Source organism: Coleofasciculus sp. H7-2 (genome assembly GCF_042747725.1).
Lineage (GTDB): Bacteria > Cyanobacteriota > Cyanobacteriia > Cyanobacteriales > FACHB-T130 > FACHB-T130.
Window position 1 is genome coordinate 1 of sequence record NZ_JBHZGO010000090.1, and the last position, 57,671, is coordinate 57,671.

Below are 57,671 nucleotides of genomic sequence, written 5' to 3' on the forward strand. Positions count from 1 at the left end.
CAACGCTATCCTATACCCCAACAAAGTGCTTGCCTGACTTGTCGGTAATCTCCGGAGAGGATGTCAACAAGTGCGATCGCGCCCTAGTCACAAGTCGGGCAAGCTCCTGTGAGGAATTGAGTGCGATCGCTATCCTTGAAAATCAATCCTTATTTTGCTGCCTTTGCTGAACTACTATCAAAAGCGACTCAGTTTCTCAACAAAAAACAAGCAGTGACTAACTTTAGTCGTTTAGTCCCCGGTGGTGGTTTGACAGCACATGAATTAGCAGGAGGTCACACATTAGCAAGGCACATCGGTCAGACACAGGCTCAACTTGCTAATCGACTTGCTAGTGAACCGAGAAGAAGGCTTGTTTCTAGCTTCGACAATCGCTCGATAGCAGAAGAAGCAATAGCAAATGCCCTTACTGCCAACCTGACAGTAATTAACACTTGGTTGAGTCTGAGTGGCGGTGGCTCCCGGCTTTCGATCAACCACAATGCTAGCATTGTGGTTGGGACTAGCCTAGTTCGCGGTGCTTCCACTACAGTACCCGTTGCCAATGTAACAGCTGTGCTTGTACGAGATGCTAGTTCATTGCTCGGTTACTACATTCTTACAGCCTATCCAGAATCATGATCGGAGAACTCGTACCTGCACTCGCTCAGTTTTTGGGTGCTTACTTCCATCAAGACTGGGATCTCGACGATCCAGATGCGAAGGCAGTTGTTCATCGTTACTTGACAGGGGAGTCACATTCAGCAGTTCAACAAACTATTAATGAAATCGATCGGCTGCTAGAGATGACCTCCGACGATAAGCAACTACGCGACATTCTGGTATATGACCTTAGCTGCTACTATGACCCCAGCTTTGAAGAGATATCTAATGTGGAGTGGTTGCACTGGCTTCAGAAATCTCTCAAAAATGGTATTGAAGGAGAAGTTCCCTCTTCTGGATAAAACGATCGCCAAGAGACAATTAGGATTAGGCAACGTCTGCGCTACTTTGCCGAACTGGTTCCCGACTTAACAGTAGAGATTAAATCTCAAAGCGATCGCATCAAACCTCTAGAAGAGAAAATAAACTTGTTTGTGAGATTAGGGGCACAGGTAGGGATATTGATTGACCCGGATCGACTCACTGTAACTGTTTATCGTCCCACAGGAGAGCCGACTGTGCTGATGGATGGGGACGTTCTGACTATCCTAGAGTTATTCCCTGGTTGGGAGCTGCCGATTGCTGAATTATGGCCTCCAGTGTTTGAATAGCGATCGTCGTAAGAGTGCGTAAGCGTTGCGGCTGCGACAGCATCGCGCTTTGGCTTCTTGGGGATCGCACTCTCCTCAAGACAGACACCAGATGATATGCTTAAAGGTGGTGCTTTAAAGTTAATTAGAGGCTGGGTTCAATGCAAGTTAACGATCTTGGTTTTGTCGCCAGCATCCTGTTTGTGCTGGTTCCCACAGTTTTCTTGTTGATTCTGTACATCCAAACTGCTAGCCGCGAAAGCAACAAGAATCCTTAATAATCTGTATCGAACAAAATCCCCCCGCTGTAGTATAAACAAGGCTTTTGCCATGTTCCTCCGGCGAGGGGAATTTTTTTAAGGGTTAGGTTTGGCGTTTCTTACGCAGTCGCCGTGCGTCCTAAGAGAACGGGACAATTTGCATAGACTCGCACGTAGTCGGATAGCGAAGTTCCTAGCAACCGATCCAAATCTGGTAAACCTTTGGCAATGGAAGGACGGCGATCGGGAGAACCCAGCATCAACAAGTCAACATTTAATTCCTCTGCCAAACGACAGATTTCTGGCCCTGCCTTACCGTTTCCTGTGACACACTTATAAGGAATGCCTTGTTTTTTCGCGGCGGCGATCGCAGGAGCGAGTACAGGATTTTTTTCAGCGTTGGCTGCTTCTTCAAAACCTGTCCGAGCCTTGTTGACGTTAACCAGAACCAACTGCCCTCCCTTTTTATCTCGCAACAGAAACAAAGCCAGATTTAAGCACTGTTGTGCCGATTCTGAGCCGTCCATTGCCACCATGATGCGGTTGATTTTCTTGACGTAAATATCGTCTTTCACCAACAACATTGGGCGGGAAGACAATTGGAAAACATATTGGCTAACTGAGTTTTCTAAAATGGATTCCAGACGCTTCAGCCCCCGCGAACCCATAATAATCAAATCAGCATTTATTTCTTCTGCTACCTGGCAAACCGTATCCTTGGGATCGCCCTGCCGCAGCATGGTGTTCACGTGATTTGGGTCTAGGTTCAGAGACTGGATAGCTGTAGCGAGAGTCCTGCCTCCCTCCTCCCACTTTGAAGTCATTGCCTCAGTGGTAATTTGAGAAGGAACGACGTGCAAGATGGTGACTGATGCCCGTTGGATCGAAGGCAGTTCCATCAAAGCCTTGAGCATCTCTTTAGAATGTCCGATTCCAGAGTCCGCTAACAAAATTTTTTCAATCATCGAAATGCCTCTTTATCAGAAAAAATCGCTTCGCTTTTATTGCTTTCTGACCCAATTAATCGGGAAGTTGATGTTGATGAAAGTATGATACCTGCTAACAAGAGCAACCGATTTATCTGGGGAGTGAGTTTTTCATCATTCAGCATACTTCTGATAGTGCCCTTAATTTTTAACGATTTATGACACTGCTTTAATAAGCGTAAAAAATATTCATGAATTTTTATAAACTAACTAATCGGAACAAATAGTTAGAGGAAAGAGAAAAAAATCGCGATCGCCACGAAGAGCGAATACCGATCCAGGATCGCGCCCGTAGCAGGAGCATCTACACTCGCCGTTTGTTGAAAATTTGCCACTCCTCAAACTTCTGACGCTTCTTCCCTTTGACGCCCCATCACAAGGTAGACATCAACCATTTGCTGTTTGCCCTTGAGTGGCAATGGCCCCCAAGATTCGACCAGAAACTGGTTATCAAGATGAACCAGGGTTTCCTTGCCGATGAGGACGCGACAGTTGCTCGGTTGCCGGTGTTTCTCGCAACTTTCCAGGCGGGCGGCAGTATTGACGCTGTCCCCAATGACGCCGTATTCTAGGCGGTCTTTGCCTCCTAAACTGCCAACGACGACTGGACCTGTAAAAACTCCGATTCGCATCTGGATGACCGGCAAGCCGCGAGTTTTCCAGTTTTGGTTCAATTCCTCTAGAATTTCGCTGATTGCTATAGCGCACTCTATCGAGCGCTGGGCATCAAGAGCGACCTCCTCCTTGTGGATGCGATCCATCGGCACGCCAAACACAGCCATAAAGCCATCCCCTGTAAACTTGTTGATAATGCCCTCATGGTCGATGACTTCGTGGGTGACGACATCCAGCATTTCATTTAACCATTCCAGCAATGCTTCCGGAGGCATTTGTTCGGCGATGGTACTGAAGTCTTTGATATCTGCAAACATCATGGTTGCGATTAGCTTAATTCCTGGTAATTTCCCAGATTTGAGCAGGCGATCGCGTCCTTTCCAGAGAGCTTTGGCAACTTCCGGTGAAGTATTCTGTCCCAACAGCTTCATGATGATTTGTTGCTGCTGCTGTGCATCATAAGAGCGGTAGGTGATAACAACCCCGCTGGTGAGGATAAATCCTAGCACTGGAGCCGACAGGGGCACCCATCCTTGCTGGGTAAACAGATAGAAGCAGGTGCCGAACAAAACCCCCAAACCAACGCCGCCGCCCAAAATTAAGACAACGGGATGCCGCAACCACCAAGCCGCGATCGCACCCAGCAGCGTCCATCCGACAATCCATAGCACCTCCATCCGTTCATCCCAGAACCAAAACAGGGGTCGCTCCCCCGTGGCAGCGTCGATAAATTGGCTTACCATTTGGGCATGAACCAAGACTCCGGACATCTTAGCGGTTTTCTGTTCGGCTGGGCTGTAGGGAGTTGAGAAAGTGTCTTTGGCGCTGGGTGCCGTTGTGCCAATCAGCACAATCTTGTTTTTCACCCAGTTCGGGTCAATCTCTCCCTTCAACACTTGGGTGAGCGTAACTTGCCGCGCCACGTTTGAGGATCGGTAATTCAGCAGAACTTGGTAGCCCCGCGCATCGATATTTTGATACCCGCCGGAGTTTTCCTGTAGCGGCACAAATACTGATGAAGCCAGTTGAATATAATCAGGATTTTGTTGGCTGGAGTCCGGTTTGATGCCTACACTTTCTAAATAGGCGATCGCTAGTCGCAGGGAAAACGAGAAGTAAGTGGTTGTATCGTCGGAGACAAACAACAGATTGCGGCGGACAACGCCATCTGGATCGAGCAGCAAATCGTTAAAACCAACACGATCCTCTGGAAGTCCCGGCGGCGGCGGTACCAGTTCCAGCTCCGTGTCGCCAAATTTCTGAATCGCAACGATGTTTTTTTCCCGGAGTTGCGCCTTAAGTTCGGCATTTCCTGGCTGTTGCGGGATGTCCCGATGCATATCTAAGCCAATAACTTGGGGCTGAAATGATTGCAACTTTGCCAATAGCTGCGCCATTGTCCGGTCAGATAAAGGCCATTGCTTCTGAGTGCGAATGTCGCCTTCTGTAATGCCTACAACCAGCAGCCGGGGATCGGGGCCTGGATCGGAATGTAACCGTACCAGTTGGTCTAAAGCGACGAGTTCTAGAGCTTGTAGACCACCCAGATGACGCACTCCCATGACGAACCCGCTCACAACAAGACTGGCGATCGCTACCACTCGCACACCTGTGAAGTCCGACAACGCAATCTTGAGGCGATCGCTTAGATTAAATAGCGCGGATGTCTGGGATTCAAAAAAGCCTTTCATCGTCGCCCTAGCCTAATTCGCAGCTAACATGGGGAGAAACAGAGGCAAAGACAGAGCCATAGCATTTTCTACTGTAGCTTTAGGGCTAATTTCGGGAATCGAAAACTGGTAAATTTACTGGCTGCTGATTTGGCATTACCACATTATGGCATTTGGGGAATGATGGGCTACACCCCTCATTTTGCGCGAACGGTCAGGAGTCAGTTAAAAAGAAAAAATCGCTGATTTCTAGGGATGAATTTAATCGAGATGGGACGACTCACAAATATCGCCAACCCTATACAAGCCACTATTTATGGACGACTTCTTTCCCACCACAAGATTACCGAATGCGGTTGTCCTCACATTCTCCCCTGAAGCCCCTGAAGTTCCTGTCCTGTCTAATCTGTACTCTCTGGAGAGGACGGGATTAAGGACTACCAACCACTGACTATCCCGGCTTTGAATTGACAACACATCCAAACTGGGAGGTTATCATAGGGTAAATGTTGATATTTCTTAAAAAAAGTTATCAATGCAGTTTTCCCCCTCTGGTATGTCCGAAATCAAGAACTCCGCGCTCAAAAAGGTGTTCTTTGGTCATGAGCCGACTCCTGAGTTATGCGCCATTCTAACGGTCTATTTGGTGCAGGGAATCTTGGGTTTAGCGCGTCTAGCAGTCAGCTTTTTTCTGAAAGATGAACTTTCGCTAAGTCCGGCTCAAGTTTCGGCTTTGATGGGCATTGCTGCCATACCTTGGGTGGTAAAGCCGTTGTTTGGGTTTCTGTCGGATGGTCTACCGTTGTTTGGCTACCGACGGCGTCCTTATCTTATTTTATCCGGACTATTGGGAGCGATTTCCTGGGTTAGTCTGGCAACGGTTGTGCATACAGCTTGGGCGGCGACAGTAGCGATCGCGCTTTCGTCCCTCTCGGTGGCTGTCAGTGATGTAATTGTAGACTCCCTGGTGGTAGAACGAGCCAGGGTAGAGTCTCAGAGTGATGCCGGTTCCCTGCAATCCCTCACCTGGGGTGCCTCATCGCTGGGAGGCTTAGTCACTGCGTATTTTAGCGGTTCCCTGTTGCAAAACTTCGGCAGCCATACCATTTTTGCCATTACCGCTGGTTTTCCCTTAATTGTGTCAGCAGTTGCTTGGTTAATCGCAGAAGAGCCAATTAGCGATCGCGTGCAAGCCTCCACCGTCGCTAACCAGATCAAACAACTGAGAAAAGCCCTTAGCCAAAAATCGATCTGGCTACCAACCGTCTTTCTTTTTCTCTTGCAAGCCACACCGACAGCAGATAGCGCCTTTTTCTACTTCACCACCAACGAACTGGGATTTGAGCCAGAATTTCTGGGACGAGTACGCCTAGTCACCAGTATCGCCTCCCTGGTGGGAATTGCAATTTTCCAGCGGTTTCTCAAAGCCGTCCCCTTTCGCACCATTTTCACCTGGACAACGGTCATCTCAGCGGCACTCGGAATGACCACGCTGCTGCTGGTGACTCATGCCAACCGCTCTTTAGGCATCGACGATCGCTGGTTCAGCCTGGGAGACAGCCTAATTCTGACAGTCATGGGACAGATTGCCTATATGCCATTGTTGGTACTCGCGGCGCGGCTATGTCCGGCTGGCGTAGAAGCGACCTTGTTTGCGCTGCTGATGTCGGTCACAAATATGGCAGGATTATTGTCCCACGAACTGGGAGCCGTCCTCACCTATTGGCTGGGCATCACCGAAAGGAATTTTGAGCATCTCTGGCAGCTGGTAGTAATTGCAAATCTATCAACCCTCCTGCCACTGCCACTCGTCGGTTGGCTACCCGCAGGCAAACCGGAAATAGAGCCAGATGGCGAGATGCCAAGCCTGCAACCGTCATCAGCCATGCATATACAGTCAACCCCCGTCCAGCATCGGGAACGGTCTTTTGTCCCTGACTTTCTTCCTGAACTCATCCCCACAGTAGAAGAATCCGCTGAGTAAAAGAGGAAGGATGAAGAGTAGGCAGTGCCGATTCTTCTTCCAGTTTCAGACTGAGAACGAGAATCAGAAGGCTGCACTAAGTAGGCGGATGCAATTAAATTGAAGATTTTCGTAGGGAATGGAAAACGCTCTTGAAACCCAACACCTGCATGGGTTACGCGCTAACCACTACTACAAATAATCAATCCCGCCTACTTAACGTGCTGCGACGCTAACACTTCTGTCCTAGTTCACTATCACGTCAAGAATTTTTCCAACTTGCCGAATATCTTAATATGCAGAATTTACCAACACCAGAGCGCTTTCCGGTGCCCACAGAGGTGCCCGATCGACTTCCCTACCACATCAAAAAGTGGCAAAAAGGCTATGAATCGTTGCCGCAAGAATTGGATTATTGGATTGATGACATTGAAGGGGAGATTCCCGCAGAACTAGAAGGGACACTGTTTCGGAATGGCCCTGGGTTGCTAGATGTCAATGGTCAGCGCATCCACCACCCGTTTGATGGGGATGGCATGATTGCCAGGATCGCCTTTTCAGAGGGTCGCGCCCACTTTCGCAATCGCTATGTCCGCACACAGGGCTATGTGGAAGAACAGCAAGTCGGTAAAATTCTCTATCGCGGCGTCTTTGGCACCCAGAAGCCCGGTGGTTGGCTAGCCAATGCCTTTGATGTGAAACTGAAAAATATTGCCAACACCAACGTCATTTACTGGGGTGGCAAACTCTTGGCGCTTTGGGAAGCTGCCGAACCTCACCGCTTAGACCCCAACACCTTGGAAACGCTGGGGAAAGAATATTTGGACGGCGTTTTGCAAAATGGTGACGCCTTTGCCGCCCATCCTCGAATTGACCCTAGATGCGATCGCTTCGGTGGTGCCCCTTGCCTGGTGAACTTTGCAATTAAACCGGGTCTTTCCAGCACTATCATTATCTATGAATTAGACTTGGCTGGCAAAGTTGTGCAGCGTAACTCTCACAGCGTTCCTGGCTTCGCCTTCATCCACGATTTTGCTATTACGCCTAATTACTGTATCTTCTTCCAAAATCCCGTCTCCTTCAACCCTGTGCCTTTCCTGTTGGGATTTCGCGGTGCTGGTGAGTGTGTCAAGTTCCAGCCGCAGCAACTCACCCGGATTGTAGTGATTCCCCGCAACCCCCAACCAGGGGAAAAAATGCAGATTTTTGAAACTCAGTCGGGTTTTGTCTTCCACCATGCCAATGCCTTTGAGCAAGGCGACGAAATTTGTATTGACTCAATTTGCTATGAGTCTTTTCCAGAGGTTGAGCCGGAATCGGACTATCGGGAGGTGGACTTTCAGGCGCTATCCCCCGGAAAAATGTGGCGGTTCCAGTTGGACTTAAAGAATAAAACGGTACGGCGTAGGCTGTTAGAAAGTCGTTGTTGCGAGTTTCCCTTCGTTCATCCCGAACAAGTGGGACGCCCTTATCAGTATCTGTATCTGGGTGCAGCTCATGCTGCCCAAGGCAATGCGCCTCTCCAAGCTATCCTCAAGATAGATTTAAAGACAGATCGTCGCCAACTCTGGAGTGCGGCACCTGAAGGCTATGTCAGCGAACCGATCTTTGTGCCGCGTCCGGGTGGTACGTGTGAACATGAGGGTTGGGTGCTGACGTTAGTTTATGACTCTGCTCACCACCGCTCTGATGTGGTAATTTTAGATGCCGCGCACGTCGATCGAGGTCCGGTGGCGCGATTACACTTGAAGCATCATATCCCTTACGGGTTGCATGGCAACTTTACGTCCCACTGCTTTGCGCCCAGCAACTAGCTCTCAGTCAGTCAATTTTGGATTTTCAAGCGATCGCCTACCAACATCGCTTGAAAATCCAAAAGGGAGCATCTCAATGCATGCGCCCACACTCTGAAGGGTGTGGGCGTGTATTGCAATTTCACGGGATGCTCTAAAACCTAAAATTGACTGAGCGTTGTAGTATAAAGCTTTGCAAACTTAGTAATCTCCACCTTCTCTTTATGTGCCGAGACAGGATAAGTTTGGCAGAGGTATCCCAAGCGGAGCTGGGATGAAATTCAGCATCGTTATTACGACTTATAACCGCCTTTCCTTGCTAAAACGGGCAATTGACACCTCTCTTGCCCAAACACTGCCTTGTGAAGTCATTGTTGCTGATGACTGCTCTTCTGATGGCACCGAAGCCTATGTCAGCTGTCTAGTAGCATCGCTTCGTGCCAAAGGTGACGAACGCCTAGTTTATCACCGCAATCAGGTTAACCTCGGTCACTCAGCGACGATGAATACTGGAGTGCAGCTTGCCAAAGGCGAGTGGATTAAGCCGGTTGATGATGATGACTATTTAGCACCAAATTTTCTAGAGGAAATGAATCGGGCGATCGCGCTGTGTCCAAACGCTGTCATCGCCTCTTGTCTAGCGGCGCAGGTTGATGTCAACGAGGTCGAACTCTACAGAACCAGACAAATTGGCCCCGGCAAAGCTTTCTATATTCCCCAAGAAGACCTTCATTTTGGGATGCTACTAGAACTTATCCCTTTTGGCACTCCCATTCAAGTTGTCTTCGCTCGTTGGGCTTTTCTGAAATCCGGCGGTTGGGATTCTCGCTTAGATGCGAACTTTGATGATATTGATTCCTGGATTAAAATTGCCCAGTTTGGAGATGCTGTTTTTGTAAATCAGTGCCTTGCTTATCGCACAATTTGGCCTGGAGCTTACAATCAAAAATTTCCTCTAAAAACTAGGCTGGATACTAATATTTTGATCAAGGAGAAAATCTATGCTTTGGTGAGTGAAACTCACCGCCTTGAAACTCCTCCAATTAAGAATATCCAAGCTTATCTTAAACTGCATTGGAGTCTGGTGGCTCTCAAGCAAGGAAGAATTTTGAGTGCCATCAAGATGGCATTTCCATCAGTTTTTTCACCGATTGCCTGGAAGTTTTTAGCAATTAACCATCTATCGCATCCTCAGCAACCATTCTCGCATCAAAAGCAAGTAGCTCCCAATGGTTTGCTGTCTGAATCGATTCCTTACTCTGAATCTATTCATAATTCTATTGCTCAAAAGGCTCGTTTTAAAACAGCACGTCTTCAAGAATTACGCATTTCTCTAAAATTCCGCTGTAGCCGGATTGCTTTTAGGCAAGGAAAAATTTTTAGCGCTATCAAAATCGCTTTAAATGCTGTTTCGCTGCTAATTGCCTGGAAGCTTTTCGGGACAGCTACTTTCCCTCAACCGTTTAGCAAAAAAAACCCTGTTAAAAATAATTTACTAGATAAAAACATTTTAGTTATGGAAAAAACCTATGCTTTAGTTAGTGAAAAGCACCAAGCTACTATTTCCAACCTTCAAAACTGGCGAGCTTATTTCAAACTGCGTGCAGCGTTTTTAGCGGTTCGGCAAGGAAAATTAGCGATCGCGTCTCAAATGGCATTTCCCGCTATATTTTCCTTTACTGCCTGGAAGCTATTAGTAAAAGTTATCTTATTGCGGCAACGCCATAGTAAAGAACCCCTGATTCGCAGGTTTGTGCTATTTGGCTTACCAGAGAATAAGACTAAGGATTGAATGGGGAAAGAGTGCATTTCAAGGTTTGTAAAAATCGTGAAAGCGAGATCCCCGACTTCGTAAGAGTTGTCGGGGATATGAAGGGCTGGCTCACAACTAAAATAGGATTGCTATATTATGTTTCATTTAACCCCAAGCTTTAAAAAGCCGTTAGCGAAGCGGCAGCAATTCAACGGGGTACAGCCTTACTCCTGCATAAAAGGAAATTGTTAAAGAATGGGCTGGCGTAAGCGATCGCAATCAAAATCATCGAACTCTGTTGGACAGGGTTTGCGAAAAGCCAAAGCATACGCAGTTTCGCTGCGAATGCGCCTCACCTGCCTGGTGCTGCTGGCTGTCGTCCCGGCGTTTGCGCTGATGTACACAAACTTCCAGGAACGCCGACACCAAACAACTCACATTCAGGCAGATGCGCTACAGATGACTAGGCTGGCTACCGCCAATCAAGCGCGCTTGATTGACAGCACTCGTCAGCTACTCGTCGTGCTGGCGCAACTCCCGCAAATGCGCCCAACTAACGCAGCAGCGTGTAGCGCGTTTTTAGCAAATTTGCGGCAAGAATACCCAGTTTATGTCAACCTAGGAGCCGTTACATCTCAGGGCGATCTATTTTGCAGCGCCGTCCCCCTAAAAGCGCCCCTGAACTTAGTCAACGATTCGTGGGTTCGGGATGCTGTCAAAGAGCGCGACTTCTGGGCGGGAGACTATCAAATTGGTCGCATCGCGGGCAAACCGGCGATTTTTTTCAGCTATCCCGTCCTAGACGAAGGCAAGGTAAAAGCGGTCGTTTTTGCCGCCCTAGATTTGACATCGTTCAGTCAACGCGCGAACGTTGCCCAGCTACCACCAGGCTCGACGTTCGCGGTTATTGACAGCAAAGGGATAATTTTAGCTCGCTACCCCAACCCCGAAACCTGGGTGGGGCAAGCCGCGCCGGAGACACCTCTGGTTAAAACCATGCTGAGGCAAAAAAGGGCAGGCACGGTGGAGGCTGCTGGCGTGGATGGTGTCGCGCGATTGTATGCGATCGCGCCGCTGGAGGGCGCTTGTAGAGACAAGGGCGATCGCGTCTGCAACATCTACGTGTCGGTGGGCATCCCCAAAACCGTCGCCTTTGCTGCTGCTGACAGGCAGTTGCACCGCAACTTAGCAGGCATGGGGTTGGTCGCCGTGTTAGCGATCGCTGCCACTTGGGTGGGTAGCGACGTGTTTATTTTGCGTCGGGTGAAGGCGCTCCTGAAGCCAATGCAGCGGCTCTCAGAAGGCGATTTGAGCGTTCGTACTGGCGTTAATCACGGTTTTGGAGTCAGCCAATTGGCTGGTGCCTTTGACACGATGGCGGCGTCGCTAGAACGTTCTGAGGGCGATCGCAAACAATCTCTTGAGGCGCTGCGGGAGAGCGAAACCCGTTACCGCCTCGTCGCCAAAGCCAGCAACGATGCAATCTGGGACTGGGATTTGCTGACAAACCGGGTAGAGTGGAACGAATCCATCGAAAAACTCTTCGGCTACTCAGCAACTGAAGTCGGTTTTGATGCCAATTGGTGGTGCGAAAATATACACCCAGAAGACAGAGAGCGGGTTGTCTCTGGGATTCACGCTGCGATCGACAGTGGAAGACAAATCTGGTCGGATGAATATCGCTACCGTCGCGCCGACAACTCTTATGCTTTGGTAATTGACCGGGGATTGGTCGCCTATGACGATCGGGGGAATCCAGTGCGGATAATCGGCTCAATGACAGACATTAGCGAAAGCCTGCGGCACGCTACGCTACGCAAGCAAGCTGAGACGCTCATCGCCGGACAAAAACAGGTACTGGAAATGATTGCCACTGGCGCAGCACTGGTCGATGTTCTGGATGTTTTGGTTCGGTTTATCGAGAAACAATCAGGTGAAAGCTTTTGTGCGATTCTGCTAGTTGACGAAAAAGAGAACAAGTTGCGGCATGGAGCCGCTCCCAGCCTTCCAGAAAGCTACAATCAGGCGATCGATGGCATCGCCATTGGCGCTGAATTTGGTTGTTGTAGCAAGGCGGCGTTTTTCGGTAAACCCGTCATTGTTTCAGATATTGACAGCGATCGCCTTTGGGCGGATTTCGGGGATTTGACATTAAGCCACAAACTGCGAAGCTGTTGGTCTACGCCTATCTTTTCCAGCAATGGTAAGGTATTGGGCATTTTTGTGATGTATCACCCCGAAGCGAGGCAACCGAATCAGGATGAGTTACATCTGACCACGATTGCCACCCAAATCGCCGGGATTGCTCTGGAACGCCAGCAAGCAGAGGAAGCATTGCAACATAGTGAAGAGCAACTGCGCCTGATTGCAGATGCTTTGCCGGTGCTGATTGCCTATATCAATTCGGATCAGTGCTATCACTTTAATAATCGGGCTTACGAACAATGGTTCGGCAAATCTCAGGCGGAAGTCACCGGACAGCACATTAGAAAAGTTTTAGGTGAGTCGGCTTATCAGGCAATTCAGCAGTATGTCGAGGCAGCATTGTCAGGGCAGGAAGTAACCTACGAAAGCGCTGTGCCCTATGAATATGGAGGGACGCGTTGGGTCAATGCCACTTACCTGCCACATTTTGGGGAACACGGTGAAGTCAAAGGATTTATTGCCTTGGTCAGCAACATCACCGAGCGTAAAGCGGCTGAAGAGGCGTTGCGGCAGAGTGAGGAGCGATATCGTTCTTTGGCACGCGCTACGTCACAGATGGTTTGGACTTGCAACGCCCAAGGAGAGGTTGTGACCAATCAGCCGGATTGGAGAGTCTATACGGGTCAAAGCGAGGCAGAAATACTAGGCTGGCGCTGGCTAGATGCCATCCATCCAGACGATCGCGATCGCATTGCTCAGCAGTGGTCTGACGCTATCCAATCGAAAAACGTCTATGACACTGAGTTTCGCCTGCGGCGTGCTGATAGTATTTATCGCTACTTCAATGTCCGTGGTGTTCCTGTATTATCAAAAGACGGTGACGTGCGAGAGTGGATAGGCACCTGCACCGACATCACCGAAAAAGTACAGGCAGAGGAAGCGATTCGCCAGTTGAACGGCCAACTTGAACAACGAGTCATCAAACGAACCGCGCAACTGGAAGCCGCCAATCAAGAGTTAGAAGCCTTCTGCTATTCCATCTCTCACGACTTGCGATCGCCTTTGCGTGCCATCAACGGATTTTCGCGGATTTTGCTGGAAGAATATAGAGAACAACTCGATCCGGAAGCCCAACGCTATCAGCAACTGGTGCAAAACAACGCCCAGCAAATGGGTCAACTGATTGATGACTTACTTGCATTTTCGCGCCTTTCGCGCCAGCCACTGAGGAAACAAACCGTAGCGATCGCTGACTTGGTACGCCAAGTGCTAAGAGACTTATGGCACGAACAGCAAAATCGGCAATTTGAAATGATTATCGGCAATTTACCTACCTGCGAAGGCGATCCCGCTTTACTCAAGCAGGTAGTTGTCAACTTGCTGACAAACGCCCTAAAATTCACGCGCGGTCGGGAAGTCGCCCAGATTGAAATTGGCTGGAGTCATCAGTCATTAACGAATGACCCAGAACTAGAGACCGATCGCTCTTTAACGAATGTCGTTTATTTCGTCAAAGACAACGGCGCAGGCTTTGATATGCGATACGCCCATAAACTCTTTGGCGTCTTCCAACGGCTGCATCGTGCTGAAGATTATGAAGGAACCGGAGTGGGACTAGCAATCGTGCAGCGCATCATCCATCGCCACGGCGGACGGATTTGGGCTGAGTCAGTCGTCAACCAAGGCACAACATTTTACTTTACCCTAACAGGGGGCAATACTCATGAGTGAGCGCTCAGCAGAATGTTTGCTGGTCGAAGACAATCCCAACGACCTGGAATTGGCACTTTATGCTTTGCGAAAGTACAACCTTAGCGATCGCATCCAAGTTGCCCGCGACGGTGCTGAAGCCCTAGACTACATTTTCCGGACAGGTGCCTATCGCGATCGCTACCCTGAAAACCACCCCAAAGTCATTTTCCTCGATCTCAAACTACCCAGAGTAGACGGGTTGGAAGTATTGCAGCGCCTCAAATCCGACCCCCAAACTCGGATGATTCCAGTAGTAATTCTCACCTCGTCGAACGAAGAACGCGACATCTTAGAGAGTTACCGTTTGGGGGTCAACAGTTATATCGTTAAGCCGGTGAACTTTGAACAGTTCACCGAAACTGTGCAGCAATTAGGGTTGTACTGGCTGCTGTTGAACCAGACCCCAAGCCGCTAGCAGCCAGCATTCTTAAGGATAAAAGCTATAAAAGATAGAAACATCGCCATTGAATTTACACTGAACACGTAATAATTCAGAGTACACGCTCTATAAAAGCGCACAGTGGTGTAACCCCACCCACGGCTCAATTCCCCCTGCTTACAAGAAGGTCATCATGTCCGCTCTGCTCCAGATTTTACTGCTTGAGGATTCCCTGGCTGATGCTGAATTAACTTTGCACGCACTAAGTTTGGCTGGCTTTAAACCCGACTGGCAGCGTGTAGAGACAGAAGCCGATTACCTCGCCCAACTGCATCCCGGTATCGAGTTGATTCTGGCTGACTATAGCTTGCCTCAGTTTGACGCCCTCAGGGCGCTGCAACTTTTGCAAGAGCGCGGCTTAGATATTTCGTTGCCAGTTAATTCATGATGCGCGTTATTGGTCTGACTGGAGGCATTGGAACTGGCAAAACGACTGTCTCAAATTATCTTGCCAGTCACTACAATTTGCCGGTTTTGGATGCGGATATTTATGCTAGAGAAGCTGTGAAAGTGGGTTCGCCCATTCTCAGCGAAATTGTTGAGCGCTATGGAGCAGATATGCTGCTACCGGATGGGACGCTAGACCGCCGAAAGCTTGGCAATATTGTGTTTAATTCGCCCGAAGAGCGGCGTTGGCTAGAGCAACAGATTCATCCTGATGTGCGCGATCGCTTGATTGAAAAAATGCCAGAACTCAACTCGCATCCGACTGTGGTTTTGGTGGTGCCTTTGCTGTTTGAAGCGGGGATGACGGCTCTGTGTACGGAAATTTGGGTCGTATACTGTTCCGAACAACATCAACTTCAGAGATTAATCAAGCGCGATCGCTTAACTTTAGAACAAGCGCAAGCCAGGATTACTAGCCAAATGCCCATTCAGGAGAAATGCGATCGCGCTGATGTAATTTTAGATAACTCCTCCACCCTAGAAGCTTTGCTCAAACAGGTAGATAATCAATTAAAAATTAAAAATTAAAAATTGCCAAATCCCGTCAGTGTCACGAAGTTTTCTTGATGGGAATGACCTAACCCCCAACCTTCTTCCCTTCCAGGAATGGGGGAGAAGTCAAAATATAGGCGACGAAAAACTAATGACACTAACAACTCCCCATTTTTAATTTTTAATTTTTAATTACTCTGCATCGCCTCCCACAATAACATTGCGAATGCGGAGACTTGGCCCGCCACAGCCTACTGGCAAGCCATTTTGACCTCCCTTACCGCAGCCGCCGGATTCATCCCAGTAAAAATCATCCCCAATCGCTTCAATATCCGCCAAGGTACTGAAAACATTCCCTGAAAGCGTCACATCCCGAACGGGTTCGGCAATCTTGCCGTCGCGGATCATCCAAGCTTCAGCGGCGGAGAAAGTAAACATTTCTCCATTCGTCATGCCACCCAGCCAGTTACGAGCGTAGACGCCTTCTTTGATCCCTTTAAATAAATCCTGCACGGGCGTTTTGCCCCGCTCAATCCAAGTATTCGTCATGCGGACGAGGGGGGAATAGTGGTAATTCAGACAACGGGCATTGCCGGTGGGGGCTTCCGAGAGCTTTCCGGCAGTTTCGCGAGAGTGGAGGCGTCCGACTAAGATGCCATCCTTAATTAGCTGAGTGGTGGTAGCAGGTGTCCCTTCATCGTCGTATAAGTAGCTGCCGCGATGACCGGCGGGAGCGGCACCGTCAAAGATTTGCAGTTCTTTTGGCCCAAATCGGCGTCCCAGGGTCATCACTTCCAGAATATCGGGGTTTTCATAAGCCATATCTGCTTCTGAAAGGTGCCCAAAAGCTTCGTGGACAAATAAACCGCTGAGAATGGGATCGATGACGACAGTGTAGGTATTGCCTTTTACCGGAGGCAGAGAGAGGGCGTTCACGGCACGGAGAGCGGCACTACGAACCTGCTCGTCCAAATTTGTTAAGTCTTCGTAGGCTTTGCGGGAGCCGGTCGTTTCTCGTCCTGTTTGCACGGTTTCGCCATTTCGAGCGGTGGCGGCAAAGCGCATTTCCATATCCACCCAAGACTGCTCAATCAGCGTTCCGTCTGAGGTGGCGAGGATGACTCGCTGGGAGCTGTCGCTGTAGCGCACGGAGGTGGTGGTGATTGAAGAGCTGGCGCTCTTGAGGATTTCGGTGTAGCGATCGCACAATTGTTTCTTGGTTGCCAGCGATATCTCTCGCGGATCGCTGCCTTCTAGGGGAAGTTTACAAATCGCCTGCACGGGGTCTATCGGAGCCAGCAGGGTTTCTTCATCGCCAATAATTCGAGCGGCAGCGATCGCTTCTTCAATCCGTTCTGCTAAGGTGGAAAGCTGATTAAAGCTGGCGAAGCCCCAGCCTCCTTTGTAACAAGCCCGGACTTGTCCACCAATGGAGATGCCTTCAGTGAGGGTTTCGACCCGATCGCCGCGCAAAAAGATATCAGTTCCTTCGGCTTCTTCTATCCGAATTGCTAAATAATCGACGTGGGGTGAGTAACGAGCGACTAAGTCGGCGAGCAAGTTTTTGGCATCAGCCAGTAAGGTCGGCATTTGTCTTGCAGCAACATTGATAAACTGCTTCCATTGTGCAATTATTTAGCCTCACCTTGCCACTGGAGGCAGGAAAAGAGGAGCCGGAAAGGTAATGGCGATCGATAAATATACAAAGCATAAAAACCCGTTTTCGCTCCGAAAACGGGTTTTTATAGTTAGATGCACCTGTTGTCATCTAGACGAGAATATTTAAATTAAAGAGACCTTTCAGTGATGGGTGGCCCTGTCGGTGTCTTGGCGTCGTAAATTCTCAATTCTTGGACGTTCCAGCGGTTGAGAATTGCTTCGGCTTGACGCACCTCTGCCTCTGTGCCTTCGACGATCAAGAAATAGTCGCCATGATGAATGCGATCGCTGTAAACTGCGGCTTGCTCTTCAGGAATCCCATAGCCAGTCAATGAACCCAATAAGCCGCCTGCGGTTGCACCAATCACACCGCTGGTTAAGGTAGTAGCTAAAGCCGTTGCTGCCATCCCAATAATGCTAATTGGCCCTAAAACGGGAATGGCGGCAATGGTGCCCAGTCCCAGCGCCAAACCTAAGACGCCTCCGGCTGCACCGCCCGCGATCGCGCCAATGGTTGTTCCTTCTTGGGCTTTAGAAGCCGATGGCGGGGATACTGGCTCAGACTCTTTGCCGATCGCAGAAACCTGATTCATGGGAAAGCCAGCTGCTCTTAATTCCTCAATTGCGCCTTCTGCATCTTGCAAGTTTGAAAACACGCCAAAAGCGCGTTTTGGCTGAGTAAGCACCATTACCCTTTCCTCCCTAACTCTTTACCAATCTGTTCGTGGTTTTGCCACAAGCGAAATCAAATTACAGTTACAAAGTCATCGCAGTTAATTTTTAACTGTTGGTGCAACTTTCGCTTGAACAGTTACCGTCTTAACACCCTTAATTTGCTTCGCCAGTGGTTCTATTTTGCCCACTTGATCTGCATTGGCTACGGTTCCTACAACTGTTACAGCTCCGTCTTTAGCGTCAATTTCTAATTTGCTACTGGGCAAGTTCGCTTCTAACTTGTTGCGAACTTCGCTTTCCAAGTCGCTATCAGCTCTTTTTAGGGGGTCGCCAGCCACCTCATTGCGTTGTTCGCGTGCCCGAATATCTGATTCTAGCTGTCTTTTGCGGACATCACTCGATGCATCGTTTTTCGCGCCTTGATCGGGTTTTGCTGAATCATCAGTCGAGGGCGATGCTGGGGCGCTGGCATTTGGACTGGCGGCTCCGTTTGCAGCAGGCGAAGAAGTCTGACTCGCGTCAGAATCCGCTCCAGCGGACGTTTTCTCATTGTTGTCGCAAGCTGCAACACTCACCAACAATACGCCGCTAAACAGTAATGTTAAAACCTTGTTCATTTTTTCAATTCCTCACTTCGAGCAGATAAGAGGTGGAAGTATTTTACCTCCCACCCCGTTCAATCGTTCACATTCAGCCTAAAGAGTCTGTTCCCGGCGGTCGATGATTTGAACCGGGCTATCCGTGCGTGGAGTCGGATCAACTACTGGAGTTTGATATGTGCCACTCGGCTCGGCCATATCAGTAGTGCGAGTTGTATTAGTAGCAGGAGCATCATAGATACCCCAATCTTCAATTCCCCGATGACTGAGAATCGCTTCGGCACGACGGATATCGTCGTCGTTGCCATCTACCATGACTAAATAATCCCCACGGGATACTCGGTCGTTATAGCGTCTGGCTCGTTCTTCAGGAATTCCTAAACCAATTAATGCACCCAACAGACTTCCTGCGGCTGCACCAATGGCACCGCCAGAAAGGGTTGTAGCGATGGCTGTGCCTGCTGCTCCCGCTAGCATGACAGGACCAAGTCCTGGAATTGCCAAGGCTCCCAGACCGACTAGCAAGCCTGTTAGACCGCCCAAAGCACCTCCGGTGACGGCACCCGTTTTCGCACCTTCGTCGGCTTTGTTGCCAACGCGATCGCTTACATCAGCACCAGCAATGTCGTCCCCTTTGTCCGCGTCTCGGGCTACTACGGACACATTGTCCATCGAAAAACCAGAATTTTTTAGCTCGGTCAGTGCTACTTCGGCGTCTTGGTAATTTGAAAATACGCCAACAGCACGCTTATGTTGTCCTAACATCAGTGTTTTCTCCGATTGCCACTGAACCTAACCAAATTGTGTTACTACAGAGCCGAATTAGTCTCTTCGTAACAGTTCAATTTTTACTTTTTTCTTGACTAAAGCCATCAATCTTCAGATATAACTTCAATCCCTAGGTTTCTGGTTTTTTGGAACTGTCTATCTTCCTTAAGAATTAGATCGTTACTTGTTGCGGGAGTTTAACCTTGACCGTCCGCTCCTTTACAACAATTTTTTGAGATTTTTCAATTAGCAAGCAAATTAAGAAGCTGATTAAAACAACTTATTTTCTTAATAAAAAAACACATATTTAAACAAGACCAGTAAAAAGAAAACAAATAAGTAGAGTTCTGTAGACTGTTAGGTAGGAAGTTCAAGAAGTGATAGATAGTAAAAACATTTTCTGTTATTCAATGAGTTTATTAAAAACAGAGGACTTTAATTTTCGGGTCAAAACAGGGAAATATAAATAAGGTCTACTGGGTTGTTGTCATCAAGTTGTCAGATTGAGGAGTTGCAGATGCGGTACTTATTATTAATTTTTGTGTCTTCCCTACTAAGTTTGGCGTCCGGACGGGCGATCGCTGCCACAGAGTCCCAAATGCTGGATGTAAGTCGCCAAAGCCCTTTGAGGTCAACTTCGGCTCAAAGTTTCTGGCCCCAAGCCCAGCGACTGGTGCAGAATCAAATCAATTTAGTTAATCGGATAGAAAGAGCGATCGCCTCTCCCGATCCCTACCGTCCTTTCGCAGCGGAGGGGCAGATCCTCCTCCACCAGGGAGAAGTAGACCGCTTTCTCAAGAGCCAATATCCTAATCCTGCCCTGCTGTGTACCCGCACGAACGGCGTTACCCCAGCAGGCTCTAATTTAACGTTGCAAGAGGCGCAGGTATACTGTGCCCTCTATGCTTCGACTCAGCAATTATTGCCGCTGCGTCCGGTGCTAGAAAGACGACAGTCAATTCTCGCTCCCACCAGACCGAATCCGCTGGCAATCGGTGAACCGTCGATTTTAACCGTACCTCCCCAGAGGTTGTCCGTTCCAGTGCCCAAATTCCCCGCCCCCGAACCGCCAGTCGTTGGCGTAGCGGCAAAGACGCCGATTTCGGGCTATCAGCCTCCAATTCAGCCAGCGATCGCGCCCCCGTTACAAGCAACGACAACCCTACAAACTGCCAAAAAGTTCTTGGGGCAAGCCGTGGCAGCATTTCCCCCATCCACCCGTTTTACTGATATCGCCGAAACGTATCAATTAAACGAACGCAACACCTACGCCCTGTATCGGCAAGAGCCAAGTCTGTATACCGAGTTTCTTTCTCAGCCCAACACTGGCATTGCCCGCGTTTTACCATCTGCGGCTTACCGTCAACAACTGAATCCGCTAGGAAACCGACTCTCACCCAGCGTAGCAGAGCGTTTCCCATTTCCACCCTTGCTGCGTGGGGTTGGTGGCGGTAACAATGAGGAACCCACTCCCTCATCGGTGCGAATTGCTCCTGGGGATGAATTTACCCCGCGCTTTGCCGTTCGGCTGGAAGGGAGTAACTTTGAGATTGCCCAGCAAGGGCTGGATTATGGCTTCATGGTGGATTTGGGAGAAGTACCCTTAGAAAACCTCGACCCCACCTTGAAGAAAGCCCGCGCCTTATCGCCGCAAACACGCCAGTTTTTCCTCAATTATCGTCCCCCGAATCAATTGGCATCCATCCAGGTAGATCGACAGCGCTTTATCACGGGCAAGCTGGGTGAGGTGGCTTTCAGCGAACCAGTGCAACAGACAAGAGCGATCGCATCATCGATCGACCGCCTCTCGCCAAATGCACCAGCAATGCTGAACCACACCTACTTAATGCGATTAGTCCAATTTCAGGTGCCGGAAGTGGTGCTGACGGGAGGAACCGTTTCTAGGGGACAACGCCGCTATCTTGACCAAATTCTAGAAACGCCCAGCAGCGATGTCCTTGTCGCCTTCCGTCCCGTCAGCCGCCGCGCTGATGGCAGTTACACGGTTTTGTGGCAAGTGCTAACTCAGTTCCCAGATCCCCAGATTGAAGATGTGGAAAAGTACATCAAGTTGCAGTAGGTGAAGAATTAGTAGTCATTAGCCATCAGTCATCCTCTTAGCTCGACTTTATCCAATTCAGGCAGCGTAGCATAACAAGTCTCGTGCCCAGTCGAGCAGCGTTTTATGTTGCTGCTTGCGAGTTTGGTGATAGCATTTCTCCTGCAAAGACGCTGCGCGAACAGACGGTGCCAAAACGGTAAAGAACGGGAGTGCCCAGATCCGTTGTGCCCAAGGAATCTGAACCAGCAACATCAAACTCAGCCAGCGCAACCCACTGGTTTTGACTTATTGGCTATCACTTGAACGCACTGGATCTCGGTAGATACCTCGTGCTGCAATGCGTTTGCCCCACCGCCGCTCGATGGTGTCATCAATGCCCATCACTAACACCCCGCTAGGAGGAAAGACTTTGACCACCTGTTGCAACAGCAACCGACTCGCCTGACGACTTGACCAGATGGCTCGGCTGAGAGCGCGATGATAGTTTTGAAAGTGGGGTTCATTGTGCAACCCCATTACCTGTAAAATCGCACTGACTGTGCGTTTGCCCGGTGCCACAATTGCCCCCACTAGCAGCACGACTGCCGACTGCCATACAGGCTTGGAAAACAGCGGCGCGAACGTTAGGATTAAGGGCAGAAATTCTTTCGGTAGCAAGTTCATCAGCATAAATTCAACCACTCTTTCGCGATCTTGCTACCTTTCCTCCCCTTCAAAATGGATAAAGTCGAGCTTAGATCATTTTGTTTTTTGTTTGCAACATATAGACTTCTTAGCCCCCCAATTTATCGGGGTATCGTTAATGTAGAGCCTCACAACCCAAATGGTATTAAGGGGGGCTTAGAAAAACCTTTTTTGCTTTTATTCCCCTGGTTAAAGAGGAATAAAATGTGTGGCATTGAAACATTAACTGAACCGTATTGATTCTGGCAGGGGACGGGGAGAATGTAGATTTAAATTCTCTGTCCCCAAAGCTCCCTCTGCTACCTGGTTAGGATGCGACCTTCGCAGTCGAACGGCGGCGGCGTCTTCCGGCAGCCTTTGCAGGCGGTTCCTCTTCGGGAGTTTGCAGTAAGAAGACTAGCAAGGGGCGAGAAGCCTGGAATTCGCGTCGGATCAATCGCTGGAGGGCAGACTCCATTAGAGTTTGCAGTCCTATCCAGTCAACTTCTAGGAGTTCATCGTCCAAGGTGCGGGCGAATTCTGACCAGCGATCGCTCAACAGTGATTCTAGCGTTTCGCGGACAATTGCCTGTAGGCGATCGCGTTCCATTGATGTCACTACACCGCGCAGGTGAACTTCCGGCTTAGCACTCAGTTTGCCTTCCCAGTTCACCGCCGCTGCAATCGTCACAATTCCATCCTCAGCCAACTGCTGCCGTTCCTTCAGCACATTAGCTTTCACCACGCCAGAATTATCTACTAGCTCAATGCCAGACGGAACTTTACCTTTCACCTGGATGCCATCTTCCGACACCTCCACGACATCCCCATTGTCAATAATCACCATATTTTCAGCGGGTATGCTCATGCTCTGGGCAGTCTTGGCGTGCTGAATCAGCATCCGATGCTCACCGTGAACTGGCAAGAAGAATTTCGGACGAGTCAGGGCAATCATCAGCTTTTGGTCTTCCTGACAGCCGTGACCGGAAACGTGAATCCCCTTATCACGACCATAGATGACATTAGCACCCTGCATCATCAGCTTATCAATGGTGTTTACCACTGCAATGGTATTTCCCGGAATCGGGTTTGCCGAGAAGATCACCGTATCGCCCTTACGGATTTTAATTTGCCGGTGTTCGCCGTTCGCAATCCGCGTCATTGCTGACATTGGCTCACCCTGCGAACCTGTAGTTAGAATGATCACCTTCTCTTCGGGCAGCTGATGAATCGACTGCAAAGGTTGGAATAGATTGTCCGAACACTTGATATAACCCAAATTGCGTGCTTGGGCGATCACATTCAGCATCGAACGACCCACGACGGATACCACCCGTCCGTGTTTTTGCGCTATTTCCAGAACCATGTTGATCCGGTGGACGGACGAAGCGAAAGTCGTCAATAGCACCCGTCCCGTTGCCTGACTGATAAAGCGGTCAAGATTGGGATAAACTGAGCGCTCAGAAGGGGTGAACCCTGGTACTTCCGAGTTTGTAGAGTCGCTAATCAGGCATAAAACGCCCTTCTCGCCGTATTCAGCCAGCCTCTGTAAATCAAAAAACTCGCCATCTACAGGTGTGTGGTCAATCTTAAAGTCACCTGTATGGATGACGACGCCAGCGGGAGTATGGATAGCGACGGTGAAGCTATCAGCGATGGAGTGAGTGTTGCGAATGAATTCGACGAAGAAGGAAGCGCCAATTCGCACCATGTCGCGGGGTCCCACCCGTTTGAGTGTCGTGCGGTTGGAAACGCCTGCTTCTTCTAACTTGCCTTCTAGCAAAGCCATTGCGAGGCGGGGGCCATAGATGACTGGAATATCAAACTGTTTGAGGTGATATGCGATTCCCCCAATGTGGTCTTCATGACCGTGGGTGACGATCATGCCCTTAATCTTGTGGCGATTTTCTCGCAGATAAGTCATATCGGGCAAGACGATATTGACGCCGTGCATTGAATCGCTGGGGAAAGCCAATCCAGCATCTAATAAAACAATTTCGTCGTTGTATTCAAAAACACAGGTATTTTTTCCAATTTCATGCAGTCCACCCAAGGGAATCACTTTCAGGATGGGTGCGGATGATTCGTTCTTGTTCAGGATGGGTGCGGATGATTCGTTCTTGTTCAGGATGGGTGCGGATGATTCGTTCTTGTTCAGGATGGGTGCGGATGATTCGTTTTTGTTCAGGATGGGTGCGGATGATTCGTTCTTAGTCATTTGTTTCCTTCTATTAAGTCAATCAATGTCAATCAATACAAAACCGTTGAAAATTTGCATAAGATAGGGCAGCTTTGGCACGTAAAAAGCCCCAAGTAAAAAGAGAAGGTTCTGTCTTTGGTCTTCTTACTTTGTCTTTTTTTGCCTTTTGCCTTTTTACTCTTGCCTTTGTGGACGTATTCAGTTTTTCAAAAAAACCGTCGCCTTACATCAAAGCCATCTGAGTCATTACACCCTCTACCATTTGCCTATCTGACTCTGGTAGATGGCACAGGGGTGGACGAGTGGCACCCACATCCCAACCTTGCAGTTTTAGAGCCGCTTTGACGGGGATAGGATTGGTTGTACAAAACAAAGCTTTAAATAAGGGAAAAAGTTTCAGGTGAATCTCGGTTGCTACCTGAGGTTGACCGTTTTCAAAGGCTTGGATCATCTGTTGGAGCTGAGTACCTACCAGATGGCTGGCAACGCTAATGACTCCAGCAGCCCCAATGGCTAATAAAGGTAGCGTCAGGGAATCATCCCCAGCGTATATCTGAAAGTCCGTGGGGGTTATGCGTCGAATTTGACTCGCTTGGTCTAAGTTGCCACTGGCCTCCTTGATTGCCACAATATTCGGGATCTCTGCTAAACGAGCCACGGTCTCTGGCTGGAGATTCTGTCCGGTGCGACCGGGTATGTTGTAGAGGATCAGGGGCAGGTCTGGGCAGGATTGGGCGACGCGGAGGAAATGCTGATACAACCCTTCTTGCGGAGGCTTGTTGTAGTAGGGAACAACTTGTAAAGATCCATCTAATCCTAGTTTAGCGGCTTTTTCGGTGGCGGCGATCGCTTCTTTGGTTGAATTTGACCCCGTACCTGCGATTACCTTCGCCTTGCCAGCTACCGCCCGCTGCACTACCTGAAATAACTCGTATTCCTCATCCCAAGTCAGCGTCGGAGATTCCCCTGTCGTGCCGCATACTACTAAGGCGTCGCTGCCATTTTGAGCCAAATGAGCCGCCAGTTGCTCTGCAACAGCGTAATTCACACTGCCATCTTCTTTAAACGGCGTCACCATTGCGGTGAGAACGCGCCCAAAATTTACCACACTCTTTTAACTCCCCCTTGTTTTTCGTGATTGGTTTCGTGATGAGTTGTTTGTTGCTAGGGGCGCACAGTTGTGCGCCCTGCTGTTGTGAATCGTGTAAAAAACTATTTAGAAAAAGCTGGGGTTGCCGGTTGCAGTAGATGCCGTTCCACCAATAATTCGGCAATCTGGATGGCATTGAGAGCCGCTCCCTTGCGAATTTGGTCTCCACTCAGCCACAGTTCTAACCCACAAGGATGAGAAATATCTTGCCGAATCCGACCTACTAACACTTCATCCCGACCGCTGGCTTCAATGGGCATCGGGAAATAATTGGCCTGCCAGTTTTCGACCAACTTAACGCCGGGAGCATTCGCTAACACTTCCTTTGCCTTTGCTACCGGGAAGGGTTGCTCAAATTCTAGGTTAATCGCTTCTGAATGGGCGCGGAGTACGGGAACCCGCACGCAGGTTGCTGTCACTCGCAGATCGGGCGCACCGAAAATTTTGCGCGTCTCGTTAAGCATTTTCAGCTCTTCCTCACAATAACCTAGATCGGTCATGGGGGAATTATGGAGAAACAAATTAAACGCTAAGGTGTAGGGGAAAATGCCCGGTTTTGGCTCTTCTCCCCGTAAAATCGCCCAAGTGTGAGTTTTTACTTCTTCCATTGCCCTGGCACCCGCACCGCTTGCCGATTGGTAAGTAGCAGCAACAATGCGTTTGACTGGCTGCACTTGATGCAGAGGCCAAACCGCCACTGCCATCAAAATCGTCGTGCAGTTGGGATTGGCAATAATTCCTTGATGAGTTGCCGCTGCTTCTGGATTCACCTCTGGAACCACGAGAGGCACCCTAGGATCGAGGCGAAAGGCGCTGGAGTTATCAATCACCACCGCCCCAGCGTCTACTGCTTTCGATGCCCAGGCTTTAGAAGTAGAGCCACCGGCAGAAGCCAACACTACATCCACATTATCAAACGAGCGATCGCCCACCGCCTCTACAGGCACATCTTCGCCTAAAAATTGCAAAGTCCGACCGGCGGAACGCGGGGAAGCCAAGAGTTTCAACTCAGCAACCGGAAAGTTACGGGATTCTAGGAGTTCTAGCAACTCCGTACCCACCGCACCCGTTGCTCCCAGAATGGCAACGCGATAGGAATCAGACAAAGATGGTTCCTCCTCTTGAATACATATAGGTGTCAAAAGCTTTAATCAGAGTGAGCCAAAGCAGTTAAATATTTTTTTTCGGGAAATTTGAGCTTGTACTGGAAGATGCTTTTTATTGACTGTTGCTGGTTATATAACGAATATCTCTAACGAAATTTTACACAAGCTTAGCACCGACTTCGTCGAAGTTTCCAGTCCCCAACAAGCTAAATTGAATTCGCAACAGAGCGATGGCTTAGTCAATGTACTATCATCAAATATGTCAACGAGAGGGATAGGTAAGGTTTTATTTACCAAGGCTCCAACTGTTGCAAAACTAGGATATCACGGGGTTGAGACAGAAATTGTATCCATTTGGCTTGAACCGACCGTCCGAAAACGTCTGCAATACCCGCCCTCTCGAATCGTTATCAACCTTGTCGCTCTGAGTTTTGAGAGAAGTTAACTGATGAAAGTTACCCAGGAAAAGCTTCCCGCCAGCAAGATTGGCTTGGAAATTGAAATTCCAGCCGATATGTCAAAAAATGCCTACGAGCAGGTGATTCAAAAGCTCGCACGCTCAGCCAATATTCCTGGGTTTCGCAAAGGAAAGGTGCCTCGCCAGATCCTGCTACAGCAACTGGGGACGGCACGAATTAAAGCAACTGCCTTGGAAGAACTGATTCAAGATGGTCTCCAGCAGGCTCTCAAGCAAGAAGCAATTGAGGCGCTTGGTAACTTTGAGCTGCGTTCTGACTTCGAGGAATTAGTCAGCCAGTTTAAACCCGGAGAACCCATCACTTTCTTAGCTGCGGTAGATGTCCAACCGCAGGTGCAGGTAAGCGATTACAACAACCTCACTATCAAAGCCGAAGAAGTACCCTATGACTCCAGTTCGGTGGAGAAGTTTTTAGAAGAGCGTCGCGTTGAGCAAGCTACGTTAATTCCAGTGGCAGGTCGTCCGGCGCAGTTGGGAGATGTGGCGGTGGTCGATTATACCAGCCGCTTTGTCAGCGAACAAGAAGATGAAGCACAGGAAGAAATTAGTGGGGGTCAGGCAGAAGACGCTCAAATTGAGCTGGTAGAAGGGCGGTTTCTGGGAGAATTTATAGATGGCGTTGTGGGAATGAATCCCGGAGACAGCAAGGAAGTAGAAGTAAAGTTTCCGGAAGATTATCGCCAAGATTTAGCAGGTCGGACGGCGATGTTTACGATCACGCTCAAAGACCTGAAGGAAAAAGAGTTACCGGCGGTGGATGATGACTTCGCCCAAGAAGTCAGCGAGTTTGAAACCCTGGCTGAATTGCAAGCTGACTTGGAGAAGAAATTCCGAGAGAAGGCCGATCAAGAAATGTCAGCTAATAAAGAGCAAGCACTTGTCAAGGAACTTTTGAAAAAAGTTGAAATTGACGTGCCGGAAACCCTAATTCAGCGGGAAGTTGAAACCATGCTTCGTCAAACCATCATCCAGATGGGGCAGATGGGGATGGATGTCAAGAAAGTGTTTACTCCCGACATGGTAAAACAAATGGGCGTGCGATCGCGTCCGGAAGCCATCGATCGACTCAAACAAACCCTGGCACTTGAGGAAATTGCTAAGCGCGAATCCCTCAAAACCGAACCGCAAGAGGTGACAGACAGAGTCAATGAGCTACTCCAGCAGTTCCCGGATCAAGAGATCGACCTGGAACGGTTGCGTACCATTGTCGAAGGTGATTTGCTCAAAGAAAAAGCGATTAAGTGGCTGGAAGAACACGCCACGATTGAACTGGTTCCCCAAGGCTCTCTCGCACCTGAAAAGACGGAGGAAGAGCAGGCTGAAACAACGACTACAGAAGCCATAGAAGCGGCACAAGCGGAAGACAATGAAGTAGAAGCAACCGCTGCAACCGCTACCGAATCTCAACTAGAAGCTGAGGCGTCTGAGGTTGAATAAACCTGGCTTAGGGGCAATTTTAAAATTGCCCCAACATCTGCACAGGCAGTCCTGAATGGTCAAATACAGCGGATTCGGATATAACGGAAGTATGTGGTGACGAGCCACTCGCCAGTTCACCTGATAGTGCAGCGTTAAAATTAAGTTTCGCTCGTTATGGATGTATCTCTGTCCCAGAATTACGAAATCACAAACCTGAGGAAGAGTAATATTTACTCACAACTCCCCAGTAACGTCGTCCCTATGGTGGTGGAACAGTCCGGAATGGGGGAACGGGCGTTTGATATCTACTCGCGGCTACTGCGAGAGCGCATTGTTTTCTTGGGGACGCCGGTTGATGATAATGTGGCTGACACGATTGTGGCTCAGCTGCTCTTTTTAGACGCCGAAGACCCGGAAAAAGACATTCAGCTATACATCAACTCCCCCGGTGGGTCGGTGACAGCTGGTATGGCAATCTATGACACGATGCAACAAATACGCCCTGATGTTGTTACCATATGCTATGGTTTAGCAGCCAGTATGGGTGCATTTTTGCTAGCAGGTGGAGCGCAGGGTAAGCGTATGGCTTTGCCCAGTTCCAGGATTATGATTCACCAGCCCCTGGGAGGCGCTCAGGGACAAGCCGTTGATATAGAGATTCAAGCAAGAGAAATTCTCTATCATAAGCAAAAGCTGAACGAGCTACTGGCTCAAAATACTGGTCAGCCGTTTGATAAAATTTCGGCAGATACCGAACGCGACTTCTTCATGTCATCTGCTGAAGCAAAAGATTACGGTTTGATCGATCAGGTCATCTCCAGACAGAACCTTCCTCACTCGGAAGCAACTGTCACTTCACTGAGGTAAGAGGCAAGTATGTCTAAGTACGACTCCCATCTAAAATGCTCATTTTGCGGCAAGTCCCAAGAACAGGTACGCAAGTTAATTGCAGGGCCGGGAGTCTACATCTGTGATGAATGCGTTGACCTGTGTAATGAAATTTTAGATGAGGAGTTGCTGGACTCTGGGGCACCCGCACCCCAACCAGTGCCTCGCGCCGAACCTCCCCAGAAGCGTCGAACCAGGTCGGGCAATATTTCTTTGAGTCAAATTCCCAAACCGAGAGAACTGAAAAAGTATCTCGATGAACACGTCATTGGTCAGGATGAAGCCAAAAAAGTGCTTTCTGTAGCGGTCTACAACCACTACAAGCGCCTGAGCTTTATCCAGTCTAAAGGCAGTGGCAAAGGGGGGCATGAAGATCAGGTAGAGCTGCAAAAATCTAACATTCTCCTGATTGGCCCGACGGGTTGCGGGAAAACCCTGCTGGCGCAAACGCTGGCAAGTATTCTGGATGTGCCTTTTGCGGTAGCGGATGCTACAACGCTTACAGAAGCGGGGTATGTGGGAGAAGACGTAGAAAATATCCTACTGCGACTGCTACAGGTGGCAGACCTCGACGTTGAGGAAGCGCAGCGGGGGATTATTTACATTGATGAAATTGATAAGATTGCCCGAAAGAGCGAGAACCCCTCAATTACGCGGGATGTTTCCGGTGAGGGCGTTCAGCAAGCTTTGCTGAAGATGTTGGAAGGGACGATTGCGAATGTGCCGCCGCAGGGTGGACGCAAGCATCCCTACCAGGACTGCATCCAGATTGACACCAGCAACATCATGTTTATTTGTGGTGGTGCTTTTGTAGGTCTGGAGAAGGTAGTAGAGCAAAGAATTGGGAAAAAGTCAATAGGCTTTGTCCAAGGCGGGGAAGGGCAACCGCGAGAAAAGCGGACAGCAGATATTGTGCGGAACCTGGAGCCGGACGACTTGGTGAAGTTTGGGATGATTCCAGAGTTTATCGGTCGGGTGCCAGTGATGGCGGTCGTCGATCCGCTGGATGAAGAGGCGCTGATGGCGATTTTGACAGAGCCTCGGAATGCTTTGGCGAAGCAGTATCAGAAGCTGCTGAAGATGGACAACGTGCAACTGGAGTTTAAGCCGGATGCGCTGCGAGCGATCGCGCAAGAAGCGTATCGGCGGAAAACTGGCGCACGGGCACTGCGCGGCATTGTTGAAGAACTGATGTTGGATGTGATGTACGAGTTGCCGTCCCGCAAGGATGTGACTCGCTGCATGATTACGCGGGAAATGGTCGAGAAGCGATCGACTGCCGAACTGATCGTACATCCCTCCTCGATGCCGAAGCCCGAATCTGCCTAAAGCGATCGCATTATCGGCGAACCTTGTATCGCTCCAGTGACAAAAAAGCTGAAAATAATATAGAAACCCGTTTTCTCTCTCGAAGACGGGTTTTTCACATGATAGGCATCACTCAAAACTCAAAAATTTTAACATGGCTCATATTCAAGTTCGCGGCATCGCCCATTATTACGAGTGGATTAAGACACCCAGCGAGGAAGGTAAAAATAAGCCGGTGATGGTCTTCCTGCACGGATGGGGGGGATCTTCTCGATACTGGGAAAGTCCCGCTAAAGCCCTTTCAGATACCTTTGACTGCTTGCTGTACGATATGCGAGGATTTGGGCGATCGCGTAAACTTTCGCCTGTGGGGAACGGTAGCGTCTTAGCAGAAGAATCCTCGCCACTGGCAGAAGAACCTGCCACAGCGGAAGAGTTGACTTACGAAATGGAGGAATACGCAGATGACCTAGCAGGCTTATTAGATGCCTTAGAACTGGATCGCGTATACATCAATGCTCATTCTATGGGCGCATCGGTCGGCGTCTTTTTTCTAAACCGCTACCCAGAACGAGTGTTTAAGGCAATTTTAACCTGTAGCGGCGTTTTTGAATACGAGGAAAAATTATTTAAAGATTTTCATAAGTTTGGCGGCTATGTCGTTAAATTCCGTCCCCGTTGGCTGTATCAACTTCCGTTTGTTGACAGAATGTTTATGAAGCGATTCTTGCATCGCCCCTTATCTAGTGCCATCAGTCGGGCTTTCTTAGACGATTTTCTCATGGCAGATTACCAAGCTGCTGTAGGCACCATGATTACCTCAGTTAGCGAAAAAGCCGCCCAAGTGATGCCTAATGAGTTCGCCAAGCTTACCGTTCCAACACTTTTAGTGGCTGGCGAATACGATATCATTATCCCTGCCGCGATGGGGCGTCAGGCAGCAGCATTAAGTGAGAAAGTCGAGTATGTTGAGATTCCCGATACAGCTCACTTCCCGATGCTAGAGGCACCAGAAACTTACCTTCAGGTAGTACGAGAGTTTCTGGCAACCTCAGATTTAAATGAATAGAACCCCCATTCTGCGCTTTTGACGATCGCGGGGGATGATTTTGAACAGTTCACCTTAATCCTTCAAACTGAATTCTACCGTGCCATTTGAGCGGTCATGCGAGACTTGAACGCTTCCATTACCTCTGGTGTAGCCTCAGTAGCTTGCCAAGCCTCTCGTGCCATTAGGCGATCGCACCAAGCACTCAGTTTTGGATAGTCACTCAAGGACACGCCTCCTTGAGATAACCAGGGGATTACAGTTCCAGCAACAACCTCGGCTAGAGTTAAGTTTTGACTACCAAAGTAAGGGCGATCGCCTAATAAATTCTCAAAAAACTTCAGCACTGTGGTAATTTTCTGATGTGCCTGCTCGATTTTTTCTTGATCTCCTCCAGGCAAGCCTAAAATCTTCGGAATCAGTGGAAAAGTAGCAGGGAACAACTCATTCACAGTTACCAGTTGCACCATCCGCACAACTGCCAGATCCTTTCCATCTTTTGGCAACATAGCAGGCGTGGGGTACTTTGCCTCTAAATAGTCCATAATTGCCAAAGATTCCACCATCTTAAAGCCGTCATCTACCAAAGCTGGAATGTGGTGGAAAGGGCTAATCGCCATAAAATCTGGTTGAAACTGCTCCCCATCCAGTTTTATCTCTACCAGTTCAAACTCAAGTTTTTTTTCCAGCAGCGTAATCCAGACGCGGCGGGAGTTGGGAGATATCGGCTCGTGATAAAGCGTCAGCATGAGAAAACCTCACAGCTTTATGAGTAGAGTGGGTATTGCAATCTTACACCTTACACTCAATTGAATTGTTCTAACAATGTCTCAACACTGGCTTTGCGATCCAGAAAAGTCAAAATTATTGGTGTCAGTTGAAAGGGCGCGTGACTAGGTTGAAGGTTTACAACAGTTTATACTTCATCAAGTCGCAAACGGCTGTAATTGCTGACAAAAGTTACTTTCTTCCCAGTCAGGACTCGCCGCACATCACCACATAGTGTGGGCAACCACAGGGGGATTGAACCGACAAGAACGCTATATGTATAAGCTTTGCGTAAGTCCTACCAGTATTAGATTACCGAAATTTAGTAGGCACTTTTGAGGAACGAAAGCCAGCAAAGAAAGTTAAGTTAAGCACTTTTCGTTACTCGATCTACGGATACGGATTCTAAAAAACTCAGCCAGCTTTAAAGCGCAGCAATCCAATCAGGGCAACACCTGTAATCGCAGCGACGACAACCCATGCCACAGCTAAACCCACCAACTCGCTAACGAATAAGCGCGTCGCTTCGCGCAAAATGCCGCCAACAGCCCAACCCATCGCTAGCCCTATCGCCCAGCTAACAGAACTGACCAAGATCCATATCCAAGCTTTTTTTGCCTGCTGAAACAGGACAAGCCCTTGCAGCACTCCTAGCAAAGCGCCTGCCAGTGCCCCATTGAAGATGCCAAAGATTACCCTAGCTTCAAATAGTAACGTTCTGGGTGCTATCCAGCCGATGGCTCCGACGCCACTGCCGCCGATGAAGCCCCAGCTGACTACACTTGTTAGTACCCACCAAGCAGCGATCGCTTTTGGCATCGCTTTGCTCACCTCCACTCGCTGTCTGAGAACTAACGCTTGTGCCAAACCAACGGCAGATCCGCCGATTGCGCCCTCTACAACGCCGATGTCGGGTTTTTCACCCACCTCAATCCACAGCAAACTGACCAAAAAACCCACTAGCGTGACGGATACCCACTGGAACCAGAAAATGTAGGAATTGGTAATAGGCGATTGGTCATTGGTCATTGGTCATTGCTGATGGCTAATTGAAGGATTGTTCATCACCGATTACCAGACTTTGGCAAAATCTTGGGTCGTATAGCGCTGGCAGGAAAAAGTGCCTGGAATGCCTCTCGGCGTCTTTTTGGTGACTCTGGAGCCATATAACCCCACAAGCTTTCCCAGTAGAAGAAGGATACCCCACTAAAACCGCGATCGCGTACTGCCTGAACTTGCTGCTGAATCTGCTTCATGTCAATCGGACGACTAACTAAGCCCGATAAAATCCCGACACCCACTGGAATCTGACGACGCGCCATCTGCACAGAGGGTTGGGACAATTCAGCCAAAAAACTTTTTAGGTCATCTCTATACACCTGCAATACCAACTCCTCCACCAAACCCCGCTGCACCCAAGTCTGCCAATCTTGAAGATAGAATCTGTAGGCAAAAGAGTAGGGGTTAGGAGACAAGGACACCAAACAGCCAGGTTTGACAGATTTGACAGCCTGAAAGAGCCGCTGCATAAAATCAGTAATCTTGTCCGCTCTCCAACGCATCCACTCAGCCTCTTTGGGGTTGGTGGGAGGACTTTTGCCCTCGTGTTCTTGCCGATAAAGTTCGACTGTAAAAGGGTCGTAGCCAAACTCAACCGGCAAGCCAAAGTGATCGTCCATCTGAATGCCAGCTACATCATACTCAGTGACGACTTCAACAATCAGATTTAGGATAAACTGCTGCACTTCTGGATGCAGGGGGTTGAGCCACACGACTTTCCTGGCAAACTGGTTGCGGATAAATTGTTCTACTTTTCGAGAGGAAGGCTGAACATTTGGCTTTGCCGGGTTGAGCAAGTCCTGTTCCAGAATGTCCGGCAAGATATTCTTGGTGCCGTCCCGACGAAGGGAGATCCAGTCTGGGTGACGCTTCGCCAGTTCTGAACTCGCAGGAGCCATAAAGCCATACTCAAACCAAGGGATGGCTCGAATTTGCTGTCGATTTCCCTGCTTGATTATCTCAGCTAGGACATCTCGCCCCAGCCCCAGAAATTCTAGCCATTGGTCTTGAGAGCGTCCTGTCTTCCGTCTCCCAACCGTGCTGGGGTAGAAGGTATGCCCCCGATTCCAGACTACAGGATAGACCGTATTGAAATGTAGTTGAGATAGCTGGTGCATCGCCCGGTTGATTCCCCAGGGCATAAATAGCACAGAACTCCCAACATTGGTCAACCAAACGCCCCGCAATTCAGTGGAAGCTACAGAAGGCGGGGAATTGGCTCTAAACTGCGGAGGATAAATGGAGAACGCGATCGCTAGCCCCAGAGATAGCAAGGAAATGAACCAGGTATAAATCCCGTTCCTTTTTCGGCGGTGCGACCTCCTTAGACCATTGGGCTTTGAACTTGCATAATTTCTAACCACTGAAAATACCTGCTAGATTGCTTCGGTCAATCCAACATCCAAAATGGCATAAGTTGAGTCAACCCCAGCTAAAATTTTTGTTCAAAAATTAGAACTCGAACCGCGACGCTGCCGTTCGCTGAATAAATCCGAATTTCAAGTGCCGTATCAGGAACTCTAATATCCAATCACCTAGCATTGAGCCAGTCATGGCATGATTATTCTAATTGTCCTGAACTTGAGTGTTCCCAAAAAATCCTTTAGTTTTTCAAGCGGCTTGTGAAAAATCAATCTATTATGAAGCATTTTCTCCGACTAACAGCATTGGTCTTGGCACTCGTGCTTATCTGTTTTTCCCCTTCAGCACTCGCCGCTAGCTCTTCTTCCATTTCCCGTTCAGCTAGCCAAGGGGAACTTATAGGTAAGGATTTCTCCGGTCAAAACTTACAGGCAATTGAGTTTTCCAACGCCAATCTGGAAAATATTAATTTTAGCAATGCCGACTTACGGGGCGTGGTATTTAATAGTTCAGTCCTGAGCAAGGCGAATCTACATGGAGCAGACTTTACCAATGGAATCGCCTATTTAGCTGACTTCACGAATGCAGATTTAAGTGATGCAGTGTTCGCAGAAGCGATGATGCTGCGATCGCGCTTTAACGATGCGGACATCACAGGTGCCGACTTTTCTGATGCGATTTTAGATGCTGTCCAAGTGAAAAAACTCTGTGCTAGAGCAACGGGTGTTAATTCCAAAACGAAAGTAGGAACCCGCGAATCTTTAGGCTGTCGGTAAAAGGCTGTTTATCTGCATATTTGGGGAGGCTAAAGCCCCAGTTCTTGCCAGCTCAACTTGGGAACGAGAATATTACGGCTCATGGGGATGGGAAAAGTTCAAAAGATAAACCTGGTCGCAAGTTTCCCGTTCTAGAAAGGCTTTCTAGAAACTATTCCCAGCGCTGACTATTTTCTTTCTTATTGGGCAGTAGGTGAGCTACTCTTCGCTCCTATTCTCGCATTGATTTTGAGCGGATTGATTTTGAGCCGCCTTCCTGACAACCTCAACATCCAACTCTAACGCCGCAGCTATTTGTTCCACATTCAGCCCTAGATGCAATAACCGAGGCACTGTTTCTAACTTTGCCTCTTGCTTGCCTTCTTGCTTGCCCTCTTCCTTAGCTTCTTGATAGACCCTGGTTTGTTTTAAATCGCTTAAGCCAAACATTGCTTCTATCTCCTGACGGCTAACTCTGGGAAATTTATAGACTAATATCGTCTCAATCAATTCTCTTGTCGGATTGTTCTTGAGCTATCTTCCTCACAGCCTCAATATCCAACTCTAACCCCTCAGCTATTTGTTCCAGGGTCAATCCAAGTTTCAAGAACCGAGGCACGGCTTCTAACTTACCTTCTTCCTTAGCTTCTTGATAGACCCTGGTTTGTTTTAAATCGCTTAAGCCAAACATTGCTTCTATCTCCTGACGGCTAACTCTGGGAAATTTATAGACTAATATCGTCTCAATCAATTCTAGAATTTTTTGCCTGACCGCCTCATCCTCAAGCTCCTGTTGTGCCTTCTGAATTAATTGTCTGACTTGCGCTTGGGCTGTATCTTCATCCTCAACGACTAACTGCACCATACCCAATCCTACCGATTGGTTTCCGGCTTCCTCCAATTCATCCAAATATACCCATTGCACTTGCTGACTTAGTAGCAGTCGCTGATATTCTATTGGTACTTCTCGATCGATACTCCGTCTGCTGAACACTGCCACAGCACGCCAATCTCTGTTAGGTTTATTTTGACCTAAGTACAGGAAAATTTCGGTAAAGAATCGGTAGTAAAAGATATCGTCACGTTGAAACTGGACTTCAACAAAGTAGATGGGTTGACGGCTGCGCCCAGAAGGAACAAATATTCCATCAATCCGTTTAGCTACTTCTTTGATTTCAACTGACTGGAAGGTATAGCCATTTCCATTACTTGACGGCTGTCCGATGAGTTCAAAAAAGATGCCTGGAAAGGCTTGAAACATCTGATAGAAAATGCTGTCGGTTTTCATCTCAACCGCTCAGCAAAGCTTCTACAAATTCGTAGCTAGAAAAGGGACGTAAATCTTCTATACCTTCACCCGCACCGATGAAGCGGATGGGCAAGCCAAGCTGTTGCACTACGGCTAGAGCCACGCCTCCTTTAGCAGTTCCATCGAGTTTTGTCAAGACGACGCCGCTGAGTTTTGCTGCTTCTGAGAAGACTTGTGCTTGACGCAAGCCATTTTGACCGAGGGTGGCGTCAAGCACCAGGAGGGCTTCTACTTGGGCGTCGGGGGCTTTTTTATCGACAATGCGGCGGATTTTGCTCAGTTCGTCCATCAGATTTTTCTTGTTCTGGAGACGCCCTGCGGTGTCGATCAGGAGTAATTCTGTACCCCGTGCCTGGGCGGCGGCGATCGCGTCAAACACAACGGCAGCCGGATCGGTATTCTGTCCTGGGTTGGCAATCACCTCAACGCCACTGCGCTGTCCCCAAATCTTTACCTGTTCTACAGCAGCGGCACGGAAGGTATCGGCAGCACCAATTAAGCACTTATAGCCGGATTTTTGGGCTAAATGGGCAATTTTGCCAATCGTGGTTGTTTTACCCGCACCATTGACCCCAGTCATCAGCCAGATATTCAGGGTGTCTTTTGTCGGGACAAAGGTGGGGCTGTAGGATTCCTGAATGGGTTGGTCGAGTAAGTCGCGCAGGATTTGCTTGAGGTAGGCGATCGCTTGCTCTGGTGGCAGCACCTCATCTCGAAGTCTCTTTTGCAGCGTATTGATGATAGAGTCCGTCGCCTCAACGCCAGCATCTGCCTGCAACAGCAGCGCCTCAATCTCCATCACCGCGTCTTGATTTAACGGCCCTTGACCAACAATTGCCTTAAGTCGGTTGATCAAGCTGCGACGAGTTTTGTCCAAGCCTTGCCGCAGTCGCTTCAGCCAGGTAATTTCTTCAATTGAAACATCCTCCGCCCGACGCCCTTGAGATGCCAGCACTTGCGCTGACCACATGAAGCCCTCATCGAAGGTGAGTCCCGGCATCGATCCAGTCTCCAAGGTTGCCGCTGCTGGCTGCACGGGTGCCCTGACAGGTTCTGTTTCTGGCGTCTCTATCGCCGTTGCCTTGAGGCGTTCTAGCCGCGCCTGTCGGTCTTCCCGCGCCCAGAAGGGCACCGGGGTGGTGGCAGCTTCATCTGTCTGGGATTCAGTCGCTGTTGGCTCTGGTGAAGCCTCTGGGGGTAAGGCTTCTAAATTGACGCTGGTTTGGGCGATCGCTTGCTCAACCTCTGGTTCCCCTGCCTCTGACTCTGGGGGTAAGGCTTCTAAATTGACGCTGGTTTGGGCGATCGCTTGCTCAACCTCTGGTTCCCCTACCTCTGACTCTGGGGGTGCTTCTGCCTCAACTACTTTAGGCGTTTGAGTCGGTTCTGGTTCTGGGGCTGTTTCTACCGTGGACGCTTCTGCCAGTGTCAGCGTTTCAGGCGTCTCCGGTGCTTCAGCTTCAACCGTCGTTGTCGCGGGTGCCTCAACTGATTGAGCCGTCTGGGTCTCCGCGCTGACTTCTGTCGTTTCTGCTGCCGGTGTGGCGGGTGACTCAGCCACCGCTGGAGCCGTTTCTACCTGGGATTGTTGCTGTTTTTGCTGAATATTTTTGTAGGCTGCCTTAGCGTAACTGAGCAGGTCTTCAGCAACCTGCTGTGACTGAGCCTCTGTTGTTGATTCTGACGTTTCGGTTTCGGCTTCCGGTTGTAGAGACGCAATATCTGGCGTCTCTACATCGGTTTTTTCCGGTTCAACCTGGGAGTCACTTGTTTTATCGCTAAACTGACGACGGAACCAATTAAAAACCATTGCACCTATAAAACTCAGCAGCAATTAAGGAGCTATTACTGCTACTAACTATAGAAAACTTTTCTAGGTCGTGGGCGATTGAGCCTTAAGCTGGTCAGTGACTCGGCGCAGGACGCCTTGAATAAATCGATGCCCTTCCTCATCACTGTACCGTTTAGCTAACTCTATCGCTTCATTGACGGCAACTCTGTCTGGCACGCCCATATACATAATTTCTACCACTGCCACCCGCAAGATATCCCGGTCAATCCGAGGCAGGCGGTTTAACTGCCAATTCACCATTGCTTCGTCCAGCAGTTGATCGATCTCTGCCCGCTTGGCGTTGACTTTGGTGATAATTTCTAGAGCGTAGGCGCGAACCTCCTGCTGGTTTGACAGTTGAATAAATTCTGGCAGTTCTAGAGCCGTTCCCACGCGGTTGATGGCTGCCTGAGTTAGCTCAATGGCTTCGTTTATCATCGCCTTTGCACTCTGAACATCCGAGGCGCGGGTTTCGCTACTGAGCAAGCGTTCGCTTGAGCGTTGGACTTCTGCTGCGGCAACCTCTAAAGTCTCTTGCACTTCAGCGGTGAGGGCGCGGATGGCAGCCGTTATTAGACTGGAGAGTTGCTGACGAGTGACTTGTTCTGGATTCAGTTGTTTGGGATTTACACTCAGCTGGCTCAGGTTCAAAATAGCATTCCCACTCAGCTGGCTGAGGCTGAGGAGAGCTAATTCACGGGCAATACTTTGGGGTTTGCGGGTTTGCATGACAAATTGGTAATTGGGGAGGTAATTGGTAAAGTCAGTCGTCATTAGTCAGTAGCAGCAAACCAAGGATTAAGGACTATCTGAGGGCTGAGGACTGAGGACTGAGGGCTGAGGTAGCAACAGACTAAGGACTACTGACCATTACCAATTACCTACTAACTTTTTAATCTTCCTCTGTGGGTAAAACCTGCCATCTCCCTTCAGAAACCACGGGTTCCAGTTGGCGATCGCTATCAGTGGGAACCGGCACCGAGGGTAAGGGGTTGGGACTGACAATTCCTCCCGAAACCACTACCTTGAAGGCATCTTCAATCGACATTGAGAGGTTCAGCACTTCTTCCTCCGGGACAACCGCATACCAGCCGGTGGTTGGGTTAGGCGTAGTTGGAATAAAAACGCTGAGCATGGGACGAGTCATCTGACATTGGATTTCGCTGCTCATCACACCCGTAACGAAAGCGATCGCCCATACTCCTCGACGGGGATACTCTACCAAAATGACGCGACGAAACTTGCCGTTTGTATCCCTTAAAATCGTTTCTAGTAACTGTTTGAGCGTTTTATAAACCGCTCCCGCTAATGGAATCGCCTGCAACAGCCGCTCCCCAAAATCTAGCAGCCACCGTCCTGCAATATTGCGGGCCATCAAGCCAATCAGCATAATACACAGCAATGGCACTGCCAGTCCCACCAACAGATTTAGTACATTCACTAGGATGGGATGCAGACCATCGAAGGGATTTACCTGCTTTGGAATGCGGGTCAAAAAGTTGATCACCCAGCTGGCAATTGTAATTGTCAGCCAGATTGTGGTGGCCAAAGGAATGACAACCAGAAGACCTGCAATTAGGTCATTCTTTAAGTCCTGCTTGAAGCGTTGGATCACAGATTGCCCAATCTCCTTACAACTGGCGGTGCTTTCTTTATACGGAATACCAATCTCACTCGGTGAGCCTTGGCTGAAAATGAAAAAAGTTCGTCAATCAACCCCAGAAGACGCGCCTGCAAAACTAGAACTGGGCATTCTCTAAAGATTGCTGCTCCTTCATGCATGGCTTACCTGCCGCCAAAGTGCAGGGTTGATTCTGGAATTGTTTCATTTCTATCTTTATTTGTAAGACTTGTGAAGAATTGTTGCAACTCCCCTGGTATCTAGTATCACACTTTACACTTTAGCATTTACAAGCCCGCTACCTTTGTCGAGGAAAGGAACTGACTGTCGCCGCATCCACATTCGTGTCGTCTGGAGGAATTGGTTGATTTGGGTCATCCAGCGGGGGCAGGGGCATATGCTTTAGCTCCCACACCTTGAGTAAGATGAGATATTCGTAGAATGCCTGCAAAGTACACCAGGCAAATCCTCCTCGCCCGTCCAGAAAGCCACCCAGGAAGAAATACATATATACGAAGCGCACGAGCGGACGGAAGGGCAACCGCAGAGACAAATCTTTGAGGGCGCGGCGTTTTTCTACTTCCGAACGACCCAAGAGTAAATCTCGCCAGTTCACACTTCCTTTCTCTAGCTGGCGTAGGGTTTCAACGGCTTCGTCTGTAGAATAACGGTTGTGCTTGTCAATCCAGCGACTCAATCCCTTACTACAGGTGTAGTGGGGATAGGTTTCTTTCAAGAAGCTGGTAGCTCCTTGGCAAACTTCCCGTTCGGTATGACCGTAGTCGCTAAACCAGACTTTGCCCGGTTTCAACAGACGCATCTGGTAGCGGGGATACTGGGTGCTGCGGCGAATCCAACTGCCCATGAACATGACGCGCTCTGCCACGTAGTAGCCGACATATTCCTGAGTTTTAATCGCTTCCAGGCATTCCTGAAACAGCTCTTTTGTCATCCGCTCATCAGCTTCTAGGATGTAAATCCATTCGTGTTTGGCGGGTACTTCTTGGAGCATCCAGGTTCTTTGTCGTCCGTGACTTTCAAACCGATGCTTCACCACTCGCACATTGTAGCGACTGGCGATTTCGAGAGTGCGATCGCTACTGTACGAATCCACCACAATCACATCATCCGATAGCATTGCCGACTCAATACAAGCGGCAATATCAATTTCTTCGTTATGGGTCAGTATGTAAATTGAAAACATGCGATGCCGCTCGTGAGAGGAAATAACCAATCGCTGCTTTGAGATGCACTCCAGCCAGGAAAATCCCGATCGCGTGGGGTTCCTAGGGGCGTTATGACTTCCAAGAGTAGAAGTGTGTTAGTAGGATGCTTTCTTCGCCGGATGAAGGATGAAAAATTGCAGCCTTCATCCTAGCCTACTCAACGGGCAGCAGCTTCGCCCACCACTTCACCGAGGGGAAAGCCCTACAGCTTTTTTTGGCGACTGACCCCTAACCACTCACAACTCGCGAGTCCTTACCGCGCCTGAGCTTTCCGACGACTTCCTCCCAAACCTGTCAACCCCAGCGCCGCAATGCTCAGGTAGCCAATCGCTAAGAGTAAACTGCTCAGACCATTCCGAATACTCGTTTTCCATAACTCGCCTTGAGCTTGTTTTTGGGCTTCTAGTTTGCCGCCTCGAACTTGGGTTTTAGCTGCATCGACTTGTGCATTCAAAGCTTTTGGGTCTTGCTTTAACTTTTCTAATTGATCTTTGAGTGCTTGCAATCTCGCCTGTTGCTCCCCTTGGACTTGACCGCTCTTGAGCGCCTGATCTAGTTCCGATAGCTTCTTGCTATCTTCAAGCAGGGCGGTAACTTGTGCTGACTGGCTGGCGATCTGAGTTTCAACTTGAGTGGCTCTTTGGTTAATTCGGGCGATCGCTTCCTGGTTCAGCAGACGCAGGCTATTGATGTTCAGTAAGGGAACTGGCAGCAGGAAGCTCAAACCTAAAATAGCAGAGAGTATCAACGCTCCGACTCTCACTAGGTCTTCCCAACCTTTTCGAGCCACTCCAGAGTTGGTGTCAATCCAATATCCAGCGAACAGCAGCGCCAGACCTACCATCGGAATCACACCTCTGTCAATTAACTGCCCTGTAACGCCCTGTTGCCACTGTAGGAAGTTCAGCCGCCACTGTGGATCGTCCACGCCACCGGGTCTACTCGGCGGAATTAGAAAAACCGCATAGTCAAGCAGCGAGGAGACAATCAGGATTACCCCGACTAGCTTGAGAATTTTGGAAGTAACGGAGGAAGGTTGACGGCTATTAGCTGCTTTCATGGTTTTCGTCGTGAGTTATGAATTTTTCACTTCAAACTTAACTGAATAACATACTGAGTGACCTATCTGCCCACCGGATAATTACGCATTTATCAAGGTTTGGAAGACTCAGTAAAGGGGGGAAGTCTTCCCGATTCACCCGTTGGCTTCACGGAAAACCAAGAGGACTCCTACTCAGTTATTGTCGGTACGCGGTAATTATCTTGAGTTTAAAGCCGCTGATTCTTCAGATATTTTGTTAGCAAGCTCCACATCTTACATCAACTGGGTCTATCAGTGTTAAAAAATCACAATTTGCAACTAAAAGGATAAAATTTTGTAAGCATGGCAATCGTTTATGTTCATTGTCCAAAAATTTAGCGTCGAGAGAGTGAGGAACTGCTGAAAATCAGTAGTTTTGGTTTTTAGGTAACAAATGTTAGCCGTTTTTTTAAAGGAGACCTATCGTTAGTATATTATTCAAAACTAAAAGGACGCTAGGCTAGAAGAACTAACAATATTTACTGAAAGCTATTCAACAGAAAGATAAAATTTATATAAAAATTAGGTTAACGATGTAAATGTAAGGGTTTCGCCCCTTATCCCTTTAAGTTCGGAGAGAGAAAAGTTCAGACATCACTTGTTTTTAGCAAATTGCCTTGATTAACTCAATCCGATGAACCAGAATCGGTGCATCCAATCCTTTAAAACTCATGGCATTACACAGTCGGGGGCAATCCTTGACAGCACTGGCAGCGTCAGCGTCCATGAGTACAGTTTCAGTACAAGCAATGTCGTTGCCTTGGCTTGTAGCCTGCACCCGTGCTGCTGTATTGACCGTCGTGCCGAAGTAGTCAAGCCGCTCGTTTAGGGTGACACTAATACAGGGGCCGACATCAATGCCAATTTTGAGGATGAGCCGATCTTCTGCTGTTAGTTGCAACTGTTGATTTAAGGCTTCCATCTGCTGATGCATGGCGATCGCGCTGGCGATCGCATCAACAGGCGCAGTGAATGCTGCCATCACCGCATCCCCAATCGTCTTGACAACCACACCATTGTGGGCATCTACTACCTGAAACAGTAGATCGAAGTGTCGGCGTACCAGATGATAAGCCCGCGAATCTCCTCGCCTTGCATAGAGTGCCGTCGAACCAGCCAGATCCGTAAATAGAATCGCCACCCGCCGGATCGTTAAACTCTCATTAGGCGGAATCGTCTCGCGGGGAAAAAAGTCCCGAAAAGTTTGCAGCGTCAGCATCTGGTGTCCGGAAACCACCCCATATTGAGCATCGACTTGGGCGCGGAAATTCGGATCGTCCGCTTTCTTTTCCAGGTGGCGCAATCGTTCATCAATACTAAATGTAATCCGCACCTGCTCATCAGCATCAGTGGCGTGGACGGTGTGACACAGTGGGCAGGTATGGTTTGTCCGCAGATCGTACAGACTTTTCGGATTGAAGTCGATGCCCCGACAGATGGGACATTGAATGTCCCAGTTGAGAGACAGGATGCCTTCTTTCAAGGCGATGACTAAAACTCGCAGCGCCTCCCGTTCGCTTAAGTGCAATCTTTCGGCAATTCGGCGGGGGTTAGCATGGTATAGTTCGCGGCTGTCGCTTTCCTGCAAAAATGCCGTCAGATGCTGCCGCACTGCTGGTTTAACCCCATAGGTTTCCAATGCAGCGACAGCTTTGGCGATCGCACTTTGGCGTCTAGGAAAAAAGTTAAGCACTGCCCGGTTTATCCTCTATATCGCTAGATTGATTGAGAATTTTGGTAGCGTGCGACCCTGAGTGTAATCCCAATACAATGATTATTAGCGATTCAGTTTTAGCAAGATGAATGGGTGCAAAGAGTTATCTTAGTACCAGCTTAGAACATTAGTAAAAATACCCATTTGTCTTTGTTCGCAAAAAAACAATAATAATGGGTCTCAATACAAACACCAAGTCGTGCAAATTCCCCGGCTGCATCCAGACACTATTGAGGAAGTAAAGCAACGGGCTGACATCTACGATGTCATCTCGGAATACGTCTTATTGCGGAAGCAGGGCAAAGATTTTGTGGGTTTGTGCCCTTTTCATGAAGAAAAAACCCCTAGTTTTAGCGTCAGTCCCAGCAAGCAGATGTATTATTGCTTTGGCTGTCAAGCTGGGGGAAATGTAATTACATTCCTGAAGGAACACTCTAAGCGCTCCTTGGGCGAAGTCGTGCTGGATTTGGCGCGGCGCTACCAAGTGCCGGTGCAGATGCTGGAGCCAGAACAGCGACAGGAATTGCAGCGCCAAATTACGCTGCGAGAGCAGCTGTATGAGATTTTGGCAGTGACTGCAAGCTTTTATCAGCACGCGCTGCGGCAAGCTCAAGGACAGGTGGCTCTAGAGTATTTACGCTCAAAGCGGCAACTCTCTGAAGAAACCATCCAACAATTTCATCTAGGCTATGCACCGGCGGGTTGGGAAACCCTCTACCGCTACTTGGTGGAACAGAAACACTACCCGGTGCAGTTGGTGGAACAAGCGGGATTGATTGTCCCTCGGAAGTCAGGCGGCGGTTATTATGACAGATTCCGCGATCGCTTGACGATCCCGATCCACGACAGCCAAGGGCGCGTCATTGCCTTTGGCGGTAGAACATTGGGGGATGAGCAACCCAAGTATCTCAACTCCCCCGAAACTGAGTTATTTCATAAAGGCAAAACTTTATTTGCTTTGGATAAAGCCCGTGACGCGATTGGCAAGCAAGATCAAGCCGTCGTGGTAGAGGGATATTTTGATGCGATCGCTCTCCATGCAGCAGGCATTTCCAACGTCGTCGCTTCTCTTGGCACCGCTCTCAGCTTAGAACAGGTGCGGCTGTTGCTGCGATACACCGAATCCAAGCAGATTATATTCAACTTCGACGCTGACGCCGCTGGGACAAAAGCAGCTCAACGAGCGATTGGAGAAATTGCCAATCTCGCCTACCAAGGACAAGTAAATCTCCGAATTCTCAACCTTCCAGATGGGAAAGATGCCGACGAATTTATCCGCAAAGGCGGCACTCAAACCTATCGGGAACTGCTGCTCAACGCCCCTCTGTGGCTTGATTGGCAGATTCAGCAAATCTTAGTCGAAAAAAACCTCAAACAGGCAGATCAATTTGGGCAAGTTACGGGAGAATTGGTGAAGTTACTCAACAACCTCACCAACGACGATCAAATTACTTATTACATCAATCACTGTGCGGAAATCCTTAGTCAGGGCGATTCTCGACGGGTGGGGTTGCTATCAGATAATCTTCTCAATAAAGTTGTCCGTCACTGGGAAGAACTCCTCAATCAAGATAATTCCCTACAGGTGCCGCTGCTAGTTAATAATCTCCTCAAGCAAACTAAGCCCAATCAGAATAAACGTTCCCAGCCGCGCCGTACTGGTAGCAATAATAAACGCCAACAGCCAGTTGTACCTGGTTCTTCGGAACGCACTCTTTTAGAACGATCAGAAGCTTTACTCCTGCGCTTTTACCTGCATTGCCCCGAATATCGGCAGGCGGTTATTGATGTGCTAGAAGAACGAGATTTGTTCTTTAGCCTTCCCCATTACCGATTTTTATGGCTAAAAATTTTAGATATACAAAGGCGTCCAGAAGCGTCTAGAGTAGAAGCGCCAGAACTGATATCTTTCCTACAAAACTTGTTAATTGAGTTTCCTGGCGATTTGGCTCAGGTATCTCCACTGTTTCATCTTGACGAGAATACACAGCAAGATATTCTCTCTCCGGAATTGATTAAAGCAGCTGCCGCTTGTATGGAAAGGGTAATGTGTGAAAACATCGCCCGCCGCTTTTTGGAACTATGGAAAAACCCCGATACCTCTATCGCTCCTGAAAAACAGGAGTACTATTGCCAGGAATTTTATAAGGCAAAACAGCGGATCAAAGAGCTAGATGGGCAACTGCAATTTTCGTATTTTTATCGTTAAGTAATTTAGGTTTTGCTCACATCTTGCACCGGGCAGTTGAAACCGCAGTTCGGTTAAAAATAATTGTAGGTTGGGTTGAGGCAACGTTACCCAACTACGGGAACTTTGGTGTTTTTCGCTCTAACCGAATCGTATTGGATGGCGTAGCGGCTATTGTCAGCTTAACGATTCTCGGAATTACGCCTTGAAGACGATCGCTGGATCGACACGAGTCACCTTTTGAATGGCAAAGATGGCAGAACCGACGCACATGACAACCGTGATCCCAAAGGCAGCGATCGCAGTTGCCGGAGTAATTAAAATCATGATTCCCTGACTGGCAAATGTCCAGGCTACCACTCCTAAGCAAAGAACCATACTGGGAATATAGCCTAGAATCGCCATCCACAGCGCCTGCTCGACGATTGCACAGTAGATAACCCAATCGGACGCGCCCATCGCTTTGAGGGTGCCAAATTCCTTGATGTGATCTGATACTGAGGAGTAGAGGATCTGACCGACAACGATCGCCCCAACAATTATACCCACCGCTGCACCAAGACCCAGAAGGAACCCAATTCCAGTTCGCTTTTGCCAGTAAGTCTGAGTCATCTCAATCATTTCGGCGCGAGTGTACGCACGGGTATCTGGTAAGGTGGCTTCTAGCTTTTGCTTAAGTGCCTCTAAATCCTGACCCGGCTTGGCTTGAATCAACACATAAGTGATGGGATCTGATGCAGCTAACTGTTTGGGTACAGAAGAAGTAGAAGTTGGATCGGGCTTCTCATAAGTGTTGGTACACTGGATTCCCGTCGATCCCGATTGCAATCGGCAGGACAAACTAGAAGTCTGACCGGAATTTAAGTAAGCGTTGGCACTCTCCAAAGAGGTAAACATATAAGCATTCGATGCAATTGAGCGATTTCTTTGTGTGAACCCAACTAACCGCGCCGGTAAAGTACCAACTTCAGCGACATCACCTATCTTTCGTACCTTTAAGGAATCCAGGTTAGTTACATCCACCATTACGGTGTAAGGTTCTTTTAGGGCACTCACACTTCCTTGTGTGATATTGGTTGGTACAAACAATTGTCCATTTGGGTTAAATCCGATGACTCTCACTGGAGCAATCTCACCTGAGGGGTGACGCCATACGGAACCCCTAGCAATTAGTGCTTCGGCTCGCTCTACGCCTGCCACCTCTTGAGCCAGAACTACGTGCGCCTGGGGGATTGGCAGCGTCAGATCAACATACACCATACTCTTTGATGCCACCCAAAGATCGGCTTGGGAATTGTCAATTAATTTAGCAGCGGAGCGACTAAAGCCATTGAAGATACCAGTTTGAATTGTTACCAGGCTAACAGCAAACATAATCCCTGCCTGAGCCACAAGTAAGCGAGGAATGTCTTCGAGCAAGTGCTTCCGAGCCAGTGAAACCATAGGAAAAAATTTATGATTACGTGCAAACTTGACAAAAAGTTAGGCTAAAAACTTAAACGGATGAGTGCTTTTGAAATTAACTCTACTGTGTTTAAAAAGAGCCGGAGCCAGGATGATTCTACCTCAAGAGATTTTAATAATCGTCAAATGGGAGCCATTATTGCCAAAGGGGTAGAGATGGCATTCCCATCAGGACGACAGTTCTATCAAGTTCTTAAAGGGATTGACTTAGAAATCCCTAGGGGCGATATCCAACTATTGATGGGGCCTTCTGGATCGGGAAAAACCACTCTGCTGTCAATCTTAGCTGGACTGCTGACACCATCTGCTGGAAACGTGTACTTACTCGGAGACGAGATTACAGGAATGTCTAGGGCAAAGCTAGCACGGTTCCGACTCGAAAATATCGGCTTTATTTTTCAGGGTTTCAACTTGTTTGGGGCACTGACAGCATCTGAAAATATTGAAATCGTGCTGAATGTTAAAGGCATTCGGGATAGGCTAGCGCGACAGCAAGCAAAAGTTTTGTTGGAACAGGTGGGATTAGGGGATAAAGCGAATCAGAAGCCGGGTGATTTGTCCGGGGGACAAAAACAGCGGGTAGCGATCGCTCGGGCTTTAGCAGGTCATCCTCAATTGATTATGGCAGATGAGCCAACCGCTGCCTTAGACTCCCATAGTGGGCATACCGTGATTGAGTTACTGCGTCAGTTAGCAAAAGAAGGCGGCTGCACGGTGCTGATGGTGACGCACGATCCTCGGATTGTAGATGTAGCCGACCGAGTCGCTTATCTTGAAGATGGGGTTCTCCAGAAAGAATAGTGCCACGTTCACGATGCTGCTTGCATGATTCGGACAATCTCACGCAATGTTTCTGATACTGAGCGGGGATGCCAACCGAGTTCCTGAAAGGCTTTGGTGGCATCCACCCGGACGCAGCGGTCGTAAATATAATGAACGCGCTCCCGGCTGAGGGGTGGCTGCCATTTGAGAAGGCGTCCGACTGGATCGAGTAAGTTTCCCAAAAGTCTCACGACTGGCTTAGGAGCTTCGGCAGGGACGGGAATGTTGGTTTCCTGGCTGAAAATCTCAAACATTTCGCGGGTAGTCAGCTCACCGGCAGAAATAATGTAGTGTTCTCCAGATTTGCTTTTTTTTGCTGCCAGAATCATCGCCGCAGCTAAGTCGTCCACATGGACAATGCCGGTAATGCGATCGCCTCCTGCCCACAGCTTTAGCCGTCCTTTGAGAAATTGCTGCATCGCGGGGCCAAAATGGGGATCGTCAGCCCCAAAAATCCCGGAAGGCAGAAGACTAACCACCGGAAGCCCTTGCGCCGCAAATCGATCCACCCATTCTTGCGCTTGGTATTTAGTGCGATCGTAGGCTGAGGAAAAGTTAGTTTGTGTCCGTTTAAAAGTTTCATCTACAAGTTTGCCCCCGGTATCGCCAAACACGCCAATAGTGCTGCAATAGACCACTTTGGAGACACCAGCGGCTTGGGCAATTTCTAACACCGAGCGGGTTCCTTCCACATTCACCCGCTCCATTTCTGCCTCATTGACGATGCCCAGTTCTACATAGGCAGCAGTGTGAAAAACTGTATCTACCCCAGTCATTGCCGTTCGCAAGGCATCTCTATCGGTGATATCTCCGTAAACCAACTGGACGTTGCAATTAGAAAGACGCGCTAGATTGCTTGACTTTCGGACTAGACCCACCACAAAGTCGCCCTGCTGCTCTAAAGCCCGCACTAAGTGAGAACCTGTAAATCCGCCCGCTCCAGTAACTAGCGCCTTCATAATGCTTTTTCGTAAATGCGGTAAGTTTTATAAATCTTGCCCCCCGATGCTTCAATTAGCTTGCGGGAGGGAAAATTATCTTCATAGACCCAGGAAAGTTCAGCTCGTTTATAGGGTTTGCCCTTTTGAATTCCACCTTGCATTCCCAAATAAATTAAGGCGAGAGGTACCATTTTTCGGCGATACTCCGGCAGGGAACAAATGGCAATTACTCGTCCTCGATCAATTTGACGGCGATACCAAAGAAACTTAAGAATTCCTAGCCAGTCTAGCTTACCGTTGACGTGTTTTAGGGGAATATTATAGTCTGGTAATCCCATCCAAAAGCCAATCATTTCACCGTTATATTCGGCAATTGGGAAGACATCCGGATCTACTAAACTCTGTAGTTCCTTCGCTTCTTCTAAAAATTCTTCCTCGCTGCGCGGTGTTGAACTCCAGTTATTGGCGAAAGCGCGGTTAAAAAGGTGATAGAGGCTGATGCAATCTTGCTCAAATTCTTTTCCCTTAGTTCTTAACGGACGAAAGGTAACACCAGATTTACAAGCAATCCGATAAGCTTTCTCAAATTCTGTTGGTAAGGGTTTATCTAAAGAAAAATTATAGGCGTAAGCATCCTTGGCTTTATGCCAGCCATCTTTCTCTATAAACTCTGGATAGTAGGACAGATTGTAGGGCATCATCACCATCGGTGGCGAGTCAAATCCGTCTACTAAAAACAAACAATTATTGTGAGTTGAGAGATCGATAGGACCCCTAGCAACCGTCATGCCTTGCTCCCGCAACCAGTTGCAGGCAGTATCTAATAAGGATTGAGCGATCGCAAAATCTTGCACGCACTCAAAAAAACCGAACAAACCAACATTTTGCCCTTCTCGCTCAATTAACCGATGATTCACTGCGGCAACAATGCGCCCTAACGCCTGAGAATTGTTTGCTCCTTCAGATATGGCAATAAACTGTTGTAACTTCCCATATTGAAAGAACGGATTACTGGCAGTGAACTGCTTGGCAATACTGCTCCGAATCGGCGCTACCCAGTGAGGATCGTTCGCATAAACCCGCTCCGGAACATCCAGAAACATTTTGGTTTCTGCTGGAGTTGTTACCGCCCGGATTTGAACCTTTGCTGTTTGATCTATCACCATTACTCTAGTTGTAAAAGTGTCTAATGAAACAACTTTATCTTAGTCCTCCGAATTCATTCATAAAGTCAATCCAAAATTGAATGGCTCAACTTGCCAGAACCTTTTCCTGAGTCGTTTCTGTTGCCTTATTAGCTAGGTATTGGGTAAGTTGGGCTTCGATTTCGTCGCGCACAATTTGACGGTACTCGATGAAATGCTCAATATGGGCGCAATTAATCAAATAAGACTCAAATACACCCGGATTGTGCTTGATGATTGAGAACATCTGACGCCAGAACTGGAAGCGTGTATTGCGCTTCAGCCCCTGTCGCCAACAAATGATCAACAATGCCCGGATATCGCTTAATCCCGGCATTCGGAACTTCTTTTTGTGAGGCGTCGGCTTCATCTCTAGGAAGTGCCGATAGACTCGTGCCAGATAGCGAGTTGGTTCATACAGTTCCCAGAAGCAACTGACGTATTCACGAGCCAATTCTTCTAAAGGACGACTGGGGATAAAATTGGTAAGTGTTGTCTGGTGGATATTCGCCTCTTCAGTCCCCTCCAGCAGACGACCCTCTTTCTGGAGTCGATACCACAGTGCCGTATTCGGCAAAGCCTGAAGCATACTGAACAGTGCTTGAGGAATTGCAGTCGCTTCCACAAAATCAATGATGCGACGACCTGCCCCTGCCTTTTCACCATCGAAGCCAATGATGAAACCAGCCATCACGCGCAAACCCACCCGATTGATTTTCTGAACCGATTCCATCAGCGAACTGCGCGTATTTTGGAATTTCTGAGTGAGTTTCAGACTATCTGTGTCTGGTGTTTCGATGCCCAAAAACACTGCACTGAAGTTGGCAGCGACCATCAAATCCAGCAGTTCCTCATCCTGTGCTAAGTCCACCGAGGCTTCAGTCGAGAGACGGAAGGGGTAGCCGCGAGCTGCCATCCAGGGACCGAGTTCGCGCAGTAAGAGCTTGACGTTGCGCTTGTTGCCGATGAAGTTGTCATCAACCACAAAAATGGAGCGCCGCCAGCCCAAGTCATAGAGAGCTTGCAACTCAGCGAGCAGTTGTGCGGGTGTTTTAGTGCGTGGCTTGCGCCCATAGAGGACAATGATGTCGCAGAACTCGCACTGAAACGGGCAACCCCGCGAAAACTGCACCGACATATCGTTGTAGGCTGTGAGATCCAGCAGGTCGAATCTGGGAATGGGTGTGTTAGTGACATCGGGCTTTTCGTCATTGGCACGAAATATCCCCTCTGTTTCACCCCGCTCTAGAGCCTCGACTAAAAGCGGCAGGGTAATCTCGCCTTCATCTAACACCAGAAAATCCACTCCGGCTTCCTGTGCCGCCTTCGGAACTGAGGTAACGTAGGGACCACCTACCGCCACCAATTTGCCGCGCTGCTTCGCTTCGCGGATCAGGTGCAGCATATCTGGTTTCTGGACAATCATCCCTGAGATGATGACTAGGTCTGCCCAAGCCCAGTCTGCTTCAGTCTCAAATTGAACATTGCGGTCTACTAAGCGGAACTCCCAAGTTTGGGGCAAAATCGCTGCGACTGTAATCATCCCCAGCGGGGGAAGCGACACCTTGCGTCCGATTAGTTCCAGCGCTTTGTCAAAAGACCAGAACGATTTGGGAAATTGTGGATAGAGGAGCAGTACACGCATCACGCACTCCAAAAAGGGGGTTAAGCAAACAGCTAGTCTTACTGCAAAAGTGTCAGGTTAAGCCTGATATTGCTATGCACTAATGGTTGGTTGATACAACAAGTCCCGAATGGCTACCATCGCTGCCACCAGACGATCCATTTCCTCGTGAGTGTGGAGGGCGTTGACGGTAATGCGTAGGCGGGGTTTGGCAATAAACCAAATCGGAGATACCCAAAAACCGCGATCTTGCAAAAGTTGTCTGCCAAAGGCTTTGGGATTAATCTCCGACGGTAAAATGACTGGGACAACATTTGTCTCGCCAATCGCGACAAAATCATTTTCAGCTAAGCGCGATCGCATATACCGCGTATTTTCCTGAAGCTTTTGGACTCGTTCTGGCTGTTGGCGAACCAAACGGATGCTTTCTAAGGCAGCAGCTGTGGTTGGTGGCGGTAAAGATATGGTTCCAATTGAGGTGGGAGAAACATTCAGAAGCGGTTTTAGCTCGGCGACATGGCTGCTAATGGCGGCTCCGGCTGAGGCGGCAAACTTAGAGAAAGTCGTCATAATCAGCGGCACGACGCCCCGCTCAATCGCATAACTGGGCAAAATGCCAAAATGCTCGTAGATCCCTCTTCCAGTTGCTCCAATGGCACCACTGGCATGAGCCTCATCCATCACTAGCACGCTACCCTCGTATTTTTGCAGGACATTTATCATGTCGGGCAGCGGCGCGATATCCCCATCCATTGAGAATACGGCATCGGATACAACCAGAATGCGATCGCCGGGGCGGGCATACCGATGCAGTTTCCGCGCCAAATCCTCTATATCACAATGGCGGTAAGCTTTTACACGGGTGCGGGGGCTATTGCCAAAAACTTTTCCGGAACGAGTCCCGGCATTGACGACGGCTGAGACAATGCAGCCATGATTGAGGACATCGGTGAGAATCAAAGTTTCGCGGGTGTTCTGAAATCCTGGCACGGGAATTGCCAAGTGACAGAAGGCATCCATTAAGGCTTGCATCGCCATCCAAGCGTTCAGAAATAGCTGGGTGTGGGGGAGATGCTTAAAGGCTGAAATCTCGTCCTCTAGCTGTCGGTGCAGATCGATTCGACCGCTCAAGACTGAGCAGGAGCTGTTCGACGTTCCGTATTTCAGGATGGCGTCAATCGCAGCTTGCTTAACGGCTTCTTCGTGAACTAACCCTAAGACATCATTGGTGCAGAAGCTGAGAACGGTTTGACGCTCACCCGTCCTCGTGTCTTCAATTTCGACTATATTCCCCTGCTTCTGATGACAGATATACTCCTCAGGGTCAAGTCCGCTCTCGTACCAGTGCTGGACATATTCTTTGACAATTTGCATTCTTTGACTCCTCTCAGCTTTTACCAGATAAGCGATCGCCTCTGGCTCAACAGTATATTTGCCAGACTCGGTTTCTGCTATCCAGGTCTCACGAAACGCCCGAAGGAAGAAGACCTAATAGTGTTTATTAATACATTGCTCCAGCTCACTTGGGAGCCGCAACCCTGAGAAAGGGCTAGAGAATACGCCGCTGCTAAGAGAGTTGCCTTCATCCGATTGAATTTTCTTGGGTTAGTTCATCTGGCTCTCTTGCGATCGCCTCAGAAGAGAGAAATAGACTTTTGAGAATTCCCCTGATGATTGTTTTGCGATTGACTAGATTTTTGCACAAATTTCTCATATTGCCGGACAATTAGCCGCTGGATAGCAATAATCGCTGGGTTGATTTCTACATAACGTCGCTGGGGATTGGCTAAATAGGTTCGCTGTTCGCTTTCGATCATCTCGATGTCTTGGGCGAGAAATCTCAACAGTACAAAGCGCGGGAGCAGAATTTGTAACAAAGGCTTGAGCGGGTTGAGTATCCATTTGGGCAGGCGAACTTTGAAAAAGAAGAAGGCAAAAGATCGACTCTCGGTTAAGCCGACTGGCAGCCGCATCAAGTATAGAGCGGAAACTCCCTGAAGAACGGTATAAAAGTGGGGGTAGCGATACTGGATCGAGATCGGTAAGGTGGTTACTTGGTCAGCGCGATCGCTCAATCCGAGAAACTGAGCCATGCGACCTTTGTAGGAAACGTTATATTCGGCGCAGACTGCCGCTTCTGTCTCCCGCAGACTCGTTAGCACCGGATCGAACCAACCCTGCAATTTTTGGTGCAGAAAACCATGAAAAACGTCCATCGTGTTCTCATTGCAGATGGAAAAATGTGCTTGGAAGTGGGCATTTACTGGCACCATTAACCAATCTGGCTGGTCAAATTCAGGGATGTCCGGCGGCTGACAGGTGGTAGCGATCGCGCGATCGCCAGGGAAGATCCAGATCAGATTATATTTTTCCTGAACTGGATAACTGCGGGCTTGGGCGCGGGGAAGTTTTTGGTTGTCGGGAAGATAGGGAATGCTGACGCAATCACCTTCACCGTTAAATTCCCAGCCATGATAAGCACACGCCAGGTTACACCCTTGTACTGTGCCCTTGTGCAGGGCGATGCCCTTGTGAGGGCAAGCATCCTCTAAGGCATGGAGATTCCCTTGAGTATCTCGAAAAAGTGCGATCGCTTGCTGCCAGATGACTACAGCCATAGTATCACCGGGCTTCAGTTGGCTTGCCCAACCCACCGGATACCAGTGATTCGCGTTGATGCCCACCTCTCGGACAGCATTCTGAACTGTCTGGCTGGTTAGAGTCGTAGCCAGTTCCATCAATTGTGCCTCTCTTGCCTGTTTCTGTGACAATATTTAGCTTCCTAGCCGCCTATAAGTCAATCAACTTGTTTTATCCTTGGTGATTTTTCCATCATGAATCACCAATAACCAATGACCAAGGACAGCCCAAAATAAGTTGATTTCCACCTATCTACGTTATGATGACCAAAAATTGTAGGTTTCTGGCTTATGTTGGGCGATCGCAGACTGTTAGTGCTGCTGGCAGCAGGCTCCCTGACCACAATGACGGGGGGAGTCATTGCGCCAATTTTGCCAGAAATGGTGCAACAACTTCACCTCAATCCAGCGTTTGCCGGTAACTTGGTGAGTCTACATTGCCTGACAATTGCCCTATTCAGCCCACTGTTAGGCATTTTGGCAGACCGAGTCGGTCGGCTACGGGTGCTAATCCCTTCCCTGATTCTCTACGCACTGTTAGGCACGGCAGGAGCTTTCATGCAAACTCTGACGCCGCTGTTAGTGATGCGGGGGTTGCTGGGTGTCGCCAGTGGGGGGATTGCGGCGGCTAGTCTAGGCTTGCTGGGGAATATGTATGAAGGCGAAGCGCGATCGCAAGCTTTAGGCTACGCCACCAGTACCCTAACCCTGACTGGCATTGCCTTCCCCCTCTTAGGGGGTTGGGTTGGTGCAACTCACTGGCAATTTGCTTTTTATCTGTATGGACTGGGACTGCCGCTGGCGTTTTTGGCTGCTTTATTTTTGAAAGAAAAGCCACCGAAGTTTCGGGTTAAAGAACGCGCCACCGATTCCAACCAAAAGCTGAGCAAAATCCTCGGACATCCCCACGCCTTACAGTTGTTACTAACCCTTTGCTTAGCGTCAGTGGCGATGTATGCCGTAGTTATTTACGCACCCCTTTACCTCAAGGCAACCATTGGGGCAGGGGCGGCTCTCAATGGGATTGTCCTGGCATCGCGGGCAGTTGGGGCAGCCGCTGTCTCAGCTTTTGCCGCTAAGGGGCTAGCGAAGCGACTTGGTTTAAATCGAGCCACAGCAACCGGATTTGCACTGATGACCTTAACCTTGGCAACCATCCCACTGCTGTCCCAACTCAGCTGGATTTTGTTGACAGCGGTACTCTTCGGCGTGGGATTTGGGATTGTGCTACCCAACCTCTATAGCGCTTTAGCCGATCTCGCCCCCTCTCAACTTCGGTCTAGCGTGCTGGCAATCGGAACGGGTGCCGGTTTCCTCGGACAGTTCCTCTCCCCGATTCTCCTGGGACCAGCGATCAATTATGGCGGGTTGCCAGGGATCTTTTATGGGGCAGCGAGTGTCTCAATGGTGGCAGGATTGCTGCTTTTATTTGGCAGCAACGACAAATTTAATCGCGATCCTCTGGAAGCCTAACCTCCTGCTCCACTTCCAGTCCAGCCAGAAAACTCCGATCTTCGCTAATATGGGGAAATTTCAGTTGAGAATCGGGAATTCCCCTTTCCACCTGACGTTGGCGAACTTTGGCAAAGCTGCCAGCAGCTAGAATCCGCAGTCGGGGAGGAGGCACCTGATCTTTGCGCTTGGATTGATAGTAAACGTTAATTTCCTTGAGTTTACGGTCAAAGCTGGCTAAAAAAGCAAGGCGATCGCTCAGTATATGACCGCCAACGAGTTCAATGTTCACTAGATAATGGGCGGGGAACTCATTTTCGGACAAAGTGATACAAAAATCCTCCAATGGCAAGCCAAATTCTTGTTGCAGGCTTTGCATCACTTGAGTGGCATGAAATTCAGTCGTCTTCTCAGTCGTGGAAGACAAAATCCCGCCTCGACGGTGACGGAAGACAATCAGAGGAGCCTGCTCGTAAAAGCCCAGAACCTCTACAACATCACCAATATCGTAACGGTAGAAGCCGCTATAGTTGGTCATCAGAATGCGGTAAAGTTCTCCTGCTTTCACTTCCGTAGCAAGTAATGTTTTGGGATGCTCTACGTCCCACTGGTCTTCTGGGATAAATTCAAAAAAGCCAGTTTCAATAGCTAAGATGCTGCCATCATTGTTGAGGTCGTGGTAAATACTAAAGGTGCCTTCAGCGGTGGCGAAGACGGCACCAAAGCTAGGGATGTCGTCAAAGTAGGTGGGAAATCGCTCAAAGTAAAAATCTGAGGTTCCTCCCCGTGCGGTGGCGATAAAAGATAGCTCAGGCCATGCTAATTTTGGGGTAAGCCGTCCTTCTGACTTCAAGATTTCACGCAATTGAGCGGCGCGAGTTGGATTTGCTGACCATTGCCGTTCCAATTTGGCTCGAATCTCTGGTTCAAGTGTTAACCAACTGGTAATTGTCCCAGTTTCGATGTCCCGAATCAAATCTTCCGCGTAGCGCTCTAAATAGTTGCAAATCCGCAGGATGAGCATGGGAAAATTGGCTCCGATTCCGCGCATAGAGCGATCG

The 57,671-nt window shown here is 48.9% G+C and carries 47 protein-coding genes and 3 pseudogenes (1 of these 50 running past the window's edge); 21 read left to right on the forward strand and 29 right to left on the reverse strand.

All coding sequences use genetic code 11. The annotated features are described in order from the left end of the window. Positions 1 to 120: 120 nt before the first annotated feature. The 4 genes and pseudogenes from ACFW2W_RS18530 to psbM all read left to right on the forward strand — a co-directional run bounded on the left by ACFW2W_RS18530 (position 121) and on the right by psbM (position 1,510). On the forward strand, positions 121 to 621 hold the full coding sequence (locus ACFW2W_RS18530; protein ID WP_378181383.1) for an RNase A-like domain-containing protein: 501 nt from the start codon (positions 121 to 123) through the stop codon (positions 619 to 621). Continuing rightward, positions 618 to 944: a contact-dependent growth inhibition system immunity protein gene (locus ACFW2W_RS18535; RefSeq protein ID WP_378181385.1), complete on the forward strand. Its 327-nt coding sequence runs from the start codon at positions 618 to 620 to the stop codon at positions 942 to 944. The genes ACFW2W_RS18530 and ACFW2W_RS18535 overlap by 4 nt, the downstream gene beginning before the upstream one ends. A gap of 21 nt (positions 945 to 965) precedes the next feature. Next, positions 966 to 1,253: pseudogene (locus tag ACFW2W_RS18540) on the forward strand (Uma2 family endonuclease); the annotation flags it as partial. A gap of 140 nt (positions 1,254 to 1,393) precedes the next feature. Next, positions 1,394 to 1,510: a photosystem II reaction center protein PsbM gene (gene psbM / locus ACFW2W_RS18545; protein ID WP_190414683.1), complete on the forward strand. Its 117-nt coding sequence runs from the start codon at positions 1,394 to 1,396 to the stop codon at positions 1,508 to 1,510. A gap of 101 nt (positions 1,511 to 1,611) precedes the next feature. Here psbM and ACFW2W_RS18550 read toward each other — a convergent pair whose 3' ends face one another. Continuing rightward, complete coding sequence (locus tag ACFW2W_RS18550; protein ID WP_378181388.1) at positions 1,612 to 2,457, reverse strand: universal stress protein; 846 nt, start codon at positions 2,455 to 2,457, stop codon at positions 1,612 to 1,614. A gap of 359 nt (positions 2,458 to 2,816) precedes the next feature. Continuing rightward, the gene (locus ACFW2W_RS18555) at positions 2,817 to 4,784 is read right to left on the reverse strand and encodes a CHASE2 domain-containing protein (protein WP_378181391.1); all 1,968 of its coding nucleotides are present in this window, start codon (positions 4,782 to 4,784) and stop codon (positions 2,817 to 2,819) included. Positions 4,785 to 5,298: 514 nt separating this feature from the next. Here ACFW2W_RS18555 and ACFW2W_RS18560 point away from each other — a divergent pair. From ACFW2W_RS18560 to coaE, 7 genes and pseudogenes are all read left to right on the forward strand, one after another. Then, positions 5,299 to 6,747: a folate/biopterin family MFS transporter gene (locus ACFW2W_RS18560; RefSeq protein WP_378181394.1), complete on the forward strand. Its 1,449-nt coding sequence runs from the start codon at positions 5,299 to 5,301 to the stop codon at positions 6,745 to 6,747. Positions 6,748 to 7,022: 275 nt separating this feature from the next. Further along, on the forward strand, positions 7,023 to 8,540 hold the full coding sequence (locus ACFW2W_RS18565; RefSeq protein WP_378181397.1) for a carotenoid oxygenase family protein: 1,518 nt from the start codon (positions 7,023 to 7,025) through the stop codon (positions 8,538 to 8,540). Between the two features lie 253 nt (positions 8,541 to 8,793). Beyond that, positions 8,794 to 9,687, forward strand: a pseudogene (locus ACFW2W_RS18570) (glycosyltransferase family 2 protein); the annotation flags it as partial. Positions 9,688 to 10,527: 840 nt separating this feature from the next. After that, entirely contained in the window at positions 10,528 to 14,148 is a 3,621-nt protein-coding gene (locus ACFW2W_RS18575) for a PAS domain S-box protein (RefSeq protein WP_378181400.1), read from the forward strand. After that, positions 14,141 to 14,584: a response regulator gene (locus ACFW2W_RS18580; RefSeq protein WP_378181403.1), complete on the forward strand. Its 444-nt coding sequence runs from the start codon at positions 14,141 to 14,143 to the stop codon at positions 14,582 to 14,584. The genes ACFW2W_RS18575 and ACFW2W_RS18580 overlap by 8 nt, the downstream gene beginning before the upstream one ends. Before the next feature lie 157 nt (positions 14,585 to 14,741). Further along, positions 14,742 to 14,996, forward strand: coding sequence for a hypothetical protein (locus ACFW2W_RS18585; protein ID WP_378181406.1), 255 nt, complete (start codon positions 14,742 to 14,744; stop codon positions 14,994 to 14,996). Then, a complete protein-coding gene (gene coaE / locus ACFW2W_RS18590; protein WP_378181409.1) occupies positions 14,993 to 15,583 on the forward strand; it encodes a dephospho-CoA kinase in 591 nt (196 codons plus the stop codon). The genes ACFW2W_RS18585 and coaE overlap by 4 nt, the downstream gene beginning before the upstream one ends. 156 nt (positions 15,584 to 15,739) lie before the next feature. Here the strand turns inward: coaE and ACFW2W_RS18595 are convergent, their stop codons facing one another. From ACFW2W_RS18595 to ACFW2W_RS18610, 4 genes are all read right to left on the reverse strand, one after another. Next, entirely contained in the window at positions 15,740 to 17,137 is a 1,398-nt protein-coding gene (locus tag ACFW2W_RS18595; protein ID WP_378181412.1) for a TldD/PmbA family protein, read from the reverse strand. Positions 17,138 to 17,334: 197 nt separating this feature from the next. Then, positions 17,335 to 17,895 carry a DUF1269 domain-containing protein gene (locus ACFW2W_RS18600; protein ID WP_378181415.1) on the reverse strand — a complete coding sequence of 187 codons (561 nt, stop codon included), beginning with the start codon at positions 17,893 to 17,895 and terminating at the stop codon, positions 17,335 to 17,337. 84 nt (positions 17,896 to 17,979) lie between these two features. Continuing rightward, on the reverse strand, positions 17,980 to 18,498 hold the full coding sequence (locus ACFW2W_RS18605; RefSeq protein WP_378181417.1) for a BON domain-containing protein: 519 nt from the start codon (positions 18,496 to 18,498) through the stop codon (positions 17,980 to 17,982). 78 nt (positions 18,499 to 18,576) lie between these two features. Further along, entirely contained in the window at positions 18,577 to 19,245 is a 669-nt protein-coding gene (locus ACFW2W_RS18610; RefSeq protein ID WP_378181420.1) for a general stress protein, read from the reverse strand. Positions 19,246 to 19,765: 520 nt separating this feature from the next. Between ACFW2W_RS18610 and ACFW2W_RS18615 the strand changes: the two genes are divergently transcribed. Next, a complete protein-coding gene (locus ACFW2W_RS18615) occupies positions 19,766 to 21,328 on the forward strand; it encodes a hypothetical protein (RefSeq protein WP_378181423.1) in 1,563 nt (520 codons plus the stop codon). 57 nt (positions 21,329 to 21,385) lie between these two features. Here ACFW2W_RS18615 and ACFW2W_RS18620 read toward each other — a convergent pair whose 3' ends face one another. From ACFW2W_RS18620 to ACFW2W_RS18640, 5 genes are all read right to left on the reverse strand, one after another. Next, the gene (locus ACFW2W_RS18620) at positions 21,386 to 21,562 is read right to left on the reverse strand and encodes a hypothetical protein (RefSeq protein WP_378181426.1); all 177 of its coding nucleotides are present in this window, start codon (positions 21,560 to 21,562) and stop codon (positions 21,386 to 21,388) included. 33 nt (positions 21,563 to 21,595) lie between these two features. Then, the gene (locus ACFW2W_RS18625) at positions 21,596 to 21,973 is read right to left on the reverse strand and encodes a transposase (RefSeq protein WP_378181429.1); all 378 of its coding nucleotides are present in this window, start codon (positions 21,971 to 21,973) and stop codon (positions 21,596 to 21,598) included. Between the two features lie 328 nt (positions 21,974 to 22,301). Further along, on the reverse strand, positions 22,302 to 24,191 hold the full coding sequence (locus ACFW2W_RS18630; protein WP_378181432.1) for a ribonuclease J: 1,890 nt from the start codon (positions 24,189 to 24,191) through the stop codon (positions 22,302 to 22,304). Positions 24,192 to 24,396: 205 nt separating this feature from the next. After that, positions 24,397 to 25,281 carry a 4-hydroxy-tetrahydrodipicolinate synthase gene (gene dapA, locus ACFW2W_RS18635; RefSeq protein WP_378181435.1) on the reverse strand — a complete coding sequence of 295 codons (885 nt, stop codon included), beginning with the start codon at positions 25,279 to 25,281 and terminating at the stop codon, positions 24,397 to 24,399. Positions 25,282 to 25,385: 104 nt separating this feature from the next. Next, on the reverse strand, positions 25,386 to 26,429 hold the full coding sequence (locus tag ACFW2W_RS18640; protein ID WP_378181438.1) for an aspartate-semialdehyde dehydrogenase: 1,044 nt from the start codon (positions 26,427 to 26,429) through the stop codon (positions 25,386 to 25,388). A 448-nt stretch (positions 26,430 to 26,877) separates the two neighbouring features. On the opposite strand from ACFW2W_RS18640, the gene tig reads away from it, so the two are divergent. The 4 genes from tig to ACFW2W_RS18660 all read left to right on the forward strand — a co-directional run bounded on the left by tig (position 26,878) and on the right by ACFW2W_RS18660 (position 31,591). Next, positions 26,878 to 28,344, forward strand: a complete 1,467-nt coding sequence (gene tig / locus ACFW2W_RS18645) for a trigger factor (protein ID WP_378181441.1) — start codon at positions 26,878 to 26,880, stop codon at positions 28,342 to 28,344. Between the two features lie 156 nt (positions 28,345 to 28,500). Then, positions 28,501 to 29,193: an ATP-dependent Clp endopeptidase proteolytic subunit ClpP gene (clpP, locus tag ACFW2W_RS18650; protein WP_378181444.1), complete on the forward strand. Its 693-nt coding sequence runs from the start codon at positions 28,501 to 28,503 to the stop codon at positions 29,191 to 29,193. Positions 29,194 to 29,202: 9 nt separating this feature from the next. After that, positions 29,203 to 30,543, forward strand: a complete 1,341-nt coding sequence (gene clpX, locus ACFW2W_RS18655) for an ATP-dependent protease ATP-binding subunit ClpX (protein ID WP_378181447.1) — start codon at positions 29,203 to 29,205, stop codon at positions 30,541 to 30,543. Positions 30,544 to 30,676: 133 nt separating this feature from the next. Then, entirely contained in the window at positions 30,677 to 31,591 is a 915-nt protein-coding gene (locus ACFW2W_RS18660; RefSeq protein WP_378181450.1) for an alpha/beta fold hydrolase, read from the forward strand. A gap of 74 nt (positions 31,592 to 31,665) precedes the next feature. Here the strand turns inward: ACFW2W_RS18660 and ACFW2W_RS18665 are convergent, their stop codons facing one another. The 3 genes from ACFW2W_RS18665 to ACFW2W_RS18675 all read right to left on the reverse strand — a co-directional run bounded on the left by ACFW2W_RS18665 (position 31,666) and on the right by ACFW2W_RS18675 (position 34,761). Beyond that, a complete protein-coding gene (locus tag ACFW2W_RS18665; protein WP_378181453.1) occupies positions 31,666 to 32,319 on the reverse strand; it encodes a glutathione S-transferase family protein in 654 nt (217 codons plus the stop codon). 433 nt (positions 32,320 to 32,752) lie between these two features. Further along, the gene (locus ACFW2W_RS18670) at positions 32,753 to 33,367 is read right to left on the reverse strand and encodes a hypothetical protein (protein ID WP_378181456.1); all 615 of its coding nucleotides are present in this window, start codon (positions 33,365 to 33,367) and stop codon (positions 32,753 to 32,755) included. A gap of 35 nt (positions 33,368 to 33,402) precedes the next feature. Then, on the reverse strand, positions 33,403 to 34,761 hold the full coding sequence (locus ACFW2W_RS18675; RefSeq protein ID WP_378181459.1) for a glycoside hydrolase family 10 protein: 1,359 nt from the start codon (positions 34,759 to 34,761) through the stop codon (positions 33,403 to 33,405). A 276-nt stretch (positions 34,762 to 35,037) separates the two neighbouring features. Here ACFW2W_RS18675 and ACFW2W_RS18680 point away from each other — a divergent pair, with 276 nt between their 5' ends. Next, positions 35,038 to 35,535 (forward strand): pentapeptide repeat-containing protein, encoded by a 498-nt coding sequence (locus ACFW2W_RS18680; protein WP_378181664.1) that lies wholly within the window; start codon positions 35,038 to 35,040, stop codon positions 35,533 to 35,535. Between the two features lie 198 nt (positions 35,536 to 35,733). Here the strand turns inward: ACFW2W_RS18680 and ACFW2W_RS18685 are convergent. The 5 genes and pseudogenes from ACFW2W_RS18685 to ACFW2W_RS18705 all read right to left on the reverse strand — a co-directional run. After that, positions 35,734 to 36,027, reverse strand: a pseudogene (locus ACFW2W_RS18685) (DUF2887 domain-containing protein); the annotation flags it as partial. Then, positions 36,017 to 36,802, reverse strand: coding sequence for an Rpn family recombination-promoting nuclease/putative transposase (locus ACFW2W_RS18690; RefSeq protein WP_378181462.1), 786 nt, complete (start codon positions 36,800 to 36,802; stop codon positions 36,017 to 36,019). The gene ACFW2W_RS18690 and the pseudogene ACFW2W_RS18685, both read right to left, overlap by 11 nt. Position 36,803: 1 nt before the next feature. Continuing rightward, entirely contained in the window at positions 36,804 to 38,633 is a 1,830-nt protein-coding gene (gene ftsY / locus ACFW2W_RS18695) for a signal recognition particle-docking protein FtsY (protein WP_378181465.1), read from the reverse strand. A gap of 63 nt (positions 38,634 to 38,696) precedes the next feature. Then, on the reverse strand, positions 38,697 to 39,428 hold the full coding sequence (gene nusB, locus ACFW2W_RS18700; protein ID WP_378181468.1) for a transcription antitermination factor NusB: 732 nt from the start codon (positions 39,426 to 39,428) through the stop codon (positions 38,697 to 38,699). Between the two features lie 118 nt (positions 39,429 to 39,546). Continuing rightward, complete coding sequence (locus ACFW2W_RS18705; RefSeq protein ID WP_378181471.1) at positions 39,547 to 40,269, reverse strand: DUF502 domain-containing protein; 723 nt, start codon at positions 40,267 to 40,269, stop codon at positions 39,547 to 39,549. On the opposite strand from ACFW2W_RS18705, the gene ACFW2W_RS18710 reads away from it, so the two are divergent. Beyond that, positions 40,154 to 40,414 carry a hypothetical protein gene (locus ACFW2W_RS18710; RefSeq protein ID WP_378181676.1) on the forward strand — a complete coding sequence of 87 codons (261 nt, stop codon included), beginning with the start codon at positions 40,154 to 40,156 and terminating at the stop codon, positions 40,412 to 40,414. The genes ACFW2W_RS18705 and ACFW2W_RS18710 overlap by 116 nt on opposite strands. 159 nt (positions 40,415 to 40,573) lie before the next feature. Here ACFW2W_RS18710 and ACFW2W_RS18715 read toward each other — a convergent pair whose 3' ends face one another. The 3 genes from ACFW2W_RS18715 to ACFW2W_RS18725 all read right to left on the reverse strand — a co-directional run bounded on the left by ACFW2W_RS18715 (position 40,574) and on the right by ACFW2W_RS18725 (position 44,275). Further along, complete coding sequence (locus tag ACFW2W_RS18715; RefSeq protein ID WP_378181474.1) at positions 40,574 to 41,479, reverse strand: glycosyltransferase family 2 protein; 906 nt, start codon at positions 41,477 to 41,479, stop codon at positions 40,574 to 40,576. 275 nt (positions 41,480 to 41,754) lie between these two features. Beyond that, positions 41,755 to 42,561 (reverse strand): HpsJ family protein, encoded by an 807-nt coding sequence (locus tag ACFW2W_RS18720; RefSeq protein WP_378181477.1) that lies wholly within the window; start codon positions 42,559 to 42,561, stop codon positions 41,755 to 41,757. Positions 42,562 to 43,186: 625 nt separating this feature from the next. Next, complete coding sequence (locus ACFW2W_RS18725) at positions 43,187 to 44,275, reverse strand: adenylate/guanylate cyclase domain-containing protein (RefSeq protein ID WP_378181480.1); 1,089 nt, start codon at positions 44,273 to 44,275, stop codon at positions 43,187 to 43,189. Between the two features lie 220 nt (positions 44,276 to 44,495). Between ACFW2W_RS18725 and dnaG the strand changes: the two genes are divergently transcribed. Beyond that, positions 44,496 to 46,505: a DNA primase gene (gene dnaG / locus ACFW2W_RS18730; protein ID WP_378181483.1), complete on the forward strand. Its 2,010-nt coding sequence runs from the start codon at positions 44,496 to 44,498 to the stop codon at positions 46,503 to 46,505. A gap of 177 nt (positions 46,506 to 46,682) precedes the next feature. Here dnaG and ACFW2W_RS18735 read toward each other — a convergent pair whose 3' ends face one another. Continuing rightward, positions 46,683 to 47,927, reverse strand: a complete 1,245-nt coding sequence (locus ACFW2W_RS18735) for an FtsX-like permease family protein (protein WP_378181486.1) — start codon at positions 47,925 to 47,927, stop codon at positions 46,683 to 46,685. 60 nt (positions 47,928 to 47,987) lie between these two features. Here ACFW2W_RS18735 and ACFW2W_RS18740 point away from each other — a divergent pair, with 60 nt between their 5' ends. Next, positions 47,988 to 48,749: an ABC transporter ATP-binding protein gene (locus ACFW2W_RS18740; RefSeq protein ID WP_378181489.1), complete on the forward strand. Its 762-nt coding sequence runs from the start codon at positions 47,988 to 47,990 to the stop codon at positions 48,747 to 48,749. Between the two features lie 8 nt (positions 48,750 to 48,757). Here ACFW2W_RS18740 and ACFW2W_RS18745 read toward each other — a convergent pair whose 3' ends face one another. From ACFW2W_RS18745 to ACFW2W_RS18765, 5 genes are all read right to left on the reverse strand, one after another. Continuing rightward, on the reverse strand, positions 48,758 to 49,729 hold the full coding sequence (locus tag ACFW2W_RS18745) for an NAD-dependent epimerase/dehydratase family protein (protein WP_378181492.1): 972 nt from the start codon (positions 49,727 to 49,729) through the stop codon (positions 48,758 to 48,760). Then, positions 49,726 to 50,877 carry a hypothetical protein gene (locus tag ACFW2W_RS18750; protein ID WP_378181495.1) on the reverse strand — a complete coding sequence of 384 codons (1,152 nt, stop codon included), beginning with the start codon at positions 50,875 to 50,877 and terminating at the stop codon, positions 49,726 to 49,728. The genes ACFW2W_RS18745 and ACFW2W_RS18750 overlap by 4 nt, the downstream gene beginning before the upstream one ends. 85 nt (positions 50,878 to 50,962) lie before the next feature. Further along, positions 50,963 to 52,540, reverse strand: a complete 1,578-nt coding sequence (locus tag ACFW2W_RS18755; protein WP_378181498.1) for a B12-binding domain-containing radical SAM protein — start codon at positions 52,538 to 52,540, stop codon at positions 50,963 to 50,965. Positions 52,541 to 52,612: 72 nt separating this feature from the next. Beyond that, entirely contained in the window at positions 52,613 to 53,893 is a 1,281-nt protein-coding gene (locus ACFW2W_RS18760; RefSeq protein WP_378181501.1) for an aminotransferase class I/II-fold pyridoxal phosphate-dependent enzyme, read from the reverse strand. A gap of 260 nt (positions 53,894 to 54,153) precedes the next feature. Beyond that, positions 54,154 to 55,257, reverse strand: a complete 1,104-nt coding sequence (locus ACFW2W_RS18765; RefSeq protein ID WP_378181667.1) for a Rieske 2Fe-2S domain-containing protein — start codon at positions 55,255 to 55,257, stop codon at positions 54,154 to 54,156. A gap of 192 nt (positions 55,258 to 55,449) precedes the next feature. On the opposite strand from ACFW2W_RS18765, the gene ACFW2W_RS18770 reads away from it, so the two are divergent. Then, complete coding sequence (locus ACFW2W_RS18770) at positions 55,450 to 56,631, forward strand: MFS transporter (RefSeq protein WP_378181504.1); 1,182 nt, start codon at positions 55,450 to 55,452, stop codon at positions 56,629 to 56,631. Here the strand turns inward: ACFW2W_RS18770 and ACFW2W_RS18775 are convergent. Then, positions 56,606 to 57,671: the 3' portion of a GH3 auxin-responsive promoter family protein gene (locus tag ACFW2W_RS18775; protein ID WP_378181506.1), read on the reverse strand. Its footprint extends 620 nt past the window's final position; only the last 1,066 of its 1,686 coding nucleotides appear in the window; its start codon lies beyond the right edge, outside the window; its stop codon occupies positions 56,606 to 56,608. The genes ACFW2W_RS18770 and ACFW2W_RS18775 overlap by 26 nt on opposite strands.

What these genes read in the sequence shown, in the direction of transcription:
- ACFW2W_RS18560 (WP_378181394.1), top strand. Translation starts at nt 5,299, where the DNA reads ATGCAGTTTTCCCCCTCTGGTATGTCCGAAATCAAGAACTCCGCGCTC.
- ACFW2W_RS18735 (WP_378181486.1), bottom strand. Translation starts at nt 47,927, where the DNA reads ATGGTTTCACTGGCTCGGAAGCACTTGCTCGAAGACATTCCTCGCTTA.
- ACFW2W_RS18615 (WP_378181423.1), top strand. Translation starts at nt 19,766, where the DNA reads ATGCGGTACTTATTATTAATTTTTGTGTCTTCCCTACTAAGTTTGGCG.
- coaE (WP_378181409.1), top strand. Translation starts at nt 14,993, where the DNA reads ATGATGCGCGTTATTGGTCTGACTGGAGGCATTGGAACTGGCAAAACG.
- ACFW2W_RS18550 (WP_378181388.1), bottom strand. Translation starts at nt 2,457, where the DNA reads ATGATTGAAAAAATTTTGTTAGCGGACTCTGGAATCGGACATTCTAAA.
- ACFW2W_RS18620 (WP_378181426.1), bottom strand. Translation starts at nt 21,562, where the DNA reads ATGTTGCTGGTTCAGATTCCTTGGGCACAACGGATCTGGGCACTCCCG.
- ACFW2W_RS18555 (WP_378181391.1), bottom strand. Translation starts at nt 4,784, where the DNA reads ATGAAAGGCTTTTTTGAATCCCAGACATCCGCGCTATTTAATCTAAGC.
- ACFW2W_RS18765 (WP_378181667.1), bottom strand. Translation starts at nt 55,257, where the DNA reads ATGGAACTGGCTACGACTCTAACCAGCCAGACAGTTCAGAATGCTGTC.
- clpX (WP_378181447.1), top strand. Translation starts at nt 29,203, where the DNA reads ATGTCTAAGTACGACTCCCATCTAAAATGCTCATTTTGCGGCAAGTCC.
- ACFW2W_RS18565 (WP_378181397.1), top strand. Translation starts at nt 7,023, where the DNA reads ATGCAGAATTTACCAACACCAGAGCGCTTTCCGGTGCCCACAGAGGTG.
- ACFW2W_RS18535 (WP_378181385.1), top strand. Translation starts at nt 618, where the DNA reads ATGATCGGAGAACTCGTACCTGCACTCGCTCAGTTTTTGGGTGCTTAC.
- ACFW2W_RS18585 (WP_378181406.1), top strand. Translation starts at nt 14,742, where the DNA reads ATGTCCGCTCTGCTCCAGATTTTACTGCTTGAGGATTCCCTGGCTGAT.
- psbM (WP_190414683.1), top strand. Translation starts at nt 1,394, where the DNA reads ATGCAAGTTAACGATCTTGGTTTTGTCGCCAGCATCCTGTTTGTGCTG.
- ACFW2W_RS18575 (WP_378181400.1), top strand. Translation starts at nt 10,528, where the DNA reads ATGGGCTGGCGTAAGCGATCGCAATCAAAATCATCGAACTCTGTTGGA.
- ACFW2W_RS18625 (WP_378181429.1), bottom strand. Translation starts at nt 21,973, where the DNA reads ATGAACTTGCTACCGAAAGAATTTCTGCCCTTAATCCTAACGTTCGCG.
- ACFW2W_RS18690 (WP_378181462.1), bottom strand. Translation starts at nt 36,802, where the DNA reads ATGAAAACCGACAGCATTTTCTATCAGATGTTTCAAGCCTTTCCAGGC.
- ACFW2W_RS18740 (WP_378181489.1), top strand. Translation starts at nt 47,988, where the DNA reads ATGAGTGCTTTTGAAATTAACTCTACTGTGTTTAAAAAGAGCCGGAGC.
- ftsY (WP_378181465.1), bottom strand. Translation starts at nt 38,633, where the DNA reads ATGGTTTTTAATTGGTTCCGTCGTCAGTTTAGCGATAAAACAAGTGAC.
- ACFW2W_RS18630 (WP_378181432.1), bottom strand. Translation starts at nt 24,191, where the DNA reads ATGACTAAGAACGAATCATCCGCACCCATCCTGAACAAAAACGAATCA.
- ACFW2W_RS18770 (WP_378181504.1), top strand. Translation starts at nt 55,450, where the DNA reads ATGTTGGGCGATCGCAGACTGTTAGTGCTGCTGGCAGCAGGCTCCCTG.
- ACFW2W_RS18720 (WP_378181477.1), bottom strand. Translation starts at nt 42,561, where the DNA reads ATGAAAGCAGCTAATAGCCGTCAACCTTCCTCCGTTACTTCCAAAATT.
- ACFW2W_RS18580 (WP_378181403.1), top strand. Translation starts at nt 14,141, where the DNA reads ATGAGTGAGCGCTCAGCAGAATGTTTGCTGGTCGAAGACAATCCCAAC.
- ACFW2W_RS18750 (WP_378181495.1), bottom strand. Translation starts at nt 50,877, where the DNA reads ATGGTGATAGATCAAACAGCAAAGGTTCAAATCCGGGCGGTAACAACT.
- ACFW2W_RS18745 (WP_378181492.1), bottom strand. Translation starts at nt 49,729, where the DNA reads ATGAAGGCGCTAGTTACTGGAGCGGGCGGATTTACAGGTTCTCACTTA.
- ACFW2W_RS18665 (WP_378181453.1), bottom strand. Translation starts at nt 32,319, where the DNA reads ATGCTGACGCTTTATCACGAGCCGATATCTCCCAACTCCCGCCGCGTC.
- nusB (WP_378181468.1), bottom strand. Translation starts at nt 39,428, where the DNA reads ATGACGACTGACTTTACCAATTACCTCCCCAATTACCAATTTGTCATG.
- ACFW2W_RS18610 (WP_378181420.1), bottom strand. Translation starts at nt 19,245, where the DNA reads ATGTTAGGACAACATAAGCGTGCTGTTGGCGTATTTTCAAATTACCAA.
- tig (WP_378181441.1), top strand. Translation starts at nt 26,878, where the DNA reads ATGAAAGTTACCCAGGAAAAGCTTCCCGCCAGCAAGATTGGCTTGGAA.
- ACFW2W_RS18760 (WP_378181501.1), bottom strand. Translation starts at nt 53,893, where the DNA reads ATGCAAATTGTCAAAGAATATGTCCAGCACTGGTACGAGAGCGGACTT.
- ACFW2W_RS18755 (WP_378181498.1), bottom strand. Translation starts at nt 52,540, where the DNA reads ATGCGTGTACTGCTCCTCTATCCACAATTTCCCAAATCGTTCTGGTCT.
- ACFW2W_RS18660 (WP_378181450.1), top strand. Translation starts at nt 30,677, where the DNA reads ATGGCTCATATTCAAGTTCGCGGCATCGCCCATTATTACGAGTGGATT.
- ACFW2W_RS18600 (WP_378181415.1), bottom strand. Translation starts at nt 17,895, where the DNA reads ATGGTGCTTACTCAGCCAAAACGCGCTTTTGGCGTGTTTTCAAACTTG.
- ACFW2W_RS18595 (WP_378181412.1), bottom strand. Translation starts at nt 17,137, where the DNA reads ATGCCGACCTTACTGGCTGATGCCAAAAACTTGCTCGCCGACTTAGTC.
- ACFW2W_RS18670 (WP_378181456.1), bottom strand. Translation starts at nt 33,367, where the DNA reads ATGACCAATGACCAATCGCCTATTACCAATTCCTACATTTTCTGGTTC.
- ACFW2W_RS18605 (WP_378181417.1), bottom strand. Translation starts at nt 18,498, where the DNA reads ATGAACAAGGTTTTAACATTACTGTTTAGCGGCGTATTGTTGGTGAGT.
- ACFW2W_RS18680 (WP_378181664.1), top strand. Translation starts at nt 35,038, where the DNA reads ATGAAGCATTTTCTCCGACTAACAGCATTGGTCTTGGCACTCGTGCTT.
- ACFW2W_RS18715 (WP_378181474.1), bottom strand. Translation starts at nt 41,479, where the DNA reads ATGTTTTCAATTTACATACTGACCCATAACGAAGAAATTGATATTGCC.
- clpP (WP_378181444.1), top strand. Translation starts at nt 28,501, where the DNA reads ATGGATGTATCTCTGTCCCAGAATTACGAAATCACAAACCTGAGGAAG.